The organism is Halovenus marina (genome assembly GCF_051414115.1).
Classification (GTDB): Archaea; Halobacteriota; Halobacteria; order Halobacteriales; family Haloarculaceae; genus Halovenus; species Halovenus marina.
In genome coordinates this window covers 2405799-2462282 of sequence record NZ_JBLKNZ010000001.1, presented here as the reverse complement: position 1 = coordinate 2462282, position 56484 = coordinate 2405799, and the positions used below count along the sequence as shown (strand labels likewise).

The following is a 56484-nucleotide window of genomic DNA, read 5'->3' as shown; positions in this document are numbered from 1 at the left end:
ATGAACCCGATCACCATCGTCCGGTGGCCGGAGAAAGCCCGTGAGGGGATCCGGATCATCGCCAAATACAACACGCCGGGGGACACCGCTGCCTTCGGACTCGAATCGGCCGACCCCGTGGTGCAAGAGCAGAACAACCTCAACGTCACCGCCGAGGAGTGTTTCCGAGCAGTCGAGATCGTCAACGAGGAGGGTGGCTGGCGACCTGAGGAGGGGCCGCCGGGCGGGTGGGACGGCGATGCACCCGGACCGCGCTCCCGGATGGACGACGCGCCCCGACTGCCGAAACTCCTGCCGGGGATCAATCTCGTCCACGGACTCGCGGGCGAGCGCGCGGAGACCTTCGAGCACAACCGACAGTTCCTCCAGCGGGTGTACGACGAGGGACTGCTGCTCCGTCGGGTCAACATCCGGCAGGTGATGGCCTTCGAGGGGACCGAGATGGCAGAGACGGGTGCGGAGATCGCACACGACCACAAACAGCAGTTCAAACGGTACAAGCAGGAGGTTCGCGAACAGATCGACAATCCGATGCTGCAGCGACTCGCTCCGGCGGGCACCGTACTCCCGGACGTCCATCTCGAATACCACCAGGACGGGAAAACCTTCGGTCGGCAACTCGGGACCTACCCCCTGCTCGTCGCGGTGCCCGGCGAACGCCCGCTCGGGTCCGTGATCGACGTGGCGGTGACCGACCACGGCTACCGGTCGGTCAGCGGCGTTCCGTACCCGCTCGACGTGAACAATGCGACGATGGACGAACTGACGGCGATTCCGGGCGTCGGAGACCAGCGCGCCGGTGACATCCTTGTCGAGCGCCCCCACGAGCGCGTCCCCGAAATCGAAGGGCTTCGGGCGTTCACGACGGTCGAGACGGCGGACTAACAATTCGTTGACCGCCAGTCAGCTATCGAGGTCGTACGTCGCGACGTACTCCGTGATGTCGCGCGCGGTCACGATGCCGATCACGTCGTCGTCATCGACGACCGGCAGGTGTGCCACGTCGTGACCGAACATCTCCGCTGCCGCCCCTGCCACGGTCAGGTCCGCCGTCGCTGTCACGACGTCGGTCGTCATGTACTCGCCCACGGTGGCCGTCTCGTCCGGTGACTCGCCGGAGACGATGTCGACGAAGTCCGTCGAGGTGAGGATCCCCTCGGGCTGGCAGTCGGGGCTCGTGACCACGATGGAGTTGATCCCCTCCTCGCGCATCGCCGCCGCGATCTCGGTGACCGACGTCTCGGGGTCGACTGTCAGGACGGGCGTCGTCATGATGTCCGCAACAGTTGGAGTCGCCATACTGATGTCTTTCACCTCGACGCTCTTGATTGCTTCTCCGCCGTGGAGATATCCGCACAGAGCGTGCCTTTTTCACCCCACAGACCTACTTTCAGAACACCGATGAGAGTTCTGAACACCGTCTCACGGGTCGTCGTCTTCGCTGCGCTCGCAGTCGCCGGGATCGCCGGGGGGTGGCTGCTCCTCGTCGAGTTTCCCGAATCCGGCCGAGAGCTACTTGGCATCGTTCTCGTCGTGCTGGCCATTCCGGTCGTCCTCCGGATCGCTGGAACGATCGCGAACGGGCTGTTTCCCGCGTACAACGTCGCCGAAGTTGGCGTCGAGGGACCGATCACTAGACACCAGAGCGGTGGCCCGCTCGCGCGCGGGCCCGTCGGTTCTGATGCGGATGCTATCGTCGAGCAGATCGAGCGTGCCGACGAGGACACGAGCGTCGATGCGTTGCTCGTGCGCCTGAACACGCCCGGCGGCGAAATCGTTCCGAGCGAGGACATCAAACTCGCCGCCGAGCGGTTCGACGGGCCGACGGTGGCCTACGCCGTCGACACCTGCGCCAGCGGCGGCTACGAGATCGCAAGCGGGTGTGACGAGATCTGGGCGCGTGAGGGCAGCATCGTCGGTTCTATCGGCGTCATCGGGTCGCGCGTGACCGCGGCTGATCTCGCTGACCGACTGGGCCTGACCTACGAGCAGTTCACCGCTGGCGAGTACAAGGACGCGGGGACCCCGCTCAAGGAACTCGAACCTTACGAGCGCGAGTACCTTCAGGGGATCGTCGACACCTACTACGACAAGTTCGTCGAGAGCGTCGCACAGCGGCGCGAGATGGACGCCGAGGCGATCCGCGACACGGAAGCGCGCGTCTATCTGGGCAGTCAGGCCCACGAAGAGGGACTTGTCGACGAACTCGGCACCCGCGAGGACGTGACCGAGGCGCTGGAAGACACGCTCGATACCCAAATCACGATTCAGGAGTTCAAGCCAGCGTTCGGGCTGACCGAGCGACTCGGGCGTGGATCCCAGCGGCTGGCGTACGCCTTCGGGGCGGGGATCACCGGGCGACTCGTCGACGACAAACAGGGGTTCGAGTTCCGCTGATTGGGGGTCGCTCCGGACGGGAGCAAACCGGGAACCCTTTTGGGCTCACGGCCGTCCTTGCTGACATGGATCACGATACTGCGGGGGAACTCTCTGACCGCGTCCTCGACGCAATCGGGGAGGCAGTCATCGCCGACCGCTCGTTTCTGGAGACGGTGATGACGGGGATTCTCGCCCGAGGACACGTCCTGCTGGAAGACGTTCCCGGCACTGGCAAGACGCTGACTGCGCGTAGTTTCGCTCGGGCGCTTGGGCTTTCCTTCCAGCGGATCCAGTTCACGCCCGACCTGCTGCCGGGTGACATCACGGGGTCGAACATCTACCGCGAGTCGACCGGCGAGTTCGAGTTCGCTCCCGGCCCGGTGTTCGCCAACGTCGTGCTCGCAGACGAGATCAACCGCGCGCCGCCGAAGACACAGGCCGCGCTGCTCGAGGCGATGGGCGAACGGCAGGTCACCGTCGACGGCGAGACCCACGACCTGCCCGATCCCTTCTTCGTCATCGCGACCCAGAACCCCGTCGAGCAGGAGGGGACCTTCGGACTCCCGGAGGCACAGCGCGACCGATTCATGATCAAGGCCGGGATGGGCTATCCCAGCGCCGAGGGCGAGCGTCTCCTGCTCGACCGCCGTGCCGGACGCGCCGCGCAGACGCCGACCATCGATCCCGTCATCTCCGCCGAGCGCGTCCCCGAGATGCAGCAGGTGCCGGAGGGCGTCGATGTCGACCCGCGATTGCGGGATTACGTGGTGACGCTGGGTCGACAGACCCGCGTCGACGAGCGCGTCGAAGTCGGTGTCTCCCCACGCGGGATCCAGCGACTGTTTGAGGCCGCACGGGCCAGAGCGACCATCGCCGGTCGCTCCTACGTGGTTCCCGACGACATCAAGCGACTCGTCCAGCCGGTGTTTGCCCACCGTCTCGTGTTGACCGCTGACGCGAACGTTCGCGAAACGAGTCGGGCCGACGTGCTGGCAGACGTCCTCGACAACGTCGCGGTTCCGGCTGTCAACGAGCAGCGGTGAGGGACACGACGAGCGCCACGAGTCCAGACGCGACGAGCGCGAGCGCGGCGACGGTTTCCACGGAGACTGACACGGTGGGGAGGTCGACCGTTCCAAGCGCCAGCGCGACCCCGACGCCGACCAGTCCGACTGCGACTGACGCGCCCGCGTGGACGAGTTCGACGCTTCGGGTCTCGGTGTGTCTCCCCATCTCCCGCCCGAGCGTGCTCCCGAACTGGCCCAGATCCCAGACGACGAGGCTGGCGAGTACGCCGCTTGCGACCAGCCAGAACGTGGCCCCGAGCGTCCCCGCGAAGGCCGTCCCGACGAACAGACCGGCCGCGCCCAGCGAGACGCCAGCAGTCCGTTCGTCCAGATAGTCCAGCCAGAGGACGAGTGCGAACAGAGCAAGCGCCGTCGCGGTCACGCCCGCAACCCCTGCAGTCACCAGTGTCACGAGCGTCACCTCGCCGAAGGCGTCTGCGAGCAGTGTCATGACCTCTCGAAACTGTGACTCGGTCGCCCCGGGGAGTCGGTCCGCCGTCGCCGTGACGAACCAGTCGTAGGCTGGCTGTGCGAGCACGGCTGCACAGACGGTAAGGGCAGCACCGCCGCCGATCGCCCCGACGATTCGTCTGGTGGCTCCTGACTGTCGCACACTCCGGCGAACCGCGACGCTCCCGACCACAGCCGCAAGCGCGAGGGCTCCGGTTCCGACGAGCAACACTCGGAGCGGCGCGGCCGTCGTGAGCGACCGAATCGTGCTGTACAGCCCTGGGCTGATCAGGTCTGTCAGTTCCGACCGCGACAGTTCGAGTTGGACCAGAAACGCGGGAACTGCGAGGAGGCTGGCGATGATTGTAACGGTCATGAGCGTCTGCGCGACGGCACTCACTCGCCGCTCGCTGGCCCGACCGAGTCCCCGGTCCGCGAGCAACTCGGCGACGGGCAGCGTATCGAGTGCCAGGCGACTGCACGCGGCCCAGACGGCGACGATGAACAGAAACGTCGCCAGATGGAGACCGGGCGACTCGGGGGCGAGCACGATTCCGACGCCAGTTTCGATGGCCGTATTGACGAGGTCGCTGGCCTCGGAGTCGCCCCGAAGGACCGTCCCGGACAGGAGGACGATCCCCGTTGCGGTCGGGAGTATCCCGGCCACGACAGTGATGTGTGTCGCGGTCGTGACTGCCGATTGCTCGAACCGGGAGCGGACAGCGAGCGCGACGCCGAAGGCCGCGACGACACAGCCAAGCGCAAGCCCGACGTGACCGACCACGACGAGCGAGCGCGCCGAGATGAGCGCACGGTCAGCGACTGGGAACACGGACTGGCCGACGAGCAGCGCCGTCCCGAAGACAGCGACGAGGAGGCTGGCTCCGAGCGGCACGACCAGAAATCCGAACAGCCCAGCGCGGACGCCGTCGCGACCGGATCCCGAGAGAGCGCCGAGCGCGACTGCGAGCGTGACCGCTCCGGCCACCCCGACGAGCGTCGGTCTCGGCGTCTCACTGACGACCCCGAGCAACAGTACGATGGCCCCGATTGTGAGTCCCGCAACGAGCCACGTACTCGTTCGCGTCGGTCGCCCGGTGTCGGTCATCTGTCGGTACACCGTCCCTGCGCCCCCGGATTACCTGTCATGGGTTGCCATACAGATGCGGTAGTGATTGTCTGAGTGCCGATTCCACGGGGCGGTCGACGTCCCAGTCGACGGTCCGGACGCCTGCTCGACCGAGCGCACGGAGTCGCAGTCGTCGAGGGATCTCCCCCATCCGCTGGCCCACCGTCGCGTCCGCTGTCACCGACGGGCTGACGGTGAGCGTCCGATACCCGCGCTGGGTGAGTGTTTCGGCCAGCGAGACTGGCCAGTTGTCCAGCAGCGGCGAGCAACACACCACCTGCGCGGTCGGCGGGAGTCGGGACAGTACCGCGCGGATCTGCTCGTCCCCACCGCCATCCGCCCGTGCTGAGCGGGTCGGTGTCGTCATCGAAAGCGCCGCAGGGGCGTCCTCGGCGATCGCTCGAACGCCGCGAAAGACCGCTGCAGGTGCGGTTCGAAATCGGTCTCCCGACTCGGCCCAGGCGATTCCGTCGGGACCCGACAGCGCCTCGTCGTCGACGCCGACGGCCACGATGGCGGTGTCGATACCAGCCGCGGAGAGCGTCTCGTGGAGCCGTTCGGCCGCGTACGCGGACAGCGCCGCGCCGGTCGGATAGCCAGCCTGCGGCGTCACCCGACAGACCGTGCGCGCGTCGACGACGATGACCGTCACGACAGCGCGCTGTTCGCGATACTGGACGGTCGTGAACTCGCCGCGTTTGGCGAGGTGTCGCCAGTCGATCCGGTTTATCGGGTCGCCGTGGCGGTACTCCCGTGTGGCGTAAAACTCCAGCCCGCTCCCGCCGCTGTCGGCCGGTCGCGTCCCTGCGCGTGGAAGTGCCCGCGGTTCGGTTGGGGCCGTTCGCACCGCATTCGCACAGAGCAGTTGCGAATCGCCCGTCGTCTGCTCTGTCCGGGTGATCCGATCACTTCCGGCTATCGACCGAATTCGAACCTGCGGCGACTCGAACTCGTGGGTCCCGCGTCTCGCGACCACGTCGTAGTCGAACTGTGCTGACTCGCCGGGTGCGAGCGCGAAACAGCCACGCGGGGAGCCCGTCACCACTGCGAGCGGTTCGGGAACGCCGTCGATGACGCGAACGTCCGGGAGGACGCGCTCGGTTTCGTTTCGGACCGAAACCGAGACGGTGACCGACTCGCCGGGTGCGGGGCCACTGCCGTCGAGTGTGCGTTCGATAGTGAGACCAGTCGAGTCCGGCAGCGTCGAGACGGTGTCATACAGGGCATAGCTCAGCGGAATCACGGAGGCGATCAGGAGTGTGCCACTCGCGTACAGTAGCCCGAACCCGGCGAGTGCGAGCGTACAGACCAGCGCGACCCGGAAGCGGTAGCGACGCGTCATCGATACCGCCTCTCGATCGCAGACAGCGTTCGGTCGACCCGCCGTCGCCGCTCGCGGGCCGGTGCGACCCACAGACGGAGGCTGGCGACGACCGACGTGCTCGGGCCGTCACTGCCGGACAGAAAGGCGGCCGCCAGCGGGTCTCTCGTCCACGTCCCCCCTCTGACCGCGCGTCGCGCCTCGGCCGTCGTCCACCCCTCAGTCTCGACACAGACATCGACCGCGAGCGCTTGCAGTGTTTCCCTGAGGTCATCGAGCGATTCGCCGCCGAGGGTCACAGCGCGCGTGACTGCCTGGTCGTACCCTTCACCTGCGACGGCCTGTCGGTCCGCACTCACCGCTTCGGGTGGCCGCGAGCACAGTTGCTCGAACCTGCGCTCGGCGGGCGTCTGATCCCGCGGATCGCTGTTCCGTGCTGTCACCGCGACAGACAGTGTGACGACTAGAGTCAACACGAGTGCGACGGCCGCCGGGTCGCGAGTGCCGACGATTTCGATCAGTTGCTCGACGCCCGGAAGCCGTGTGGTCGTCTCGGGGACGACGAGGACAGCGACCCCGAGCAGCGTGAGCGAGACGCCAGCGGTCCCGGCGAGACGCGTGCGCCAGTCCATCACTGCTCCCCGCCGTCAGTTCGTGGCTCGTCGGTCGGTTCTGCGCTCGTCTCGATGGTCTCGATCGCTTCGGTGACACGCTCCAGTCTGCGCTCGGGTGACTGATTCCCGTACTCCACCTCGCGAAACGAATCGCGGAGCGTCCGCACTGGCTCGCGGGGCAGGCCGTCCCGGTGGACCGCGTGCTGTGCGAGTTCACCGGGCGTGTGTGTCTGTGCGTTTGGAACCGACGTGACACCGAGAAACCGCCGCCACGCCTCGCGGATCGAGAGGTACGCCTCGTCCGTCTCCGCCGTGGGCCGCTCCGTGGTCGACTCCGCCTCAGCCCATCGCTTCCGGAGTGAGTCAACGAGCGCCCGCGACAGCGCGACTGGGGACCGCTGACCGGTGAGCACGTCCCGAACGGTCCGCGCTCCCGATCGAATCCGCCGACCGATCCGGTCACGGACCGTTCCACTCTGTGTCGCCGCGACGACGAGCGCGAGCGTCGCGTACCTGACGACGGTGCGTGGAAGCCCGACCAGCCGAGCGACGACCCCCCGCAGCGAGTAGTCGCGCCGCCGCCCCCAGTACAGCAGACCGCCGATCGCTGCGCCACCGACGACCAGGACAGCGAGCGCGTTTCGGAGCATCCCGCCGACTGTCGCCTGACTGGTGCTGTCGAGATACGTCGTACCGAAGGTCGTGCTCGACTCGGCAGGCAGGTTCACCGTCGCCGTTCCGTTCTCGTCGGTCGTCGCGATCCGCTCACCGTTGAGTGTCACCTGTGTGCCGACGACCGGTTCGCCGTCGGCGCGCACCGTGACGGTCGCTGGCGTCCCCGGGAGCGGAATCGGCCAGTCCGCACTCGCCATGACGGTGACCTCCGGAATCTGGACGGTCGTCGTCCCCCGGACGGGGTCACGCTCGACAGTCACCGAGATGTCTCCCGGTTCCGCGGGGAGCGTCACCCGTGCTTGCCCGTTCGCGTCGGTCTGTCCGATTCGCTCGCCGTCGAGCAGCACCGTCGCGTTCCGAACGGGGACGTCCTCGACAGTCGCGGTGACAGTTACGGTTGATCCGGGGATCGGACCGCCGGACACGGTCACTGTCGCGTTGGTCTCGACCGGAACGACCTTCTCGTCGCCGGTGTCAGCCTGCAGCGGGCCGAGACCATCGTCTGTTGTGAGTCCGACGATCGGAGCGACGTTGGCCATCGGTGCCGTTATCCGGAGTTCTTCGACGTACGGGACGGTAGCGACGACGGTTCCGTTCTCGTCTGTCCGCCCCACCCGTTCGCCGTTGAAGTACACGTACACTCCCTGGATTGACGCCGTCGACCGCAACACCCGCACCTCGACGGTAGCACCGGGAACTGCGCTTCTGTTGAGCGATATCGTCGCCTGGCTGGGAACCTCGTCGACCTCGTTTTGCTGGTCGTCAGTCTCGTTCGTGTCTTGATTGTCCTCGCCGTTCTCCTCGGAATCCTCGTCGTTGCTCTCGGTGAGGGAGTCGTCCCGAGTGACCTCACCCGGTTCGAACTGCTCGCCGGGGCTGCCCGGCTCCTGCAGCGTGTGGTCACGACCCGGTTCCTCCTCTGCAAGCGCCTCCTGCTGCGTTTCGAGCCGTTCCCCGCCCGGCGTCGGCTCGAACCGCACCCAGCCAACGTCGGGGAAGTACACCTCGACCCACGCGTGTGCGTTCATCGCCCGCACCTGGTAGGTCCCGTCGACGCGCTCGCCCGTCGAGTACCCCACCGCGTACCGTGCCGGGATCCCCTGCGAGCGAAGCATCGTCACCATCGCCGTCGCGAAGTACTCGCAGTACCCCGCCTCCATCTCGAAGATGAACCGGTCTGCGATCTGGTCGCCTGCGGCGGAGGCGTTGAGCGAGTACTCCTTCTCCGAACGAAGCCAGTTCTGGACAGTCATCGCCGTATCGAATGCGGTGTCGTCGTCAGCGGTCAACTCCGCCGTCAGGTCGCCGATGCGGTCGGGCGTCCCCGCCGGAAGCTGGGTGTACCGCTCCCGGACCGGCTCCGGATAGTCGTCACCGCTCGCACGCAACACCGCGGGGTCCCGCTCGGGCTGGATACTCGTTGCTGTGAACGTCTGCCCGGCGGGGACTCCTTCAGTGGGTCTGATCGCCTTCCCGTCGGTGACTGTCAGCGGCCCGTCGACACCCTCGACCGAAGTCGGTCGCCAGGCGGTCGGCAGCGCCCGCGCTGACGTCGCCAACTCGACCTGATAGGTGAACCGCTCACCGCCGAGGCCGTCGTACTCCAGCGGTCCCTCGTACGGTTCGGTCGCAGTCGGTCGCTCCCAGCCCGACCCGGTGTAGGTGTCGTAGACTGCTGTCCGCCAGTAGGCCGGTTCGGGGCTGTCGACCTCGAAGTGGACCTCTGTGTCCGTGGTACGGAAGGTGTCGTCGACACCGACGTCGCCGCCGACGCTCGCGCTGTTTCCGGGATTCATCGCCGACAGGCTACTCGCGTCGCTTCCGGATCCCCCGTTACCCTCGCCGCCAGCGAACCGGTCTCCGGGGAAGAGCTGTTCGGCTGGCGACCCCGACCGCTCGTCGGCCGCGAACCCGGACACGAGAACGCCGGTCGCGACGGCTGCGAGCAGACAGCAGGCTATCAGTCCGATCCGAATCCAGTCACGTCCAGTACTCTCACCCACCATCTCTCGAAATCTGCGTTCCGTTGGCCAAACGGCTTCCATTTGCATAACGGTAACGCTACCGCAAACGACCGTTTGCGTACCAGACCGCACGACTGTAGTCGGACGCTCCCCCAAGCCGTTTATACGCCGCTTGCCAACACCGGGTATGGAGGCGCACCTCCGTGCAGGGCTTGCGATCTTCAACGCTGGCGAACACCACGCGGCCCACGACGCGTGGGAGGAGTACTGGCTCGAACTGGAGTCGGGCACTGACGACGAGCGAATGCTCCACGGCCTGATCCAGTACACCGCCGCCGTCTATCACGCCCGCAACGACAACTGGTCGGGGGCGACCGGTCTCGCTGAGAGCGCCCGCGAGTATCTCTCCGGTCTCCCTGCGACCTATCACGGCGTCGACGTGGCGACCGTTCGCGAGTATCTCGACGACCTGCACACGGAGCCAGCGATCGCCGCGAATAAGTCCCCGCTATCACTTACACACGAAGGAAAAATAGTGACACTCGCAGATCTGGACTTCGAGGCCACCTGCATCGCCGCTGCGGTGCTCGCCGAGGAGCACGAGTACGACGAGCCGATGATCGACCGGGCAATCACTTTCGCACGCACTGACATCGACGCAGAGCGCACCGGCAGCCCCTTCGTCACGCTCCTTTTCGATTTCGTCCGCGAACCCGACGACCGCCCGGTCATCGCACAGCGACTCTCCGAACACGTCTCGCGGCGAACGAGCAAAGAAGCCGACGTCGAGGGCCTGTTCGAGCGACGTGAGGAGTGACCGCTCCCAGATGCGGGCAACGCTGCCGGTGTACGCGAAGCTTATACTGTCGGCTGTACCATCTCGAAAATAATTCGCCACCGGGGTAGCGAATATTTTTACGTACTTACAGCCGACAGTATTAGTCGGTGGCGGCCGTGGTCATGGTGTGGACAGCGTCAACGTCAGTACGGTCGTGTATCTGCCGCCCGAGGAAGTCTACGAGTTCCTGCTCGACTTTCCCCGGTACGCGCGATACTCTGAGTACCTTCAGGAGGTCACGGCCGACGGTGATGGGGGTCCGGGAACGCGCTACGACCTGACTTTCGGCTGGTGGAAACTCACCTACACCGCGCATTCGGAGGTGACCGCGGTCGACCCGCCCGAGCGCATCGACTGGCGACTCGTCGAGGACATCGACGCCGAGGGGTACTGGGAAATCGAACCCGAACCCGACGCAGCACCGCCCGACGCCGAGACGGCCTGCCGGGTTCGGCTGGTCGTCGCCTTCGACCCCGACTCGGCGGACGCGGGGGTCGTCGAGTTACCAGCCTTCGTCTCGCTCGACTGGCTGATCGACAAAGTCCGACCGAAGATCCGGGCCGAGGCCAAGCAGGTCGTCGAGCGCATCGTCGCGGATCTCGAAGGCGAGCGCCGCGAGGTCGAACTGACCGTTCACGAAAACGGCGTCTGAGTCCCCCTCCGCCGCTCGACGCCCTACACTGAGCCGAACAGAACCAGAATGGGGACGAGCACGAGCGCGATACCGACCAGGACGAAAAACGCGTTTTCGAGGTCGATGTCGCCCGGTTCGAGCGGTTCGTCCAGCCGAAACGGTGACGGCGGATCGTCGGACTCGGTCTCCCCGTGATCGTCGCTCGGTTGATCGGTTGCTGCGGTGTCCTCCCACACCGGCGTCTCCTCGGTCTCCTCGGGGTCGTCGAACTCGTCGACAGAAAAGCGCCACTCGTCGTCGTCCGACTCCGTATCGTCTGCGGGCATACCGAACGGTAGGCACTCGACGAATAAAAGATGTGAGTCTACGGGTCGTCGTGAAAGCAGCAGTCAGCGAACCCGCGACCCGAGTGGTGCGTCCTCGTGTGTGGTGAGCAGGTCGGCCTCTTCACCTGCGGCGAGTACCATCCCGTTCGACTCGTGACCGAACAGTTCCGCACGCTCCATGTTGGCGAGCAGGATGACTCGAGTGCCGGGCAGGCCGTCCACGTCGTGAAGCTGTTTCAGACCGGCGACGACCTGTCGCTGTTCGACGCCGATGTCGACCGACAGCACGACGAGTTCGTCCGCGCCCTCGATTGGCTCCGCGGCGGTAATCTCTCCGACGCGCATGTCGAGGTCCTGGAACGCCTCGAAGCTGATCCGGTCGGTTTCGAGCGGGTCGACGCCCAACTCGGCCGCCGCGTCGCCGTCCGTCTCCTCGGTGTCTACTTCCTCGGCAGTGTCTGCCTTTTCAGTCGAGCCAGTCGCGTCCTCGTCTGCGCTCTCGTCGCTTGCCGTCTTCTCGTCGGCCGTCTCCACGCGGTCCCGAAGCGTCTCGTTCAGTTCCTCGATCTGTTCGTCTTCGACCTGCGTGAACAGCTCTTCTGGCTCGTCGAACGTCGCCGACGGCGCGGCGAGCACGCCGTCGAGCGTGGCGTCCGCGACTGTCCCGTCCTCGTCGAGTTGGTCCCAGAGCGTCGCGGCTTTCTCGGGCATCACTGGCTGGGCGAGCACCGCACAGGCCTTCGCGAGTTGGACGCAGTCGCGGATGACCTGTTCGGCCGCTTCCGGGTCCTCGTCCACGAGGTGCCACGGCTCGTTGCGCTGGATGTACTCGTTGCCGAACTGCGCGAGTTCGACGGCGAGCGACCCGAGCGTCCGAACGTCGTAGTCGGCGACGGCGTCCTCGAAGTCGGCGACGGCGTTCTCGATGCGCTCGCGAACGCCGTCGCTCACGTCGGCCTCGGGCGTGCCCTCGTAGTTGCGGTAGGCAAAGAGCAGGGCGCGGTAACAGAAGTTGCCGAAGGTGCCGACGAGTTCGCCGTTGACGCGCTCTGCGAACCGGTCCCAGGAGAAGTCGACGTCGTGTTCCAGCCCCGACCCCGTCGTGATGTAGTAGCGAAACAGGTCTGGGTGGAAGCCGGTGTCGAGGTACTCCTCGGCCCAGATGGCCCGGTTGCGTGAAGTCGAGAGCGACTTGCCATCGATGCCGACGAAGCCAGTCGCGAGCACCGCTCGCGGTTCGTTGTACCCCGCGCCGCGGAGCATGGCTGGCCAGAACACGCAGTGGTGCTGGATGATGTCAGACCCGATGACGTGGATGATTTCGCCGCTCTCGTCGGTCCACTCGTCGTCCCACGCCGTGCCGTGGCGGGTTTCGCCGCCGGGCTTCCAGACGTCCTCCCAGTCGTACTCCTCGGAGCCGACCCGATCTGTGTACTGCTTCGTCGAGGCGACGTACTCGATGGGGGCGTCGACCCAGACGTAGAGCACGAGATCATCGCCGTCCTCGCCCGGATAGTCGATTCCCCAGTCCATGTCGCGAGTGATACAGAGGTCTTCGAGTTCGCCCTCGATCCACTCGCGGGGCTGATTGCGCGCCTTCTCGGTCCCCTCCAGTCGGTCGAGAAATCCGTTGAGGTACTCCTGAAAGTCCGACAGTCGGAGGAACTTGTGTTCGCGCTTGCGGTACTCCGCTGGGTTGCCCGTGAGGACGCTCGTCGGGTTTTCGATTTCGCCGGGTTCGAGGTGGCGCTGACAGCCCTCGTCGCACTCGTCGCCGCGGGCGCGTTCGCCACAGTAGGGGCAGGTCCCCTCGACGTATCGGTCGGGGAGTGGCTGGTCGGCCTGTTCGTCCCACGCGACTTCGATTTCCTGCTCGACGATGTGGCCCTGGTCGATCCACGACGAGACGAACTCGCGGGTGAGTTCGGTGTTGGTCTCGTCGTGAGTGTGGCCGTAGTTGTCGAAGTCGACGTTGAACTGCGGGAACCGCTCCGTGTACTGCTCGTGATAGGCCAGCGCAAACTCCTCGGGGTCGACCCCCTCCTTCGCGGCGTTGACCGCGATGGGCGTCCCGTGCATGTCAGAGCCACAGACGAAGGCGGTCTGTTGGCCGACGCGACGGAGCGCCCGGGCGTAGAGATCACCCGAGACGTAGCCCAGCAGGTGACCGATGTGGAGGTTGCCGTTGGCGTATGGCAACCCCACCGTGACCACTGCTGGGGTGTCAGTGGGTAGTCGCTCGTGACTCATAGTCGAGTCTGAGAGCGGCGCGGGCATAAGCCGGGCGGTTTCGAGAGAGTCGAGTGAGTTCTCACCGCCTCAATCGGCGGTCTGCCCGCCGTCGGCCGCGAGCACCTGTCCGGTCACGAACGACGCCTCTGAGGACGCGAGAAAGGCGACCACACTCGCAATCTCGTCGGGGTCTGCGAGCCGCCCCATCGGCGTTTTCGCGTGCTGGTCGATCATGCCATCGGAGAGCCAGTTCAGCACTCGGCCGGAGACTCCCTTCCCTTCGAGCGCCCCGTCGGGAAGCAGGCGCATGAGCTGGTCTGCGCGGGAGTCCTCGCCCTGCGCTTTGATGCCGGTCCGAGTCGGTCCCGGCGCGACGGCGTTGACGCGAACCCCCGCTTCGGCGTACTCCAGTGCCGCGGTCCGGGTCAGTCCGACGACCCCGTGCTTGCTCGCCGTGTAGCCTCCGAGCGCGGGCATTCCGACGAGTCCGGCGACCGACGCCACGTTGACGATCGAACCACCCTCCTCGTCCATCGCGGCCAGTTCGGCCTGCATGCAGTTCCACACCCCGGTCAGGTTGATCGACAGGATCCGGTGCCAGTGCTCCGCTTCGATCTCTCCCAGTTTGACCAGCGGAGTGATTATCCCCGCGTTGTTCACGGCGATGTCGAGGCCGCCGTAGCCGTTGACTGCCGTCTCGACCATCGAAGTAACCTCATCCGCGTCAGTGACGTCTACGGTGACGGCTGTCGCGTCCCCGCCCGAGTCGCGTATCTCCTCGGCTACCTCCTGTGCACCATCGCCGTCGATATCTGCGACGACGACGCTGGCACCCTCCGCTGCCAGCCGATTCGCTGTCGCTCGTCCGATCCCGTTTGCGCCGCCGGTGACAACCGCGACACGCTCGTTGAGGCCGCGCATAGTTGCCGTTCGAACGCGGAACTAATGATTATTCCTATCACTCTGTCAGAAGAGGCCACAGCGCCGCAGAATCAGTGACAGCGACCGCTCAGCTACGGTCAGCGCGCTGTAGTTCGACGACGAACGTCGACCCGCGGGGGTCGTTGTCTTCGACCCACACGTCGCCGTCGTACTCCGAGACGAGCGTTTTGACGAGAAAGAGTCCGCCGCCACCGGTGCTGTCGGGTCGGTAGTCGAACACCGTCCGCTTTTCACTGTCGGGGATGCCCGGACCGTTGTCGCGGACGAACAGCCACACTGTCTCCTCGTCGGCTTCAATCTCGACGGCAATTTGAGGATCGTCGACGCCGGTGTGTTCGGCGGCGTTCTCGACGAGGTTGTCCACGACCGACCGGAGGGCCTGATTGGCGACGACGGGTGCTGTGTCGGGCAAGTCGGTCCCGATTGTGACGCTGAATGCGTCCTCAGTATTTCTGACGATAGTCTCGACGATCGACACGAGGTCCACCGCCTGCAGATCAGCCTCGCCAGTGACAGCTTTCCCAAGTGCGCCGAGGTCGTCGATCCGCTCGGCTGCCTCCTCGGTCTTTCGGCGGATCACCGCCGTGTACTCCGTCTCGTCAGCTTCGGATTCCATCAACTCGGCGTAGGTCTGGATCGTGTTCAGGTCGTTTCGCAGGTCGTGTCGAATGGCGCTGTTGACCACTCTGAGACCGCCGGTCACCCGCCGTGCTCGGCGTGCGTCATCCCTCGCTCGTATGTTGTAGAATCCTGCGACGATGCCCGCGATAGCGCCGACTTCCGCCGAGACAAGAAGCGAAAACAGCGGTTCCGTGATCGTCCGATTCTCGAAGACCCGAACGAGAAACGTCGCGCTGATGACGCTCGTAAACAGCACTGCGCCCGCCAGACACCACAGTCCGATCACCCAGTGGTCGGCCGGGTCGAGGTCCGTTCTGGCCAGATAGAACCCGCCGTAGACGATTCCGACCGCCGGAAGGCCGTCGAGCAGAAAGGCGAGAAGCGGCCTGAGCGAGCTATCGATCGCAGTAAATTCCGTCCCGTGATGAAACTAGCGACGAGAAACAGCACGCTCCCGAGACCCACGAGGAGCAGCGATCCGCGTGTGTGATCGTCCACTATGACTAGTTCCCCGACAACCGGTTTAGAATTTTCGCTGCAGCCGTTCAGACCGGTCAGCCGTGTCAGTACCAGTCGAGATCCGCGACAAATGACCGGAGCATCGACCGGGTGACGTGTGGCATGCAGACGACGCGCAGTTCGCCGCTACCGGTTTTCGAGACGCGCCAGCCTCGGTCACGGAGTTCGTCGGTCATCGGCACTGAGAGGTTCGCGGCGACGAGCGGGAGTTCCGGGCCGATGACGTCGTGCCCGCGGCTGTCGAGCGCGTCCGCAAGCCAGCGCGCGTTGTCCATCGCTCGCTCGGACTCCTCCCGGTAGCCGGTCGGCCAGAGCGCCTCCATCGCGGCGACGGCGCTCGCCACGCCTGCCCCGCTTCTGGTTCCCGTCAGCGTGATCTGACTCGTCGATTCGAGATACGGGGTGTCGATGGCGAGCGTATCAAGAAGCGCCGGGGAACGAGCGAGCAGACCGCCCGCGGGCATCGCCGCCTGCCCCGCCTTGTGCGGATCGATCGTCAGCGTGTCGACGGCAGCGTGGTCGAAGTTCCACTCGTGGTCGGTGAACGGCAGGTAGAAGCCGCCCCACGCGGCGTCGACGTGGCAGAGCGCGTCCACGCTGGCTGCGAGATCTGCAATCGCAGGGATCGGATCGACCGTGCCGTACTCGGTCGACCCGGCGACCCCGACCACACAGACAGTATCAGCGTCGACGAGTTCGGCCATCGCGTCGACGTCGGCACGGTGTCCGTCGAGTGGCGCGGTCCGGAGTTCGACGCCGAGCAACTCGGCGGCCTTCCGAAAGCTGAAGTGACAGGTCGCCGGGGCGACGACGTTCGGGTCGTCGGTTTCGGCCCGGTTGCGAGCGATGCGCACCGCCTGAATGTTCGCTTCTGTCCCCCCGCTCGTGACGTAGCCTGCCGGGTCGTCGAGGCCAGCAACCGCGCCGAGCAGTTCGACTGCGTCGTCTTCGAGTGTGGCAACTGTCTCGTAGGTGCCCGGGTCGCCTGGGTTCGTCACGAGAAAGCGTTCTGCGGCCGTCCGCGCCTCGGGATGTGGCTGGGTACACATCGAGGAGAGAACCCGCTCGAAGTCCTGCGGGTCGGCGCGCTGAGCCTGCTGCATAGCAATTTACAGGGGCGGAACCGGTTTAGTGGTTACGAACTCGACAGCGACGAACCGCTGAGCGATCCCCCGGCTTACCTGATCGAGTCGAGGATGAGCCGTTGCTCGACGCGCTTGACCTGCTTTTGCACGTCGTGGACCGCGTCGATGTTCGCGCTGATCGAGGTCACGCCTTCCTCGACCAGATACCGCACCATCTCCCGCTTCGAGCCAGCCTGTCCGCAGATGCTCGTCGCCACGTCGTGTTCGTTGCACACCTGGATGGTCTCGCCGATCAGTTGCAGTACCGCTGGGTGCAACTCGTCGTACCGGTCTGCGACCTGCTCGTTGTTCCGGTCGACCGCCAGCGTGTACTGGGTCAGGTCGTTCGTCCCGAAACTCGCGAAGTCGATGCCTGCCTCGGCGATTTCTTCAGCCGACAGCGCCGCCGCGGGCGTCTCTATCATCACGCCCCAGGACCGCTTGTCCGGGTCGATCCCGGCTTCTTCCATGTATTCTTTCGCCGCCAGCACGTCCTCGGCGTCGGTCACCAGCGGCAACATCAGCTCCACGTTGTCGTAACCCATCTCGTAGAGCTTTCGGAACGCCTCCAGTTCGTGTGCGAACACGTCCGGGCGGTCGAGGCTCCGGCGGATCGCACGGTAGCCCAACATCGGGTTGTGCTCGACCGGCTCGGACTCGCCACCCTCTAGCTGTCGGAACTCGTCGGTCGGCGCGTCGAGCGTCCGCGCGCGCACCGGTCGGGGATAGAACGCCTCTGCAACCTCGCGGATCCCAGAAACGATCTCTTCGACGTACGCGTCTGCGCCCTCGTCTTCGATGTACTGTTCGGGCGTCTTGCCCAGCGAGAGGATCATGTGCTCGATGCGCAACAGCCCGACGCCGTCAGCGCCCGTCGCCGCCGCGCGTGCGGCCGCATCTGGAATCGAGACGTTCACCTTGACCTCCGTCGCTGTCATCGGTTGGACGCGCCCCTCCGGCACTGCCTGCTCGATGGCCTCGCCCTCGTCTGTCTCGTCAGTCTCTGCGTCGCCCGACTCGATCGCACCCGTCTCGCCGTCGATAGTTACGAGTTGCCCGTCGCGCAACCGCGCTGTCGCCGTCTCCGCGCCCACGACCGCCGGGACGCCGAGTTCGCGGGAGACGATTGCTGCGTGTGAGGTCATCCCGCCCTCGTCGGTGATGATCCCCGAGGCGCGTTTCATCGCTGGCACCATATCCGGGGTTGTCATCTCCGCCACGATGATGTCGCCTTCCTCGACCTTGTCGAGTTCGTCCAGCTTTCCGACGGTACGAACCGGACCCGACGCCCGACCCGGACTCGCACCCAGTCCGGTCAGGTAAATTTCACGGTCGTCGTCCTCCTCGTCCGTGTTCTCCTCGCTTTCCTCCTCGCTTCCCTCAGCGATGGTCGTGATCGGTCGGGACTGCAACAGATACACCTCGCCGTCGACGATTGCCCACTCCACGTCCTGAGGGTCGCCGTAGTACTCCTCGATCATGTCGCCTACCTCGACGAGTTCGTCCAGTTCTGCGTCCGAGAGCACCCGTTCTGTGCGTTTCTCCTCGGGTACCTCGCGCTCGACCGTCTCGCCGGTTTCCTCGTCGCGGACGTGCATCACCTTCTTCTCGGCGACGGTCTCCTGTTTGAGTTCGCCGCTCTCCCGGTCGATGACGTAGTTGTCCGGCGTCACCGCGCCGGAGACGACTGCCTCACCGAGCCCCCACGCCGCTTCGATGGTCACGACGCTCGCGCCCGTCGAGGGATGACTCGTGAACATCACGCCGCTCTTGTCGGCGTCGACCATCCGCTGGACGACCACCGCGATGTCGACGATGTCGTGCTCGAAGCCCTGTTCCTGCCGATAGTACAGCGCACGCTGGGTGAAAAGCGACGCCCAGCACGCCCGTACCCGGTCGAGCAGGTTCTCCCGTGTGACGTTCAGAAACGTCTCCTGCTGGCCAGCGAAGGAGGCATCTGGCAGGTCCTCCGCCGTCGCAGAGGACCGCACCGCCACCGACGCGTCCTCGCCGAGTTCGTCGAACGCCCCGAGCAGTTCCTCGCGGAGTTCGTCGGGAAACGGCGTCTCGCGGATGAGTTCCTGCGCTCGCTCGGCCGCGTGCGCGAGCGCCTCGGAGTCTTTGGTCTCGACGTCGACGGCCTCGAACAGCTCCTCGTCGATTCCGGCCTCCTCGATGAACGTGCGGTACGTTCCTGCGGTGACGACGAAGGCGGGCGGCACCGGCAGATCCGCACTCGTCATCTCACCGAGCGACGCACCTTTCCCGCCGACACGGTCGATATCGTCCGACCGCACTTCTTCCAGCCAGAGTACAGGCATCTCAGTATTGATAACACCAACCGACTAGCTAAAGAAGGTTCTGAAGTTCGCGCTGGCGGAGACGACCGGTTCGGATGCGCTACACTTCGATGATCTCCTCGTCCTCCGAGTCGGGGATCGTCAGCGTTCCGTCCAGCGTCGTGACAGCCCGGCCACCCACCTGCACCGGGTCGACCGGTCGCACTGCGACTGTTCCCGGCCGGTCCAGCACGTGTCCACACTCGAAGGTGATCTCCGACCGCTCGCCGTCGAAGACGCCCTGTCTGGAGAGGTACACACCGCAGTCAGCGAGCGGTGTGGCTGCGGTCGGAAGTTCGCCGCCAGCAGCGGGTGCGAACACCCTCGCGTGCGCGTCGGCGGCACCCGAGAGCGTATCGAAGGTGAACACGACCAGGCGGCGGGCGTCGGCGTTCGCACACAGCGTCGACAGCGCAGTGAGGTCGGGGTCTGCTCGACTGAGGTGCTCGAAGAAGTTCACCGGCGCGAGTAGCGACCCGCCCGCGCTGTCGGCCCGCGCGAGAGGCAGATCCGCGCCCACGTCGCGCAACGCCGCCACGTCGATGCCGAGCGCATCAGCAATCGATGATTCGTCGACGTTCGACGACGTCAGTTCGGTAAACTCCTCTCCAGCGACGAGCGAGGACCGGTCGACGAACGTTCGCCCGTCGTCCTCGCGCTCGACGCGAAGCGTCCCGCGCTCCGTTTCGACCGTCCACTCGGATCCGGAACTCTCCTCGCGCTCTGCCAGCGCCACGCTCCCCGCGAGCGCGCCCTCGATTGCGTCTCCTGTCGCGTTGGTACCCACGTGTTCCACGATTCCGTCACGGCGCGCCACGACGCTCGCGACGCCGAGTTCCGAACCGACCTGTCTGCACTGTGCGTCCGAAAGCCCGTCCCCGTCGGGGAGGACGGCGACCGGACGGCCACCGGTCGGTTCGTCGGCGAAGGCGTCGGCGAGCAACACATCTCGCGTGTCCATACCAACGGCTCGACCGGCGTCGACATATATGCTGTCCTCCTCAAGCGAGTCGGTCAGAGAATTTCCGCGCGACTGTCCGTTTAGCGCGAGCGCCCGTCGTCACGAACGTACGCGAGCGCCTCGACGAACTGTTCTCTGTCGATCCTGTCTCTTGACTCCTCGAGTCGCTCGCGGAATGTCGTCGGGGTCATGTGTATAGATACCATACACCGTGAAATAGTATAACACTTTCGTTTAGATAGATATGTTCGTGAGCGGACACCCCCAGCGCGAAACAAGCATTTCACGTCGAACGAAGAATCCTCTGTCGAGCCAAAACTCCCAGCGAAACGGCGAACGAGTCAGTCCGCGACGGCCTCGCCGGACCCCGCGACTGCGTTGGGGTCTTTGATCCACAGGTCACCGAAGAGTTCGTCCTGCTGGAGGCGAACCTGCCCGCGGTGAGAGAGAAAGAGCAAGCCGAGAAACGTCTGGACGCGTGACCCGCCGACCGATTCGACCTCCGCGAACAGCACCTCGGTGCGGCCCTTGTCGTACTGTTCTGTGAGCGCCCCGTGTACCTCGTCGATGAGCGCGTCGATGTCCTCGCCGTGGGTCTTGCCGGTCACCTCCTGTGCGGTCGGTTCGTCGTCCATCCGGAACTGGTCGTCGGAGCGGTAATCCATCTCGCGAGTGCCCCGACTGTACGCGCTCGGTGAGTCGCTCGTGTCGTACTCGCGGGACTCCTTCCACCAGTTGTCCCGCTCGGCCTCACGCAGGTCCCGAACGAGTTCGTCGAGCGTTTGCGGCGTGCCGCGAGCGCGCTTCCGTTCGAGTCGACGATCCATCTCCTGTTCGAGCGCACTGAAGGGGTCCGGTTCCTCGATCGGCTCCCCCTCCGCAATCGCCGCCTCCCACGGTTCTGGCTCCGGTTCCGTCTCCTCGTTCTCGGAGAGCATCGCGTCGCCTTTCATCCGCAGGAGAACGCTGGCGTAGAAGAGCGCACGCCCGGACGTTCGCAGGTCCGCCTCGTCGAGGCGGTCGAGGAACTTGTCGGTCACGTCGACGATGTCGATGTCCCACGGGTCGATTTCGCCGTCCTCTGCGAGGCCGACGAGCACCTCGACCGGTTCGACCTCTCCCGCCTCGTCTTCGTCTTCTCCCTGTTCGTCTTTGCCCTCTGCCGAACTGTCCCCGTTCTGGTCTCCGCTCTCGCTTTCGAACTCTGCCAGCGTCTCTGCTCCGCTGGCATCTCCGTTCGTCTTGGCCAGCTCTGACTCCGCGTCGTCCTCGGCCTCGGACGGCCGTTCCCGGGACTCGTGGCCGGTGATATCCAGGGGAATGTCCTCCTCAGCCATCGTCGGCCCCCCTGTCGCGTGTCAGTTGTCCCCGATCAATCATCAGCGGGCACCTCCATGTCGCCCGTCAGATCGATGCCGGTCACTGCCGAGACGTTGTCGTCCTGCATCGTGACGCCGATGGCGCGTTCCGACCGGTCGAGCATGGCCGAGCGGTGCGAGACGACGACGAACTGCGCGTCGCCAGCGAGTTCGTCGACCATCTCGCCGACTAGGTCCGCGTTTGCCGCGTCCAGGAAGGCGTCCACCTCGTCGAGCGCGTAGAACGGGGCGGGGTTGTGCCGCTGGATAGCGAAGATGAAGGCGAGCGCAGTTAGTGACTTCTCACCGCCGCTCATCGCCGCCAGCCGCTGGATCGGCTTGTCGCCGGGTTGGGCTTTCATCGTCAGCCCGCCCTCGAAGGGGTCCTCCTCGTCTTCGAGGTGGAGGCGACCGGTTCCGTTCGAGAGTCGCTCGAAGATGTCCTGAAACTGCTCGTCGATGGCGTGGTACGAGTCCATGAACGTCTCCTTCTTGCGCGCCTCGTACTGCTCGATTCGGTCGCGGATCCCCTCGGCTTCCTCGACCAGCGTCCCCTTGCGCTCCTGTAGCTCTTCGAGTTCCGCCTGCACCCGGTCGTACTCCTCGATGGCGAGCATGTTGACGGGTTCGAGTTCGTCCATCTCGCCTTCGAGACGGTCGAGTTCCGCCTCGACCTGCTCGTGGTCGGGTATCTCCTCGGGGTCGTACTCGCCGACCTTCGCTTCGAGTTCGTCGATCTCCCACTCCAGTCGGTCCTCGGTCTCGCGCTCGTCCGAAAGCTCGGATTCGACTGACTGGACGGCTTCCTTCGCTTCGTCGCGCTTCTCTCGGGCCTCGGTAACGTCGTCGCGAAGGTCCGACCGCTCCTCTTTGAGCTCTGCGAGCTGTGATTCGAGTTCCTCGATTTCGGCCTCTTTCTCCTCCAGCAGGGCCTCTTTCTCCTCGATATCTTCCTCCAGCGTCTCGATCTGTGACTCGGCCTCTGCCTTGCGGTTCTGGGCCGCCTCGATGTCTTCGTGGAGCGACTCTATCGCGTCCTCGGCGTACTCCTTTTCGAGGGTCTTCTCGTTCAACTGGTTGTCGAGTTCGTCGCGTCTGCGTTCGAGGTCGTCGATGTCCTCGCGGATGGTCTCTGCCTGTTCGGTGAGTTCGGGCAGTTCCGAATCCTCGACTTCGGCTTCCAGTTCGGCTATCTCCGCTTCGAGGTCTTCGATCTCGGCGTTTTTCTCGCCGAGTTCGGCCTCGATCTCGTCCATTCGGTCCGAGACCTCCTCGCGCTCGTCTTCGATCGCGTCGAGTTCGTCTTCGAGCGTCTCGATTCGCTCGTTCCGTTCCTCGATTTCGCTCTCGCGTTTCTCGATTTCCGTCTCGATGTCGCGCACCTCTTCGGCGGCGTCTGCCTCCTTGTCGCGGGCGCTTTCGAGTCGGTCCTCGACGTCGCGCAACTCCTCGCGAACGGACTGGCGCTCGCTTTCGAGTTCGTCGATCCGTGCCGCGACCCGTTCGAGTTTGCCTGCGCTCCCCTCGAAGGAGTACCGCGACCCACTCTTGGATCCGCCGGTCATCGCTCCTGACTTCTCCACCAGGTCGCCGTCGAGCGTGACCAGACGGAACTCGCCCATCAGGTCCCGCGCCGTCTCGATGTCCTCCACGACGAGCGTGTCGCCGAGTACGTACGAGAAGATGCCCGCGTACTGGCTGTCGAAGTCGACGAGGTTGTACGCGAAGTCGACCACGCCCTCGCGGTCGGGGACCGATGGCAACCGGCGCTGGCTCATCTCCGTCAGCGGCAGGAAGGTTCCACGCCCCGCCGAGCGCGATTTCAGGTAGTCGATACAGCGCTGGCCCACCCGGTCGTCGTCGACGACGACGTTCGCCAGCCGTCCGCCCGCCGCTGTCTCACAGGCAGTCGCGTGCCGGTCCGGGACGCTTCCGAGTTGGGCGACGGTGCCGTGGACGCCGTCGATGTCCGCGTTCAGGATGGTCGTCACCGCGCGGCCGTACGAGGAGTCACCGTTCTGCCCGGCCTTGGCTTCGAGTTCTGCGTACTCCTGCTGGGCGGCGTTTATCTCGTCCTCGATGTCGTCGAGTTCCGCCTGCAGGTCGCTTCGCTCACCACGCAGGTCGTCGACGACTTCGGCTATCGTCTCGCGGTTCTCCGTGGCCTTCTCGAGTTCCGTCTCGAAGTCTTCGATCTGTGATTCGAGTTCTGCGATTGACTCCTCGGCGTCCTCGATGGCTTCGCGTTTCTCGCGCTGTTCGTTCGAGCGGCGACGCGCCTCGTCGAGCAGTCGGTCCTGCTCGCGCTGGAGGTCGTTCTTCTCGGATTTGTGCGCCTCTAGCTGTGACCGGTAGGTGTCGAGGCGGTCCTTGACCTCCTCGAACTGCTCACCGACCTCGTCGATTCGGGCTTCGACCTCTTCGAGGGCCTCCTCTTTCTCCTGAATGTCGGCCGCGATGGAGGATTTCTCGACTTTCAGATCGCGGATCTCGCCTTCGAGGTTGTCTATCGTCTCCTGCTTGCGGTCGATCTCGACAAACGCCTGCCGTCGTTCGTTCTCGGCCGACTCGACGCGCTCGGTTGCGGTTTCGATCTTGTCTTCGAGCCGGGAGATGTCGCCTTTGATCTCCTCTATCTCCCGTTTGATCTGGAGCTGTTCGTCCTCGCCCTTTCGCTCGATTTCTGCGTTGAGTTCTTCGAGTTCCGACTCCAGTCGCATCAGTTCGCCCTGCCGTTCGTCGAGGGCGGACTGTCGGTCTTCGAGGTCGGTTTCGAGGTCTGCGATGTTCGCCCGCACGTCGTCGAGGGTCTCGCGTTTCTCTTCGAGTTCGGCGGCCTGCTGGTACCCCTCGTAGGTTTCTTTCTCCTCGCGGAGGTCCTGATACTGCAGGGCTGTGTCCCGTTCGTCCGCGAGCTGGTTGAGGCGCGTCTCCTTTTCCTCGATTCGGAGTTCGGCCTCGTCGATGCGCTCCTCGACGACGTCCAGTTCCTCGAAGGCGTCCTCCTTTTTCGCGTCGAACTCCGCGACGCCCGCGATTTCGTCGATTATCTCCCGGCGGGTGCCAGCGGTCATGTTGATGATTTCGGTCACGTCGCCCTGCATGACTACGTTGTAGCCTTCTGGGGCGACGCCCGCCTGCGCGAGCAGGTCCTGAATATCAGAGAGATTCACAGACCGCCCGTTGATGTAGTAGTACGAGTAGTAGTTCTCCTCAGTCTCCTTGACGCGGCGCTTGATCGTTATCTCGTCGATGTCACCCACGTCCTCGGTTCCGGCGGCGTTGACCACCTGCGACCGCGCGAGCGTCCGGTCCGTGTTGTCGAGGATCACCTCGACTGCGGCCTCGCGCTCGCCCTGAAATGACTCGCCGTCTTGGTGGCCGGGGTTGTAAATAAGATCAGTCAGCTTCTCGGCGCGGATGCCCGAGGTCCGGGCGAGACCGAGCGTGAACAGGATGGCGTCGATGACGTTCGACTTGCCCGACCCGTTCGGGCCGGTGACGGTCGTGAAATCTTCGTAGAAGGGAATTCGCGTCTTCCGGCCAAAGCTCTTGAAATTGTCGAGAACGAGCTCTTTGATGTGCATTGGGTGGGCGCGGGGAACCTACGCGACGATGATATCGCTGTCGGATTCCTCCGTGTTGTCCGATTCCTCGTCCGCCTCGCTTTTAGGTGCTTCGGCAGATTCCTCCGTACCGAACGGTTCTGCGTCGCCCGATTCGTGTGCTGGCGCTGACTCCGAGGCCGGAACGAAGCCGAGATCAGCGTCGACTGCGTCTTCGAGTTCGCGCAGGCGAACCTTGCACTCGACGAGTTCGTCTGTCAGCCCTTCGACCGATGCTTCCAGTTCTTCGACCCGCGATTCGAGTTCCTCAACTCTCTCAGAGGACATATCCATCACGTCTTTCCCCGCTTACATAAACGTACGTCAGACATTCATCGAGTTGGCGATAGAACGAACCTGTCGGTGAACCGTTCTCACAGTCAGTAGCGAGCAGCCAGAAAGCAGTCGCTACGGGTGGAATTGTCTGAAAAACGAAGTCGCTGCCGTCGCTACAGACGACGGGCAGCACTCGTCGTTAGTTGCGGACGAGGTTCGTCGCGCGGGGTCCCTTCGGGGATGATTCGATGTCGAACTCGACGTCCTGCCCCTCTTCGAGGTCCGGGCCGCCGACGTCCTCCATGTGGAAGAACACGTCCTCATCGTCGTCTACTTCGTCGCTGTCTGTCGAAATGAAACCGTAACCGCCTGTGTCGTTGAAGAAGTCAACCGTACCGTTTGCCATTACAACCAGACAGAGACCCGCTCCGGGGATAACACTTCCGAGAGTCGAGGTACCATGACTCCCGTTTTCCGACGCTCATCGGACGGCAGTCGAGAGAAGTGCGTTCGGATGCCACTGGTCAGTCCGTTTTCGGGGGCAGGTATTTCCGAGGCGGTCACGAGGTGTAACGTGCACCGCTATGAAACCGTGCCACAGCTGCCAGACGGTCATCGACGAGTATCTCCTGGACAAACAGCTCGAACCCCTGCGCGAACTCACGGCCGACGACTTCAACGTGTGCGCGGACTGTGCGACCATCGTCGAGAATGCGTGCGTGAAGTGCGGCGGCGCGGTGTACGTTCCCCGAAGCGAATCCGTCATCCCTGACTACTGCCCGGCGTGTCGGTCTGACCTCATCGACCGCACCGGCCACGATCCCGGCTGGACGCGTGGTCACGCATCCACCTGAACTGCGCCCGCGCCCCGTCTATTTTTGTCGAGACGGCCGTTCGAGCGGCAGTTCTGCGGGTCGGTTGTGAATGCTTCCGCACACATCGCCACAGCCGGGGGTCGTCAGGTTTTAGCCGAGCGCTCCCGAACCGCGGGTAATGAGTCAGGTACAGGGCCAAGACGACCTCGCGGTGGTCATCGGGCTGGAGGTTCACGTCCAGCTCGAAACCGAGACCAAGATATTCTGTGGCTGTTCGACCGAACCGGCCGCGGAGCCAAACAGCCGCACCTGTCCGGTCTGTCTAGGGCTGCCAGGGGCGCTGCCGGTCGTCAACGAGGCAGCAGTCGAGGCCGCCGTCAAGGTCGGCAAGGCCATCGACGCGACGATTCCCGAGCGAACCCGCTTTCACCGGAAGAACTACTACTACCCCGACCTGCCGAAGAACTTCCAGATATCCCAGTACGACGCGCCCATCTGTCAGGACGGGAAACTCGAAATCACGGTCGGTGACGAGCACCGGACCGTCGACATCAGGCGAGCACACCTCGAAGAGGACCCGGGCAGTCTCAAACACAAGGGCGGATCCATCGACACCGCCGAGTACACGTTGGTCGACTACAACCGGGCGGGAACCCCCCTGCTCGAGATCGTCACAGAACCGGACTTCCGGGGCAGCGAGGAGGTGCGTGCCTTCCTCGCGAAACTCGAAGAGGTACTCGAATACCTGGGCGTGTTCGACCCCGGCAGGGACGGCAGTCTGCGCATCGACGCTAACCTCTCCGTGGTTGATGCCGAGGAAGTGAGCGACGAGGGCGCAATCGACGAGGATGTACTCGAAGGTGCAAACCGAACTGAGGTCAAGAACATTTCCAGTCACAAGGGCGCGGAGAAAGCCCTCTCCTACGAAGCCCAGCGGCAGAAAAACGCTATCCAGCGCGGCCGAGCGGTCGAACAGGAGACCCGCCACTGGGACGAATCCCGCGGGATCACCGTCTCGATGCGCTCGAAGGAAGCCGAGAAAGATTATCGGTACTTCCGCGAGGCCGACCTGCCGCCGCTCGCCGTCGCAGACTGGAAGGAGACCCTCGACATCCCGGAACTGCCCGATGCACGCAGGGAGCGGTTTCGCGAGGAGTACGACCTGAGCGCGGAGGCCGCGGACAAACTCACGAGTTCCCGCGCAGTCGCGGACTTCTACGAACGGATCGCCGACACGTTCGACCCGGGACTGGCAGCGACGTGGGTCGCAGACGAGTTGCTCGGTGAACTCAACTACCGCGACATGGAGATTACGGACGTCGAGGGCCGTCTCGACGAGGTGGAACGTCTCGTCGAACTGGTGGCAGACGACGAGATAACGGCGAAAAACGCCCGCGAAACTGTGCTACGCTCGATGCTCGACGACGAGGACGACCCCGACACTATCGTCGATCGGGAGGGACTCGGCAAGACTGGCGGCGGCGAACTCACGCAGGCCGTCGACCGCGCCATCGCGGACAATCCCGACGCAGTCGAGGATTACCACAGCGGCGAGGAGGGCGCGCTCAACTTCCTCGTGGGCCAGGTGATGCAGGAAACCGGCGGCAGCGCAGACCCCGGCGACGTGAACCAACTGCTCCGGGAGCGACTGGAGGAGTAAGTCGCCACGTCCCAGTCAGACGCAGATGAGAGAGATAGCCCCGCTCTGGATTCGCTGGCCCTATGCGCGCGTTCGACGTGAACGCGAGATTGTCCGTGGGGAGGTGCGCTATTTTGTTTCCCAGTTGGAGTATAACGTTGCAGCTACGCCAGCGGGCGGAACTGAGTCTGATTGGCGCGACGTTGCGCGGTTCGATCATAACGCCGATCCCGATCGTGGTCACGATATTCGCATGGATGGACTCCATCTTGATGTCTACAAAGACGGTGAAAAGTACAAGGTAAGACCGGATTCCCACCAGTGTCACCGACGACAGCGCTGAATTTCTGTGACCAGTTCTTCGAGCAGAATGCGGATCAGCTACTCGAACAGTTCGAACGCTGGCACGGGCTGTACGGGCCGTGGCGGGACTACTCCTCCGAGTAAAACTCTTTGGCGTCGTGTTCCTCGAGTTCTTCGAGTTCCGGAATATCCATCTCCTCCGGAACCTGGAACTCGGAAATATCTCGACCAGTCTCCTCGGCCAGAATCTCGGCAGCAGATCGGGAGTCTGGTTCTTCGAGAGCCATATGACCGGATTGAACAGCCATAGTGATAAGCATTCTCACTGTTCGAGTCGTATTGCTCCCGCGGAACATTCGTCGAGCGCCGTCAGCCACGACCGAACGCTGTCTATCGAATCGGATCGCTACACGCGCGCACCCGCGCTGTATTGCGTTTTCTCGAAAGACTTTAGACAGGCTTGCGCCGTATATTACTGTAACTGAACAGGTGATCTTCTGGTGAAACTCATAATTACAGAGAAGGAAAATGCGGCCCGTCGGATCGCAGAGATACTCAGCGAGGGTTCGGCGACGGTCGAGCGCGAGAACGGGGTGAACGTCTACCGGTGGGGCGGGACCCGCGTCGTCGGACTGTCTGGGCACGTGGTCGGGCTGGACTTCCCATCCGAGTACGAGAACTGGCGGGACGTCGAACCGGTCGAACTCGTCGACGCGCCCATCGAGACGACGCCAACTCGGGAAAACATCGTCCGAACGGTCGAGGAGTTAGCGGACCGGGCCGACTCCGTGGTGATCGCGACCGACTACGACCGCGAGGGGGAACTCATCGGCAAGGAGGCCTACGAACTCGTCGAGAATCGAGCCGATGGCTCCATCGAGCGCGTGCGCTTCTCGTCGATCACCGACACAGAGGTCAGAGAGGCCTTCGCCGACCCAGACGAACTCGATTTCGACCTCGCGGCGGCCGGGGAGGCGCGGCAGATCATCGACCTGGTCTGGGGCGCAGCGCTGACTCGCTTTCTCTCGCTTTCTGCCGGTCAACTCGGACAGGACTTCATCTCCGTCGGCCGTGTGCAGTCGCCGACGCTGAAACTCATCGTCGACCGCGAGCGCGAAATCGAGGCCTTCGACCCCGAGACGTACTGGGAACTGTTCGCCGACCTCTCGAAAAACGGCGATGGCTTCGAGGCACAGTACTTCTACGACGACGACGGCACAGAGGCCGAACGCGTCTGGTCGGAAGCTGACGCCGAGCAGGCCCACGAGCGACTCGCGAGCGCAGAGACCGCAGAGGTCATCTCCGTTTCTCGTCGAACCCGGACCGATAGCCCGCCGGACCCGTTCAACACGACGGCGTTTATCAGCGCGGCGGGGTCGCTCGGCTACTCCGCCCAGCGGGCGATGTCGCTCGCCGAGGACCTGTACACCGCTGGCTACATCACCTACCCGCGGACGGACAACACTGTCTACCCCGAGGATCTGGACCCCGAGGAACTCGTCGAGGCGTTTCTCGACGACGACGACTTCCGTGAGGATGCACAGACGCTGCTCGACCAAGACGAACTGACGCCCACGCGCGGCGACGAGGAGACCACCGACCACCCGCCGATCCACCCGACCGGTGAACTGCCAGCGTGGGGCGACCTCGACGAGGACGAACGCCGGGTCTACGAACTCGTCGTCAGGCGCTTTTTCGCGACGGTTGCCGAACCCGCGACGTGGGAGCACCTGCGTGTCGTTGCGGAGGCGGGCGGTTGCTCGCTCAAGGCAAACGGGAAACGACTCGTCTCGCCGGGGTATCACGCCGTCTATCCCTACGGGAGCGCGAGCGAGAACCACGTCCCTGATGTCACCGAGGGCGAACGGCTCTCGATACGCGAGGTCGAACTCGAAGAGAAGGAGACTCAGCCACCGCGACGCTACGGCCAGTCGCGGCTGATCCAGAAACTGGAGAAGATGGGCATCGGGACGAAATCGACGCGCCATCACACAATCGAGAAACTCTACGACCGTGGGTATCTGGAGGACGACCCGCCGCGGCCGACCGCCCTCGCAGAGGCCGTCGTCGACGCCGCAGAGCAGTTCGCCGAGATGGTCGTCAGCGAGGAGATGACCGCCCAGCTAGAGCAGGATATGGCCGCAATCGCGGAGGGCGAGGCCACGCTCGAAGATGTCACCGAGGAGTCCCGGGAGATGCTCGAACAGGTCTTCGCGGAGCTGCGCGACTCCCACGAGGAGATCGGTGAACACCTGCGTGAGTCGCTAAAGGCCGACCGACGACTCGGCCCCTGTCCCGAGTGTGGCGAGGATCTGCTGGTGCGACAGAGCAACCAGGGGTCCTATTTCGTCGGCTGTGACGGCTTTCCGGAGTGTCGATTTACGCTCCCGCTTCCGAGCACCGGCGAACCGCTCGTTCTCGAAGATATTTGCGAGGAACACGACACTCATCACGTGAAGATGCTCGCCGGGCGAGACACCTTCGTCCACGGCTGTCCGCTGTGTGCGGCCGACGAGGCCGACGAGACTGAGGACACCGTCATCGGCCCCTGTCCCGAGTGCGGCGACAGCGAGGGCGGCGAACTGGCGATCAAACAGCTTCGTTCCGGGTCGCGGCTGGTCGGCTGTACCCGCTATCCCGACTGTGAGTACTCGTTGCCACTGCCCCGTCGCGGAGATATCGAAGTGACCGACGAGCACTGTGACGAGCACGACCTGCCCGAATTACGGATTCTCGACGGCGATGATCCCTGGGAACTCGGCTGTCCGATATGCAACTACGAGGAGTATCAGGCCGAGCAGGCGGTCGAGACGCTCGAAGATATCGATGGGATCGGTGCGAAAACCGCTACGAAGCTTCAGGATGCGGGGATCGAGTCGCCGGACGACCTCGACAACGCAGACCCGGACACAGTCGCGCAGAACATTCAGGGTGTCACTCCTGACCGACTCCGTGAGTGGCAGGGACAACTTGCGTCCTGATCGGACAGATGACGGCGTGACCCACGTGCAGATCTGTGCAGTCTTGTGGGTGTTCCTCCACTGGTTTGATATATCAGGCTTCCAGTTAATACCCGATCGGGCTGTACTTTCGTATGCATGGGTGTTCTCGCGCAGTTCAACTATCGACCCGACGGGTTCGTTCTTGCAGAGACGGTGAACGACGTGCCCGACGTGGAGCTGGAGGTAATTCAGATGATGGGGACGAGTCCGGACCAGTTTCATCTGTGGGTATGGATACATGGAGTGGAGCACGACCAGATTGACTCGGCGCTGAACGCAGATAGCACCGTTTCAGAGTTCGTTCGATACACAGAAACGGAGATACAGACGTTGTACCGGATCCGCGTCAGAAATACAGAGCAGAACACGTACCGGCTGTGGGTCGACGCCGGTGCGGAACTCTGCACGAAAGAGTACAGAGACGGCTGGTGGCGATGCACGATTCGACTTCCCGACAGGGAGGAACTCTCGGCCGTTCGCGACTGGTTCGACACGAACGGGGTCGAGTATCGGTTGGAGAGTGTCTTCTCGGACACGGGCCGAAATGGGACTGGTATCGAACTCAGTGAACAGCAACGAGCGGTCCTGAAGGTGGCACTCGACAAGGGGTACTTCGAGATCCCCCGAAAGGGGACGCTCGACGATGTCGCTGACGAACTCGGCATCTCCAGTCAGGCCGCCTCGGAGCGACTGCGCAGAGGACATCGCCAACTCGTCTCCTATCATCTGTGAACGCTTGATTCGCGTCTCTGAACTCTGAGTTCAGATCAGATCCCCGAGAGAGCGCAATTCGATGAACTGTCGGAGGAGAAACCACGGGAGAACGAGCATGGCTCCGAGCGTGTTCGCGGCGATATCTCTGACGTCGAAGGTTCGCTGTGCAAACGGCTGTATCAGTTCGATCCCGAGTCCGTACAGCGCGGCGAGGGCGATCACGACCAGCGCACGGGACCACAGTGTCATCCCCCAGTGGTCAGTTGCGTAGGCGAGTGCACAGGAAAGCACCCCGTATGCGAGGAAATGTCGCCACTGCGCCTGGGCGAACCCGGTGATGTCCGCCAGATTCCTGAATACGTCCTGCCCGCCCTGTTGAACCGCGACTTCCGGAGGGGTCGTGACGACAGAGGTGTAGAACAGAAATCCGGTGATGGCGGCCACCCCGAGCCACCTCATCCACCGAGGGAGCAGCGGAAGCAGACCGTCATACTCGGTTGTCCAGGCACGGTCTGATAGGTCTTTGGGACCTGTCCCGGACGCTCGGGCGTTCTCGGGACAGCTCCCTCGAGCCTCAGTATCCGACAGTCAGGTCGAAAGACCGAATTTAAGTCAGGCCGAGCGGAACTGACCCTATGGACACACGGACACACGCGGCGGCGGCGACCCCCGGAGAGACCGTCAGGGTCGCTGGCTGGGTGCACGAAATCCGCGACCTGGGTGGTATCGCTTTCCTCATTCTGCGAGACGGAAGTGGAAAGATACAGATCAAATTCGAGAAAGAGGAGATGGACGACGACCTGGTCGAGACAGGATTGAGCGTCCACCGCGAGAGCGTTATCGCCGTGACTGGCGATGTCGAAACCGAGGAGCGCGCGCCGACGGGCGTCGAACTCGTTCCCGACGAGGTGGAGGTCATCGCCGAAGCCGACCCCGAGTTGCCGCTGGACCCGTCGGGGAAGGTTGAGGCCGACCTTTCGACGCGGCTGGACAACCGAACACTCGACTTGCGCAAGGACGAAGTCAAGGCCATCTTCGAGATTCGCGCCGAGATGCTCCAGTCAGTTCGCGAGGCGTTTCGGTCGCTCGGCTGTACGGAGATCAACACGCCGAAAATCGTCGCGACCGGAACCGAGGGCGGGACGGAACTGTTCCCGGTCACGTACTTCGGCCGCGAGGCCTTCATGAACCAGAGCCCGCAACTGTTCAAACAGCTGATGGTCGGCTCTGGTCTGGAGCGCGTCTTCGAGATTGGACCGATCTTCCGCGCCGAGGAGCACAACACGCCCCGGCATCTCAACGAGGCGACGAGCATCGACTTCGAGGCCGCATTCACCGACGAACAGGGGGCGATGGACGCCTGCGAGAATATTGTCCGTGCGGCCTACGGCGGCGTCGCGGAGAACTGTCAGGGTGCTCTGGAAGCACTCGGACTGGACGAGGAGTTCGAGGTTCCGACCGAGCGGTTCCCGCGGATCACCTACGAGGAGGCTATCGAGCGAGTCAACGCGACGGGCGAACTCGACGAACAGCTATTCTGGGGTGACGACCTCTCGACGGAAGCCGAGCGGGCGCTCGGTGACGATGTCGGCAGCCACTACTTCGTCACCGAGTGGCCAAGTGAGATCAAACCCTTCTACATCAAAGACCACGACGACGACGAGGAGCTTTCGACCGGCTTCGACCTGATGCACCCGCGACTGGAACTCGTCTCGGGCGGGCAGCGCGAACACCGCCACGACCGCCTGATCGAGGGCTTCGAGCAGCAGGGACTGGAACCCGAGGCGTTCGAGTACTACACGAAGATGTTCCGTTACGGCATGCCGCCACACGCTGGCTGGGGACTGGGCGCGGAGCGACTCGTGATGACGATGCTCGGGCTGGACAACATCCGCGAAGCCGTGCTGTTCCCGCGAGACCGGCAGCGACTGTCGCCGTAGGCGACGGCGTCGTCTGTCGAACGAGTGTTCGGAAGTCGAGCGAAGCGAGTCTTCCGGTGTTCCCGCGAGACCGCCAGCGACTCTCTCCGTAGCGAAGTCACTAGAAGTCAGCGAGAACGCAAGAGACGAGCGCCGTGCGGCTCATACTGTCGGCTGTAACATCTCGAAAATAATTCGCCACCCAGGGTGGCGAATATTTGTACGCACTTACAGCCGACAGTATCAGATAAGGCCCTGTTCTTCGAGTTCGTCCATCACGTCGTCGACGAAGGCGTCGACGCTCTCGTAGGGGAAGTCACCGCTGAGTTTGGTGTTGAGCTCCATCGCTGTCATCGAGAAGTCCCCGGACTCGAACTTCGTCGAGGGACCCTGTGGCAGCGCCGGAACGAGGTCCATGGGGCTGTTGATCGGATAGTCTGCTCCCTCGAACGCGTCGATGAACTGTTGGCGCAGGTCGTCGTGGTCAACCATACCGCCTTATTGGCGACCGGCGTGAAAAAAGGTTGGAGTCGGGAGAACTTTACCGGTATTTTGAGTTTATCAGATCGGTCGGTCGTAACAGCGCTTATGTGTCTCAGTGTCTATCTTTCACGTGTCATGTGTCACTGCTTCACGTCCGTCGAGGAACTGAGCGAGGCGGAACGAGCAGAAGTACTCGAAGCGCACACCGAATCGGAACTTCGCGCGGAGTATTCGAGTGCGGAACTCGCAGCGCTCGGCATCGAGGCCTGAACAGAGAACTTCTTTGCAGTAATCGTGGTTTCGCCGTTTAGACGTCGTTTTCCGCACGATTTCGGAGGATGATCGCCGTCGCGTTCATGCCTAAGAGGACGATCAAAAGCGTCACGACGCCTGCGGCGACGACGCCGTAGCGGAACTCCGGCTGGAAGTAATCTGACCACGCATAGATCTGCATCGGCATCGCACTGAACGTGCTCCAGAGACTGTTCGGCGCGCTGAAGACAGTCGACGCAGCCCCGATCATGATAAGCGGTGCGGTTTCACCGATGGCCCGACCGAGCGCGAGGATAATCCCGGTCAGAATGCCCGGGAACGCCTGTGGCAGCACGACGTTTTTCGTCGTCTGCCAGCGGGTCGCGCCCATCGCGTCAGAGCCACGGCGCATTTCGTCGGGAACCGCGCGAATGGCTTCCTGTGCGGAGATGATTGTGATCGGAAGAATGAGCAGAGAGAGCGTCAGCGAGGCCGTCACGGCCGTCCCGTAGCCGAATCCGAGGAGGTTCGCAAATAGCGCAAGCCCGAGCAGGCCGTACACGACCGAAGGAACGGCCGCAAGATTCGCGATATTGATCTGAATGAGCCGCGTGATGCGTCCGACCCAACCGGTGTCCGAGGTGTACTCTTCGAGGAGAACGGCCGTCCCGACGCCGAGGATAAAGGAGATGACCGCCACGAGCGCGATGATGATGACCGAGCCGACGATTGCGGGGTACAGCCCCGCATCGACGGCGGTCTGTGAGTGGACACTCGTCACGTAGGAGAGGTTGAGCCACGAGTCCGGCGCGCTGAACCCGAAGGTGTTCACGAGGAACGCCCCGGCGAGGGTTCCGGCAACGATGATGACGGGCAACGCCAGTCCGGGTGTTCCCTCGCGAGACTCGACGACGCGGGAGACGTACATGGTGACGACAGTGGCCGGAACTGCGAGGAGAACGACCGTTGTCCCGGACGGAAGCACGGTGTCGCCGACGGCCAATCCAACAGCACCTGCTACCAGTGGGACGCCGCCCGCGACTGCGACCGCGCCCCGGTGACTGTCACGCGCGTACATGAGTCCAGCCGCGGTCACCGCGAGCGGAACCGCGAACGTCCAGATGAAGATGATATCGGCCGTGGGATAGACGCTGACAACGGGCTGGATCAGCGTTCCGACGATGACGCCAGCGATACCGACCGGCACGACGAACGTCGAAAGCGACGGACGGGAGCGACTGGCGGCGTACACTGCGACTGCCGGAACGACACCGAGCGTGTACGCGAAAAACCACAGCAGCGGGTCGAAGACGATGAAGAGAATACTGAGCGCGATCCCCAGCGCCCCCCCTCCGAGAAGCCGACCGATCAGGCCGAACCCGGTTCGTCCGATTGGCTCTCTGCTACCGAGGAAGATCACGTACCCCGTGACGGGGACGACGACGAGAAACAGATACGCGAGTTGCCACGTGAGTGCGGGGATCGGCCGGATCAGCTGTTCGAAGCCGGTAAACAGCACTGCCGTGGCGAGGAGTCCGCCACCCAGTGTGAGCACGGTCTGTCGAGTCAGCGCTCGGTCGCTGGCGCTGTAGAGACAGAAACCGACCAGCGGCAGGACGAGCGTCAGATAGTACGTCAGCAGCCACTCGGGACTCGCGTTCGTCAGGTCGAACGCGTCCATGAACACGTAGATCAGCAAGATGGCAAGCGAGACGATCCCGAGTACCGACGCCCCGAAGGAAAGCGCCTTGAAGACTCGCCCTTTGACTCTGCTCACCGTCCCGAAATCCACGTCGGTCTCGTCGTGTTCGATAGCCATCTCAGTATTCCTCCCGGTAGCGTTCGGCGATGATGTCGCTGAGGATATTCATGATGAGCGTTACCACAAACAGCGCCAACCCGAGCGCGAACATGGCGTCGTAGGGCAGCGTTCCGCCGATGAGATCCCCACCAGCGATCTGCACCATCGCGACTGTGATCGTCATGCCAGAATCGAGGAGGACCTCGCCGGGATGGAAGTACGGGATCCCGAACACGGTCTCGTTGACCGTTGGCATCCGCGCCTGTGCGCCCATCGCGACGACGACGATCATCGTCTCCCCGATAGCTCGTGAGACGGCGAGAATGTACGAGGAGACGATCCCCGAAATCGACGCCGGGATCACGACGCCGGTCGAGACCTGAAACTTCGTCGCGCCGAGGCCGTACCCCGCCTGTCTGAGACTGTCCGGAACCGCGTTCATCGCGTCCTCCGAGATAGAGGACACCATCGGGATCGTCATGATGCCGATCATCAGCGACGCCGACAGCGCGTTGAACGTACTCATTGAGGGAAACAGCGTCGCCTGCAGCGCCGGTGTCACGTACACGAGCGCAAAGTACCCGTACACCACTGTGGGAATACCGGCGAGAATTTCGAGCATCGGCTTGAGCACCGAGCGCACATTCGGTGAGGCGTACTCACTCAGGTAGATGGCGGTGAGCGTTCCGATGGGAAGTGCGATAAACGCTGCTGTGAACGTGACTGTCAGCGTCCCGATGACCAGTGGGACAATCCCCCATTCGAACCCTCCGCCAGCCGGACTCGGACTCCAGTCCGTCCCGAAGAAAAAGTCAGCAAATGGAACTTCCGAGAAGAAGGCGACCGCATCTGCGAGCAACGTTGCGAAGATACCGACCGTCGTCAACAGGGTGATCACTGCACAGATGGCAAACAGACCGCCGTACGTGCTCTCCTTGATCTGCTTCAGGCGGTTCGTCCGCCCGAGATCCGGCGTTTCTGCGGCGTCGCTCACTCACGATCACCCCGACGGGGTGATCCTGTGTCGTGCGCTCTCCCGGGGCGGTCGTCGGCTGCCGTCTGTGCGGCGGTACACCCAGACATCTCTGCTTAGTTTTGCGCAGTCTCGATTGCGTCTTCAAGCTTTTCCATCTGTTCTTGCTGTTTGTCCTCGGTCAGGGGCACGTATCCGACGTCGTTCGCGACGAGTTGTTCGTTCGTGGTCTGTTCGACGACGAAGCGGGCGAACTCCGCGACGTGCTCCTCGGCCAGCGCGCCGACCGAGGGATAGGTGAACAGCGGTCGGGAGAGGGGCTGATACTCGCCGCTCGCCGCGGTGTCCAGACTCGGTTCGACGGGACCGTCCCCGTTGTCGATCGGGACGGGGGTGATCTGGTCCTGGTTCTGGTACCAGTACGCGAAGCCGAAGTAGCCGATCGCGTACTCGTCGCCCGCGACGCCCGCTGCGATCGAGTTGTCCTGTTCGGTCGCCTGGTAGTCGTCGGTGTGTCCACCCTCTTCGCCTGTCACGTTCGAGATGAAGTAGTCGTACGTGCCCGATGTGTCCGGGGCACCGAACCGGTTGATCTCCTCGTCGGGCCACTCGTCGCGAATCTCGCTCCACGTCTGGGCGGGGTCTGCCTTCCAGATCTGTGCGAGTTCCTCGACGGTCAGGTAGTCGACGAAGTCGTTGTCGTTGTTGATGACGACCGTCACCGCGTCCGTCGCAAGGACGAGTTCGACGTAGTCGATGTCGTTGTCCTCACAGAGTTGCTCCTCTTCTGCCTTGATCGGTCTACTCGCGTTGTTGAACTCGCTTGCGCCGACACAGAAGTGATTCGAGAAGCCAGCCCCCGATCCGGTCGGGGTGAGGTCAACGTTGACCTTATCGTGGTCGTTGCTGAACTCCTCGCTCATCGCGACCATCAGCGGGTAGACGGTGCTGGACCCCCGGATGGTGATCGAACCAGAGAGTTCCCCTGAACCGTCGTCGCCGCTTCCGTCATCGCCGCTTCCGTCGTCGCCGCTGCTGTCACTGGTACAGCCTGCGAGCGCGAGTGCCCCCGCACTCCCCGACGCCGCGATGAACTTTCGCCTCGATAGCACCGGACGCTGACTGGATTTGCCGTCCGTCATTACCTGCACGTCCCATCGGTTCGTATATGAACGCTACTAATTGGTATATACTTCGCCCCATAAGTGTATATTGCCCTCGGTAGCAAAATAGAGGGCTATATAGTCGAATGTAGCTGTACATCGCACTTCGATCTACTCCCGATATTCTGGCAGTAGCGGTCCTGAGACTACCAAAACAGTGATGGTGACGTCCGTTCAAGTTGCGGCTGTGACCAGGATGTGCCCAGCCATCGGACGGCGACCGCTCGACGAGCGTGAGACAACCACTGAGACGTTCGGGACGGGGGAGTTGGGATGAAACTCGCCTTCGTCTGTGTGCAAAACGCTGGCCGGTCGCAGATGTCGGCGGCCTTCGCGGAGCGCGAGCGCGAGCGTCGCGGACTCGACGACGTGGAGATCGTCACCGGCGGCACCCATCCGGCCGACGAGGTCCACCCCGAGGTGGTCGAGACGATGGCCGAACTCGACATCGACCTGTCCGGCAGCGTGCCCCGCGAGGTTTCGACCGCTGAACTCGAATCCTGTGACGTGGTAGCGACGATGGGCTGTTCGACGCTCGAACTCGACGCCGAGACCGACGTGCGCGACTGGGCGCTGCCGGATCCCGACGGCGAGTCTCCAGAACGGGTTCGCGAGATTCGCGAGCTCGTCCGCGAGCACGTCGAAGCGCTCTTCGACGAGATAGAAAGTCGTCACGAACAGGATACAGCGGCCTGATTCCCGAGAGGCGCTGCCAGAATCTTCGTCAGACCAGATCGTCGAGCACTGTCTCGATATCTCCGAGTCCGTCGAGGACGTAATCGGGGTCGACGTTGCTGTCGGGAATGTCCTCGGGGTCAGCCACGCCCGAGCAGACGAGCACCGTCGTCATCCCGGCTCGGTCACCCATCGCGAGGTCCGTATCGAGTCGGTCACCGACGACGAGACACTCCGCTGGGGGGACGCCGAGCCGATCCAGCGCGAGCGAGAGCGAGGCCTCTGATGGCTTGCCAAGAATTGCATCGGGCTCGCGACCGAGAACGGCCGCGACGGACCCGATGATCGCGCCCGATCCGGGGACGAATCGGTCGTTCGCTTCCGGGAACACCCGGTCGGGGTCGGTGCCGAGAAACGGCGTCCCGTCGGGCGCGGCACGGAGTGCGTCGTCGAGGTCCTCGTACCCGAACGTCGGCGTCCACGAGGCGACGAGCACGTCGGTCCGGTCGGGGTTGTCGGTGATGGTCAGCCCGGCCGAGCGAAGCTGGTCTGCGAGCGCCTCGGAGCCGATCAGATAGACCGTATCGTCGGCGTGGTGTTCGTCGAGATACTCGGTCGTGGCGACGCCCGCCGAGCAGGCCTCGCCAGGTCTGACGTCGAGTCCGAGCCCCGAGAGATGCTCGACGTACTCGTCGCCGTCCTTGGTCGGGTTGTTCGAGAAAAAGAGCAGATCCAGCCCGACGTCACGGAGGGCGTCGACCCCGGTGGAAGCGCCGGGCAGCAACTCGTCACCGCGGTACACCGTCCCATCGAGATCGATTATCGCACCGCCGACAGTCATACGGATCTGTTGGGGCGCAGCGTGAATAACCCCGGCGGTTTCAGCGTGACTCCGGCTTTCGAGCCCGATGCTGGTGTTCGTCAGTAGAATTCGACACCCGTAACTTCGATGCGAGTCCCGTCGCTCTCGCTGTCTGCGAGCGAGACCGTCCAGCCGTGTGCGCGCGCAATCTCGCGGACGATGGCGAGGCCGAGTCCCGTCCCCTGCGCGGTCGAGACACCCGGTTCGAAGGCCCGCTCGTGAGCGCGGTCGGGGACGCCCGGTCCGGTGTCTGCGACGTAGAAGCCATCCTCGAACGTTCCGACGGTGACAGTCACCGGCGGATCCCCGTGTTCGATCGCGTTGTCGAGCAGTTGCCCCAGCAGTTCGCGGAGCCGATCCGGGTCGGCAACGATCGGGCCGCCAGCATCGGTGGTCAGCGTCGCGTGCTCGGTCTCCCGGTCCGCCCACAGGTCGGTCGCGAAGGTTTCGAGGTCGGCCGGTGCGGTCCCGTCGACTGTGTCGCGTTGCCGGGCGAAGGTGATCCCGTTCTCGATGATCGCGTTCATGCGGCGCAGCGAGCGGTCGAGTCTGTCGAGCTGTTCCTGGTCGCCGTCGAGCAGTTCCACGGTGCTTCGAGCGACGTTGAGCGGATTTCGGAGGTCGTGTGAGACGACCGTCGCGAACTCGTCGAGCCGGTTCGTTCGCTGGTCGAGCGCACGTTCACACGCTTCGAGTCGCCTGCTCGCCCTGACAGCCTGTCGGAGCCGATTTGTAATGCACGCTGTCTCCCGCCCCGCAGGCATCCCGCCGCGAACGATGATCTCCGACACCTCGTCCTCGATCGGTTCGATCTCGGCCCACGCGCCGTCTGTGACCACGACGAACGGCGTCGTCTCGGTGCGCTCGCGAACTCCCGCGAAGACGTCAGCAAGCGCCGTCCCACCGAGGTTGGTCCCACTGAGAACGCAGTCGAAACCCTCCCTTTCGAGTCGTTCAAGCGCCTCGTCGTGGCGCGGTTCGACTGTCACGTCGAACTGCTCTGCGCCGAGCGCATCGAGCGTTCGTTCGGCGACTGGATCGCCGACGGCGAGGACGTCGACCCTCTCTGTTCCCCCGTTCGTGTTTCTCCCCCACATCGGATCGCTCATCAGTCAGATACGTTCGTGTTCCCTGCATGATAGTGTTTGTGGCGTCCACGGGGTCAGAGCGGTGAACGTGGGGTCAGAGGCGTGCGGTGTCACGGCGAGCGAGCGCAGTCTGAAAGCGGTCGTGGACCTGCTCGCGGAGGGTTCGTGCCGTCTCGATGTCCACGTCGAGGACGACGGCGTCGCCGCCCCAGAACCCGCCCGAGGAGGCGGTGTCGACGACGAGCGTACCGAGGTCCCGGCGGCGCTGGAAAATCGTCTGTGAGTCCGAGACCGTCTGGACTCGATAGTACGGGACGATGGTCGTCTGCCGACTCCAGAATCCCGACTGAGTGACGATGTAGTTGTCCTCACAGTAGTAGCCCAGATTCCGCCATTTCAGGTGCGCGGCGGGCGGGACAAACACGACTAGCGCTGCTGTCGCGTACCAGAGCGGGAGCGATTCGCTCACAACGTGGACGAGTCCGGCAAGCCCGGTCAGAACCGCGACTACGATGGTGTATCGGGCGAGATAGCGCTGGCGTGCTCGCTTTGGCGGTCGGGTAAAGGAGATCTCCCCGACGTTTTCTATCGTGCGTGCGAGCTCGAACACCCGGTCACGTCGTGCGATCGGCACGGCTGACTCGACGGTATCATCACCCTGTCCAGGGGCGTAGCCTGCGGTTTCGATCACCAGACTGCCGTACCCAATTGCCCGGGCGAGTACGTTCTCGCGGATCATCAGCGTCTGTACCTTCGAGAGCGGTATGGTGCCGGTGTATCGCTGGAGCAGTCCACGCTCGTAGCGGAGTTCCTCCTCGTGGCGGAGCAGCCGAAAGCCGTAGTAGCGCAGGATGGCCTGCACGCCGCTGAGTACCCAGAGTGCGAGCAGGCCAGCAATCGCCACACCCGGCCCGAGCAGGAGCAACAGCTCTGTTCTCGGCCCGACCTCCTGCACGAGTCGAGGAGAGATGAGCGAGAGCCCGACGGCGATAAGCCCCAGCAGACGGAGGTTCGCCGACGTAACCCCGAGGAGTCCGAGTTCGCGCTGGGTAAGCTCGAAGAGGATATCGTCGGTCGCCCCCGGGTCGCGCTCGCTCACCTCGGTCTTGCGGTCGCTGATGAGTTCCTGGAGTCTGACCGCCTCCCCTCGGCTGACGTAGCGAAGCCGCGCCTCGGTGGAGCCGCCGCCCGCAGTTTCGAGTCGAACCTCCGCGAGACCGAGCGCACGCTGGACGATGTTCTGGGCGATGTCGACGTTCTGGACGCGCTCGAAGGGGATTTCCCGCTCGCGACGGGAGAACACGCCCGAGCGGATGTCGAAGGTGTCTGCGGTAATCTCGTACTCGAAGCGCCTGACGTACGCGCTCTCCCAGGCGGCGAGTGCCGCGATGCCGATCAGGCCGAAGACAATAATTCCCGGAATATTGACGCCGACGCCGCCACCGGAGACCAGCGACGACAGCACGAACACACCGACCAGGCGCAGTCCGTTCTCGAAGATCCGGTAGGGAACTGACCGCCCGTCGAGTTTCATAGTGCGTCGTCACCCTCGGCTTCGATTGCGAGTTCCTTCACGCGCTGCTGGAGGTCCCGCGCCTGCTCGGGGGTGAGCCCGGGAATCGAGACGTCAGCACCCCGTGACCCGGCTGTGTACACGACGAGGGTAGAGAGCCCCAGCGCCCGTTCGAGCGGGCCGCGACTGGTGTCGACGTGCTGGATCCGGACGTAGGGAACGAGCGTGCGGACGTGGGTGAACACGCCGCGTTCGAGGTAGATGGTGTCCGCCCGGATCTGATACACCCAGCGTCGGTAGTGCAACAACACCCAGACGGCCCCCGCGACGACGAGCGTCACACCGACGAGTAACGCGAAGGCGGGGTGGACACCCACACCGACCATCACTGTCCCGACGACAACTCCGAGCAGCACCAGCAGGGCCGTCGCCTTGATCCCCCAGAGGAGTCGAACGTCGGGGGACAGCGAGAGCCGGTCTGTCGTGTAGGTCTCGATCCGGGCCGCCGATTCCGTCTCCGACGAATCGCTCCGGTCGACCGGTGTCGTGTCAGTCACCTCGTGGCTGTCAGTCGAGCCGTCGCGGTCGACCTCGCGTCGGTCGGTCGTGGCGTCGGAATCGACGCACCCGTCGCTTTCGGCCGATTCCCCATCATCCTCGTCGCGCCCGTCGCTCATCACCGGGTGATCGGTCGGTGGGCTGTTAAGTCCCCGGATGCGTTTCGTGATCGGCCTGCGTGACGTCGTGGAACTCGAATCGTGCACCGCCAGCACGCCCCTCGCAGACGGTTATCTCCCAGTCGTGTGCTTCGGCAATCTGGCTGACGATTGCGAGGCCGAATCCAGTACCGTCCTCAGAGGTCGTGACGCCCGATTCGAGCACGCCGTCTCGCTTGTTCGGCGGGATGCCAGGCCCGTCGTCTTCGACGTAGAAGCCATCGCCGAGCGTCCCGACGTGGACCGCGGCGTCTGCTCCGGCGTGTTCGCGCGCGTTTCGGAACAGGTTCTCGAACAGTTCCGTCACCCGGGACATGTCCATCAACAGAGTCGCATCGCTGTCGACTGTGAGCGTCATCGCCTGCGTGTTGACGTGGTCCCACGCGGCCTGTGTGACGATCGCGAGTGATTCCGGTTTCGGGTCGAGGACGCTCTTGCCGTGTTTGGCAAGTGCGAGCAACTCGTCGATGAGCGCCGACATCCGGTCGATTGCCGTCCTGATCTCGTTGTGGGCCTGTCCGGGGTCGTCTGCCGCCTTCGCCTCTTCGAGATGGACGTCCATGACGTTCAGCGGGTTCCGCAGGTCGTGCGCGACGGTTCGTCCGAAGTTTTCGAGGCGGTCGTTCTGTCGCTGTAGTTCCCGTTGCTGTTCTTTTAACTCCGTGATGTCGCGGTTGACGGCCACGAAGCCGGTGAGTTCGCCGTCGTCGGTGAGCGGTGCGATAGTCTGGTCGATGACGTAGCGTTCGCCGTCCTCGCGCTCGTTGATGACTTCCCCCTGCCACACTTCGCCGTCGAGGACCGTCTCCCAGAGGTCCCGATAGAAGGCGTCGTCGTGTTCGCCGGATTTGAGTATCGCAGGCGTGTTTCCGATGGCGGTGTCGCGGTCGTAGCCGGTCATCTCCTCGAAGGCGGGGTTGACGTACTCGATGGTGCCGTCGGTGTCGGTCACGACGACGGCGTGACCAGCCTGTTCGACCGCCTCGCGGAACATCCGGAGTTCGCGTTCGCGCTCTTTGCGCTCGGTGATGTCGCGGTTGATCGCGACGAAGCCAGTGAGGTCGCCGTCGTCGGTGATCGGTGCGATGGTCTGGTCGATGACGTAGCGTTCGCCGTCCTTGCGTTCGTTGATGATCTCGCCGTTCCAGACTTCCCCGCTGCAGATCGCTCCCCAGAGGTCCCGATAGAAGGCGTCGTCGTGTTCACCGGATTTGAGTATCGCAGGCGTGTTTCCGATGGTGGTGTCGCGGTCGTAGCCGGTCATCTCCTCGAAGGCGGGGTTGACGTACTCGATGGTGCCGTCGGTGTCGGTCACCAGTATCGCGTGGCCGGCCTGTTCGACCGCCTCGCGGAACATCCGGAGTTCGCGTTCGCGCGCTCTGCGCTCGGTGATGTCGCGATTGATGGCGACGAAGCCAGTGATCTCACCGGCGTTCGTGATCGGTGCGATGGTCTGGTCGATGACGTAGCGTTCGCCGTCCTTGCGCTCGTTTGTGATCTCACCCGTCCAGATTTCACCGGCCGTGATCGTCTCCCAGAGGTCCCGATAGAAGTCGTCGTCGTGTTCGCCGGAGTTGAGTATCGCGGGGGAGTCCCCCCGCAGTTCCGAGAGGTCGTAGCCGGACAGTTCCTCCATGGTCGGATTGGCGTAGGTGATTGTGCCGTCGGTGTCGGTCACCAGGATTGCGTGACCCGCGTGTTCGATCGCCGCGTAGAGATCCTGCAGGGTCTGCTGCTGTCTGGCGATTGTGACGCAGTTTTCGATCCGTGTCGCAAGTAGTTCGTACCGCTTTTCCCCGGTGTCCTTCTCGAGATAGTCGTCCGCGCCGAGATGGATCGCTTCGCTTGCGACGTGTTCGGACCCCTGTCCAGCAAAGAGAACGAAGGGCAACTCGGGTTCGTGCTCTTTCACTGCCTGTAGCAATTCGAGACCGTCCATCTCCGGCATCGCGTAGTCACTCACCACGCAGTCAATCTCGCTTGACCGTCGCAACAAATCGAGCGCGGCCGTCGCATCGGTCTCAATCTGCACCTCGAACCCGTGTTCGTCTTCGAGGTACGCCCCGACTAGCTGTGCGAATTCGCCGTCGTCGTCGACGACGAGCACTGTCGTCGTCGCTGTGATCCCCTCGATACCGTCGCCCCCGCGGTCGTTCACGCGTCGTGCTTCGGGCATGGTCCTCATCTCGTATTTGAATCGTTCACAGCGCGGCCACAGCGTTTCGTCTGTTTCGCGTCTGTTCGTCCGACCGCAGCACCACTGCGTTCAAGCGCGGCAGTACACGGTGGCCCAGTGGCTCTCTCAGTTCCACACGACGAGCGCGAACTGCGTCCACCCGCAGTTCGATAGTTCCATCCTGCTGTGAGCATATGTGTCGGTTTGCAGAAACGGATATATAAACGGGCGGCTGGTTCTTGATGGATGATAATGAATATCTGAATCGATGTGTACGGACCACATCCGATCGACAGCAGTTCGTGTGACACCTGTCATCTGCTGGGACGATCGGCATTCTCTGCCCCATAACACTATCACTCGTCACGTTCTGTGCTCTCATAATGACGTGGCGATCTGTCTCACTCAGTGGACTCCTGATCGCGCTTATCGGCTTTGCGCTCACTCGCTTTACCGTCACGCTCGCCGCGAACGACTCGGCCGTCCAGTTTCTCTTTGCGGGTATCGCTCCGCTGGTGCTCGGCCTGTCACTGGCAGCGTTCGGGGTGATCCTCTCTGTCGGTGCCTACGACCGGGAACTGGTGCGGACGACCGCTGTCTGGTGTGTGCTCGGAACCGCCACGATGGGTGTTCTCGTCGTCATGACAATTCTGGGGACCCAGCCGGATTTGATGGCGATGGGGGAGGTTCGCGACCAGACCTATCTCTCGAATTTCCTGATCGGTGGGGCCGTCGGCGGGACGCTGACAGGGCTGTACGCGGCGCGGAACCGTCGACACCGGCGGGAACTCAGACGGCAGGCGAACCGGCTGGTGTTGCTCAATCGCCTGCTCCGAGATAAGGTCATCAACGCCGCGACGGCGATAAAGGGGCACTCGGAGCTACTCACCGACCAGCACAGAGCAGACTCGGCGGCGGTCGTCAGCGACCAGGCGCAAAACGTGATCGACATCGTCGAGGACATCAAGTACATCTCGGAGACCGCAGACCGCTCGTCGATTACGCTCGGCTCCGTCGACGTCGTGACCTGTCTCGACGAAGAGATCGAACGCATCCGCGAGGAGTATCCCGCTGCCGAAATCGAGTGGACGCCACCGACGACGGAGATCAGCGTCCGCGCCAACGCCCAGCTCGCGGAGGTGTTCCGACAGTTGCTGGAAAACAGCGTCGCGTACAGCGACGCCGAGACGCCGCGGGTTCGCGTCTCGGTCACCCCGTCGCCCAGCGACGTCGTCGTCGACATCTCCGATAAGGGCCCCGGACTCCCGGCCGAACAGCAGGCGCTGCTGGAACGCGGTGAGATCGCGGAGTTCGACGACCCGACCACTGGGTTCGGGCTGAACATCGTCCGATTGCTCACGGAGAGCTTCGACGGGACGATTACGACGGCCGTCGATGACGGCACGACGGTCTCAGTCAGACTCCCACGGGCTGGCGAGAACGCCGCCACGAACTCGCGGACGCTGACCACACCCGGCGTCGAACCGTCTCGCATCGGACTCACCATCGTGACCGCGCTGGTCGCGGGCGTCGCGATGACCGTCGCGATGAACGCCGTTGGCGGCTCGCTCCCGATTATCGGTGCGCTCTACGGGATTCAGAACCCCGTCGTCGGGATGATCAGCCACGAGTTTCACAGCGTCGTCTTCGGTCTCGTGTACGCGGGTATCCTCTCGGTCGGATCGGCACGGCTCACGAGCGGACTCCGGAATCGGCTGCTGATCGCAGTCGCCTTCGGCCTCGTTCTCTGGCTGTTCGCGGCGGGCGTCGTCATGCCGTTCTGGCTCCAACTCGTCGGTATCCCCGCGAGCGTTCTGAATCTGACGGCGACGTCGCTGTTCGGGCACGTCGTCTGGGCACTCACGCTCGGCACGCTGTATCAGTACGGCGACCGCTGGCTCATTGATCGAGAACTCGATACGCGTGACGTGTTGGGGTATCTCGACCGACTCTGACCCCAGTGCGAAGTGTCTTTGTGACGTGTGACCAAAGACACGTGTGACAGACCAGCGACTCTATCCAAATGCAGGTGGTGACGGACGCCCTCGCGGACGAGGTGTCTCACGCCGTGGCGTCCTGGCTGGGTCGGCCGCCGTCGGAACTGCGGCCACGGCGGGCTGTCTCGGCGGTAACGATGAAACTGGGTCCGACGAGGACGCCGCGTCGGATGGAACCGACCCGGACACGACCGAAGCGGCGACGGTCTACGTGTTCAACACCGGCGACGGGACGGTGAGTCTCGTCGACGTCGAACGCGACGAAGTCGTCGAGACTGTCGCGGTGGGGCTGACCTCATCGTTCCCGTCGAACCAGTTTTCGCCGCGCCTGACAGATGCCACGAGGGAGTCGCTCTGGATAAACGCAGGCGAGAGCGTTCGCGCACTCGGCGTCGAGACGCTCTCGGAACTCGCGAGCGTCGAAACCGGATCCGGCGCGAACTGGCAGGAGCGCACGCCCGATGGCTCCCATCTCGTCGTCAGCGCCCGCGAACCGGCTCACAGACAGTTCCGGATCGACGCCGATCCGAACTCGTCGGACTTCGGGGCCGTCACCGGCGAGATCGACCGTCGGTCCGAAGGCGGCCGCGGGACCAACGACGGCCCCGGGCCGTGTGACGTGACGATTCATCCCGACGGCGAGTACGCCTACGTCCCCGATCTGTTTGGCGACACGCTGACAGTTCTCGACGTCGAAGCGTTCGAGATCCACCGACAGATCGAGGTCGACTCCAGAGACGGCGTTCCCCCGGAACCCTGGATGGGAACTGCCGCGTGGGACGGCGAGCGGATGCTGGTCGAGCACAACGCGGGCGACCGCGGCAGCGAGAGTATCTGGGACGTGAGTGACCCGACAGAACCCACGGAACTCGCTCGCTTGACGCCCGCGGACGGACTCGGTGACGGCCCTCTGACCAGTGAGATCGGCCCGGACTCGGAGACGGGCTACGTGTTCACGCCGGGGACCGAGGACGTGACGGTCGTCGACCTCGGCGAGGAAATTGTGGTGGACCGACTCGACCTCGGGGGACAGGCCTTCGTCGGCACCTGGGATCCTGACCGAGCGAAGCTGTACGTTCCGGTGCAGACGACCGACGAGGTGGCCGTGATCGACCACGAACAGGGCGAGATAACGACCACGATCGACGTCGGTGCCGAACCCTACGGAGCAACCTCGGCCAGCATTCGACCGTCGTCGGTCTCGGAGAATATCCAGACGCGACTGGCGAGTCTCACAGGCGAGTACGAGACGACCTACTGTATCGGTGAGTGTGCGTGCGGTCATCAGCTGTGAGTGCGAATCGCGGTGCTCGCGCTGTTGACCGTGTTCGGCGTCAGACTCGTCCTCGCTGGACTCGGCGTCGCTTGACGGTCAGATCAGCGGGGATATGATAAGACTCGGCGGAATAGTGGGGGTATGGAGAAGGTTCGCATCGACGAGGTCGAAAACAGCGTCCAGCCAGCGGCGGTGATGCGTCCCCTCACCGACGCACTCGGGACGACCGACCTCGCGCTCAACTACTACGAACTCGAACCGGGAGACAGCTTCGCCTTTGCCTATCACAGCCACGAGATTCAGGAGGAGGTGTTTTACGTGCAGGAGGGAACCGCGACATTCGAGACTGAGAACGGGCCAGTCACGGTCGAGGCGGGCGAAATCGTCCGATTCGCTCCGGGAGAACTCCAGCGCGGCTGGAACCGCGGTGACGAACCGGTTCGGGCGCTCGCGCTCGGCGCGCCCCTCGAATACGGCGAGCAACAGACACTCCGATACTGCTCGGACTGCGAGGAGCAGACCGACAACCGACTGGAGCGGACCGACGACGACTCCGCAGTCGTCGCGTACTGTGAAGAGTGCGGTGCTGAGACGGGGCGGTGGTATCGCGGATCGATGGATGGGGAGGTTCCGTAATCGCTTCAGAAGGGGTGTGTTCAACCGCGTCTAGAACGTGAGGACTTCGTAGCCGTCGTCAACCAGCGAGCGAACGCTCGGGTGGCCGTCGTGGTCGTCGAGCGTGACGACGCCCGCGTCGGCGACGGCGTCCGCGACGCCGAACGCGCCGGAACAGAAGTCACAGACGGAGGTGTCCTCGCGCAGAGACTGGTAGAGTTCGTGATGGTTGTGGTCCTCGTCTTCGAGTTCCGGGACCCACTGGGTGCCCGCGCCGTCGAATATGAGTTCCACCTCATCGCCGTGTTCAGCGAACTCCTTTGCCGTTTCGAGGCCGTTCAGGAGGCGGCCAGCGTTCTCGTGTCCTTCGGTACCAGCAAGGATGATGACTGCTGCGTTTGTCATTACACCTCTCTGTACGACCCCCACAGTCACTCCCGTTTGGGGGAACTGTATCGTGTTCGCCTGTGCGAGAAACGTTTATATAGGGGTGACGCTCGCCCCGCTCGTCGACCACGCCAGTCAGTGCGAGTGCTGTGAGTGTCCGCCACGGTTGAACTGTCCCGAAAACCCACGCTGGACGACCTCGGAGAGTGCCGGATGAATGTGGACCGACTCACGGATGTCCTGCACGGTGCCCGACCCCGCTTTCATCGCCACGACGACTTCCTGAACGAGGGTGGATGCGTCCGGGCCGATGATGTGACAGCCGAGAATCTCCCCATCTAGACCGATGATCGCCTTCAGGAAACCGTCGGCCTTCATCGCGTCCCCCCGTGCGGTCTCGTCGTAGCGGTAGGTGCGCGTCGCGTACTCGCGGCCCGCCTCTTTGAGTTCCGACTCGTGTGCGCCGACGCCAGCGACTTCGGGCGAGGCGAACACGGCGAAGGGCATCGCGGTGTAATCGACCGGCTGGAGTTTCTCCCCAAAGAGGTTTCGCGCGACGGCCTGTGCTTCGTGGTTCGCGCTGTGTTTCAGCAGGTACTCGCCGACGATGTCACCGAGTGCCCACACGCCTTCTGCGGTCGTCCGGAGATACTCGTTGGTCTCTACGAACCCACGGTCGTCCGTTTCGACGCCCGCCGCGTCGAGGTTGAGCGTGTCCGTGTTCGGAGTCCGTCCAGCAGCGACGAGCAGTTCGTCCCCCGTCACCGTCACGGCGTCGCCGTCGACGATACCGCCGCCGTCGCCGTACTCGTAGGGGTGTGCCTCGACAGTCACCTGCCCGTCGCTCTCGAAGACGCTGGTCGCCGCGTGGCCGGTGTGAACGGTAAACCGCTCGGCGTACCGCTCGGTGAACGCCGCTGCGACCTCCGCGTCGGCCTCGGGAAGCAGGTTCGGCCGCCGTCCGATGATCGTCACGTCGCTCCCGAACGCCCCGAAGAAATGGCCGAGTTCGGCCGCGATGTAGCCGCCGCCGACGACGACGAGGTGATCCGGTGGCGTCTCCAACTGGAGTGCTTCGGTACTGGTCAGGTAGTCGACGCTCTCGATGCCGTCGATGTCGGGAATCGCGGGGCGCGTTCCGGCGGCGATCAACACTGTGTCGGCCCGAACGCGCGTCCCGTCGTCTTCGCCGCCGGAGATCTCGACCGTTCGCTCGTCGACGAATCGACCCTCTCCCTCGAACAGCGTGTGCCGAGACGACGACCGGAGTCCCCGGCGGATCGACTCCGAGTCGGCCTGCACCTCCTCGTTCACCTCGCGGACGATGTCGGCGAAGTCGACGTCGGTGACTTCGGCGTCGATGTGGAACTCACCCGCACGCTCGACCGTTTCGAGCACGTCCGCGTGATACAGCAGTAGCTTCGAGGGGATACAGCCACGGTTGAGACAGGTGCCACCGAGCGAGCCTTTCTCGACGACTGCGACCGACTGGCCGCGCTGGACAGCGGCGTTTGCGACGTCGAGACCCGAACCTGACCCGATGACCAAGAAGTCGACCTGTTCCATGTGTGGTATTGTCTTGCCAGCGTAAAGAGCGCTCGTTCGGATCACTCCGGCGTGTCGCTCTGTCCGGGGACGCCGCGACCCTGGTAGAAGTCGCCGCCCCACTGGCTGATCCAGATGTCCTGATTGGCGAGATAGAGTGCGCCCTCGGTGTCGAAACTATCGTCGGTAACCGACCACTCGTCGGCCGCGGTGTCGTACTCGACTTCGGCGTTGTAGACGGCCGCCTGGCCGAACTCGCCGCCAGCCATCGGCGGGAGTGGAAGCGTGTACTCGGCGTTCTCGTCGCGGGACGGCGGTCGCTCCGCGCGCTGGAGTCGACCGCGGTTGAACGTCTGGTTGAAAAACCGCGCGAACGTGGGCTTGACACCGTCCATTTCGAGCAGGGTATCGGCGGCGTTTAGCCCGCCGGAGACATCACCGGCGTCGCGGGCGGTGATGGCATACGTGTCCGCGTTCGCGCCGGACTTGAACGTGCCAGCGTCGTCGTCCCAGAGGTCGTCGAGCAGGTATCCGAGGACGCTCCGGGCGGTGTCAGTGTGGTCGACGCCGTCGAGTTCGGAGGCCCAGAGCAGCCCCTGGCCGACGATTCCCTGCGTCGCGGCCTGATTTGTCGAACCGTTCTGGACCCGTCCGGAGTCTTCGAGCGAGTCCTCGATGACAGCGGCGAGACCGTTCGCGTACTCGGCCGCTGCTGCTCGGTGCTCCTCGCTGCCAGCCTGTGGACCGTAGTAGCCGATCGCAGCAAGCATCAGTCCGACTGACCGGGTCGACTCCATGCTCGCGACCGTCTCGGGGTCGAACAGTCCGATCGTCGCTTCGGCGACGCCGTCGGTGATCTCCTGAATCCCGACGTCGGTGTCGAAGATGCCGTCGGCACCGGCCTCTCTGGGGATCAGCGGTCGCGGGTTGACGTAGCCGAACCAGCCGTTCTGTGCGAGACTCGTCATGTCCGAGAGGAACCAGACCATCGCGGCGTGGTGGTGCGGTCGTCTGGTTTCGTCCTCGATCTTCCCCTCGCTTGGCCGGTACGCCGAGAGGAACTCGAAGCTGTCACCGTGCGTGAGCGCACCATTCCCCCGGGACCCGCCGACGAGGATGGCGGCGTTGATCCCCACCTGTGCGAGCGTGGTGAGCAACTGCGCGCGGAACTTTGCCGCAATTGCCGGGGGTAGCACGTCGAAGTGCGACTGGAAGTTCTTCGCCCACGTGACTCCCTTGAGGTGCGTCCAGGCGAGCGACGAGGGGCTGACGACTCCGGACGAGGCCGACTTGTCCCAGGCGAGTGTCTTCCCGTCCGGCCTGCCGGTGTCGTCTTCCAGCACTGGCTGCTGGGTGAAGTGCGGGTCCCCTTTCGTGAACGCCGCAAAGCTGAGGTTCGGGTCGGTGATCGGTGGTCGGTCCGTGTCCGCCAGTTCGAGCATGGCGGGCATCCGCTCGGACTGCATCTGCTCCATCTGTTCGTTGAGCGGGAACGGAACCCCGTTTCCGGACATCGCGATGTTCGTACTCATGTTGTACAGCGAGTACCAGTACGAGTCCCAGGTGGCGTCGGTCCAGCCGTAGCTAGTTGCGGGTGCTTCGATCTGGATCCCGGCGAGTTCGAGCAGCGCGGCGAGCCCGTTCGCTTCGGCACCCTCGACATCCTCCAGTGGACTCGTTCCTGGCCCGGGGGTCGCTTCGCCGACGACGACGAGTCCGACCATTCCGAGTCCCCGATGTGGACGACAGTAGTAGTTGTACACGCCGCGCGCCTCGAAGGTGTGTTCGTACGTCTCCTCTTCCGAGAGCGTTCCGGAGTCGAACGCTGTCGCCCCCTCTGGGATCCGCATCTCCCCGTCTGTGTCCGGGTGGTAGCTCGTCACTGAGTGGCTGCCGCTTGCGATGTCCCACGTCACCGTCGCGCCTTCCTCGACCCAGACGACGGCCGGAGAGAAGACGTTCTGTCCCGCTCCCTGGTCTGAATCGAGTGACAGTGCTTCGACCGTCGCCGCGGACTGGAGGTCGTCCGGTCCGCCGAGGGCGTCTGCCCCCGGTACCTGCTCTGGCTGTTCGTTGTCTGTATCGTCAGACCCGTCACCGGAGCCATCGGAGGAACCGTCAGCCGATCCATCGCTGGAGCCATCACCAGACCCGTCAGCCGATCCATCTGAGGAGTCGCCATCGTCACTGCTACACCCTGCCAGCGCCACCACCGTGCCCGCGCCGAGGGTCTTCAGAACGGTTCGTCTGTTCGCATATCGTGTGTTGTCCATTACGTCCTCGGATTCGAGGGAACGACATATCAGACTGCGTTCGTCGTGTGTGCACACCGCCTGCATGCGAAGGATTTATACAGTGTTAGAAAATCGAAAATACTTCTGGACTATCACTCGGTATCACGCCACTTTCTCGTTGATGGGTCGAGCGAAAGCGACAATCGTGACAGTTTTATTACTCCCAAGATAGTCTCAATTATGGGACACGAGAACCTACAGACTGCGACCGATCTGGTCGAATCAGCGGCGCAGAACACGGACGGTGACGCGAGCGAGCGACTGTCGAGTCTGGCAGACCAACTCGCCGCATTTGCGAGCGGCGAGAAAGCGGCGGACCACGGCCTTCTCGCGCGGATCCAGTCAGGACTGCACGAAGTCGAAGACGATGTCGACGAAGAGACTGTCGAGACGATCAACGACGCGCTCGACGCCATCAACGCCCACCGCGAGACGCTCGACGGCGTCTAATTCTCTGCGGGCATCGTGGGAGTGAGGGGGGACTCACTCCGCGTCGTCCGTCTCACAGACGACCTGCCACTCGGTGTCGGTAGCGTCGTCGAGTCGGTCGAACAGCGCCCGCAGACCGGCCGATTCCGTCTCGGGGAGCACGTGTAACCGGATTTCGCCGTCCCGGACCGAGACGCGAAACACGTCGCTGGTGTTCTCGTCGCGGACGAGATACAGCACCATCGGCAGGTTCAGAAAGTCGCCGTACCGATAGGGGCCGTCGTCGAGGATCCGCTGGAGAAGCACCTCCAGCCGTTCGGTTTCGACAGCAGAGCGCGGACGGAGGTGAAAGACCGTTCCGCCCTCGTACTCGACGGCACCGCGGTAGGGAAACCGACGTTCGGGGTGGGACGGTATCGAGAATGTCGGTTCCTCGGCCATCGAGGGGAGATAGCGCGCCATCCTACTTAATCACGCGGGGCCATTCCGAGACATTATGCGTCTCAGGCCGCTATCGTGGGTATGTGCGGACGGTACAGCCTCTTTGTCGACCCCGACGTGATCGAAACCCGGTTCGACGTCACCGTCGAGGGCTACGAGCGGCGATACAACGCTGCGCCGGGACAGTCACTCCCCGTCATCACGGACGATAGCCCTGAGTCGGTCTCCCATTTCGAGTGGGGGCTGGTCCCTCCGTGGGCGGAGCGTAGTTCGGATGGTGGCCACATCAACGCTCGCGGGGAGACGCTGACAGAGAAGCCGAGTTTCCAGCGTGCCTTCGAGCAGACTGAACCCGACAGCGCCGGACGGTGTCTCGTCCCCGCGGATGGGTTCTACGAGTGGGTCGACGTCGACGGGGAGCGCCAGCCAGTTCGAATCACTGTCGACGACGGCGTGTTCGCGATGGCCGGACTCTGGGCTGAGTGGGAGCCAGAGACTGTCCAGGCCGGACTCGACACGTTTGGATCGACGAGTTCTGGCGGAGAAGGGGGCGACCGCTCGGAGGCGGCCGACCCAGTCCGAACGTTCACTATCGTCACCACAGAGCCGAACGAACTGCTCGACCGATTCCATCACCGGATGGCTGTCGTGCTTCCGGAGGGGGAGGAGCGTGACTGGCTCGACCGACCGAGTTCGAACGCACGCGAGTTGATCGAACCGTACCCGTCAGAGCGGATGGCCTTCGAACCGGTCAGCCGAGCGCTCAACGACCCGTCGAACGACAGTCCCGCGCTCGTCGAACCGGTCGACGTCGACATCGGCACCTAGTCGAGTTCGACCACGAGTACCGGTATCTTCGAGTCCTTCACGACGCGTTCGGTCGTACTGCCGAGGCTGGCGACGCGTTCGGCACCGGTCTTGCCGTGTGTCCCCATCACGATGAGATCCATCCCCTCCTCGTCGGCGTACTCGACGATCGTTCGGTAGGGGATCCCCTCGCGCGTGGCAGTGCGGAAGTCGATTCCGTCCTCGTCGAGGCGGATTCGGGCGTCGTCGAGTGCGCGCTCGCCCTCCTCTTCGAGCGACCGGCGGATCTCGTCTTTCACGTCTGCGTCCGCCGCGAGATAGTTGCGGCGGTCGACGACGTACAGGACGTGTACCGTTGCGTTCTGGTCGTCGGCAATCGTGACCGCGTGATCCAGCGCCTGCACCGTGGCGGTGCTCCCGTCGGTCGGCAGAAGAATATCGTCGTACATACCTGAGATGTCGTCGCTCGACCACTAATAGATGTGTGTTGATAGCGTCCCACATGGGAACACGTCGAACAGATTAGACGAACGCCAATAAGTCGCTCACTCGACGGGGGAGCGACTGGCGCTGACGCGGGAATCCCTCGCTGTCGTCCTGTACCACTCTGTAGAGTTCCTCGACAGTCAGCGATCGTTCTCGATTTGCCGCCCGGTCGAAGACAGCGAGTCGGTCGGACTCGATTTCGTCGTCGCCGACGACAGCGTAGTAGGGCATCCATGCTCGCTCGGCGGCTTCGATACGCGTCCCGACTGGCTTGTCACGGTCGTCGATGTCGACCCGAACGTCGGCGATCGCAAGCGTCTCGGCGAGTTGCTCGCAGTGGTCGAACTGGCTCGCTTCGACCGGGATGAGTCGAACCTGCGTCGGCGCGAGCCACGTGGGCATCTGTGACCGGTCTGTCTCCGCCGCGCGCGCTCCAAGCGCCACCAACAGACTGTCTATCGGGACCGAACAGGACACTGCCGTTACGTCCGTGCTGTTAGCGTCGCCCGCAGCGGTCTCACGCTGACCCGTCTCGACCTGAATCGTCGGTGGTCCGAGCGCTTCCCCGAGCGTTCCTGCCGTGACGAACTCCACGCGTACGGTCCACTCGACCGGCTCTGAGACGAGTTCGACGGGCGTTTCCGCCTCAATCTGAGCGCCCAAGTCACTGAGCCACGGCTCTGTTTTCCCGTCTGTGTGACCACTCCCCTCGATTGATTCGCGTTCGATTCTGACGAGC

At 63.7% G+C, this 56484-nt stretch carries 52 protein-coding genes and 1 pseudogene (2 of these 53 running past the window's edge); 19 read left to right on the top strand and 34 right to left on the bottom strand.

What is annotated here, in order from left to right:
* Nucleotides 1–885, top strand: the 3' portion of a protein-coding gene (locus tag ACMGFL_RS12540) for a radical SAM protein (RefSeq protein WP_436935872.1). The gene continues 843 nt to the left of window position 1, outside the view; the window shows 885 of its 1728 coding nt (coding positions 844–1728); its start codon lies beyond the left edge, outside the window; it ends in the stop codon at nt 883–885.
* An 18-nt stretch (nt 886–903) separates the two neighbouring features.
* Here ACMGFL_RS12540 and ACMGFL_RS12535 read toward each other — a convergent pair whose 3' ends face one another.
* Nucleotides 904–1299 (bottom strand): CBS domain-containing protein, encoded by a 396-nt coding sequence (locus ACMGFL_RS12535; protein WP_436935871.1) that lies wholly within the window; start codon nt 1297–1299, stop codon nt 904–906.
* Between the two features lie 102 nt (nt 1300–1401).
* Between ACMGFL_RS12535 and sppA the strand changes: the two genes are divergently transcribed.
* Complete coding sequence (gene sppA / locus ACMGFL_RS12530; RefSeq protein WP_436935870.1) at nt 1402–2397, top strand: signal peptide peptidase SppA; 996 nt, start codon at nt 1402–1404, stop codon at nt 2395–2397.
* A 65-nt stretch (nt 2398–2462) separates the two neighbouring features.
* Nucleotides 2463–3422, top strand: a complete 960-nt coding sequence (locus ACMGFL_RS12525) for an AAA family ATPase (protein ID WP_436935869.1) — start codon at nt 2463–2465, stop codon at nt 3420–3422.
* On the opposite strand, the gene ACMGFL_RS12520 is transcribed toward ACMGFL_RS12525, so the two are convergent.
* The 4 genes from ACMGFL_RS12520 to ACMGFL_RS12505 are packed head-to-tail and all read right to left on the bottom strand — an operon-like array spanning nt 3406 to nt 9641.
* Nucleotides 3406–5004 (bottom strand): DUF7519 family protein, encoded by a 1599-nt coding sequence (locus tag ACMGFL_RS12520; RefSeq protein ID WP_436935868.1) that lies wholly within the window; start codon nt 5002–5004, stop codon nt 3406–3408. The genes ACMGFL_RS12525 and ACMGFL_RS12520 overlap by 17 nt on opposite strands.
* A 37-nt stretch (nt 5005–5041) precedes the next feature.
* Nucleotides 5042–6367, bottom strand: a complete 1326-nt coding sequence (locus tag ACMGFL_RS12515; protein WP_436935867.1) for a DUF58 domain-containing protein — start codon at nt 6365–6367, stop codon at nt 5042–5044.
* Nucleotides 6364–6978 carry a DUF7269 family protein gene (locus tag ACMGFL_RS12510; protein ID WP_436935866.1) on the bottom strand — a complete coding sequence of 205 codons (615 nt, stop codon included), beginning with the start codon at nt 6976–6978 and terminating at the stop codon, nt 6364–6366. The genes ACMGFL_RS12515 and ACMGFL_RS12510 overlap by 4 nt, the downstream gene beginning before the upstream one ends.
* Complete coding sequence (locus tag ACMGFL_RS12505) at nt 6978–9641, bottom strand: transglutaminaseTgpA domain-containing protein (protein ID WP_436935865.1); 2664 nt, start codon at nt 9639–9641, stop codon at nt 6978–6980. The genes ACMGFL_RS12510 and ACMGFL_RS12505 overlap by 1 nt, the downstream gene beginning before the upstream one ends.
* A gap of 145 nt (nt 9642–9786) precedes the next feature.
* Here ACMGFL_RS12505 and ACMGFL_RS12500 point away from each other — a divergent pair, with 145 nt between their 5' ends.
* On the top strand, nt 9787–10416 hold the full coding sequence (locus ACMGFL_RS12500) for a DUF309 domain-containing protein (RefSeq protein WP_436935864.1): 630 nt from the start codon (nt 9787–9789) through the stop codon (nt 10414–10416).
* Between the two features lie 148 nt (nt 10417–10564).
* Complete coding sequence (locus ACMGFL_RS12495; RefSeq protein ID WP_436935863.1) at nt 10565–11089, top strand: type II toxin-antitoxin system RatA family toxin; 525 nt, start codon at nt 10565–10567, stop codon at nt 11087–11089.
* A 23-nt stretch (nt 11090–11112) separates the two neighbouring features.
* Here ACMGFL_RS12495 and ACMGFL_RS12490 read toward each other — a convergent pair whose 3' ends face one another.
* The 12 genes and pseudogenes from ACMGFL_RS12490 to ACMGFL_RS12435 all read right to left on the bottom strand — a co-directional run bounded on the left by ACMGFL_RS12490 (nt 11113) and on the right by ACMGFL_RS12435 (nt 25780).
* Nucleotides 11113–11397: a DUF7312 domain-containing protein gene (locus tag ACMGFL_RS12490; protein ID WP_436935862.1), complete on the bottom strand. Its 285-nt coding sequence runs from the start codon at nt 11395–11397 to the stop codon at nt 11113–11115.
* Nucleotides 11398–11460: 63 nt separating this feature from the next.
* Nucleotides 11461–13647, bottom strand: coding sequence for a methionine--tRNA ligase (metG, locus tag ACMGFL_RS12485; protein WP_436935861.1), 2187 nt, complete (start codon nt 13645–13647; stop codon nt 11461–11463).
* A 69-nt stretch (nt 13648–13716) separates the two neighbouring features.
* Nucleotides 13717–14550, bottom strand: a complete 834-nt coding sequence (locus ACMGFL_RS12480) for an SDR family NAD(P)-dependent oxidoreductase (protein ID WP_436935860.1) — start codon at nt 14548–14550, stop codon at nt 13717–13719.
* A gap of 88 nt (nt 14551–14638) precedes the next feature.
* A complete protein-coding gene (locus ACMGFL_RS12475; protein ID WP_436936452.1) occupies nt 14639–15049 on the bottom strand; it encodes a sensor histidine kinase in 411 nt (136 codons plus the stop codon).
* Between the two features lie 54 nt (nt 15050–15103).
* Nucleotides 15104–15607 (bottom strand): annotated as a pseudogene (locus ACMGFL_RS12470) (histidine kinase dimerization/phospho-acceptor domain-containing protein); the annotation flags it as partial.
* A gap of 148 nt (nt 15608–15755) precedes the next feature.
* Nucleotides 15756–16814 carry a tyrosine decarboxylase MfnA gene (gene mfnA / locus ACMGFL_RS12465; protein WP_436935859.1) on the bottom strand — a complete coding sequence of 353 codons (1059 nt, stop codon included), beginning with the start codon at nt 16812–16814 and terminating at the stop codon, nt 15756–15758.
* A gap of 74 nt (nt 16815–16888) precedes the next feature.
* Complete coding sequence (gene ppsA, locus ACMGFL_RS12460; RefSeq protein WP_436935858.1) at nt 16889–19156, bottom strand: phosphoenolpyruvate synthase; 2268 nt, start codon at nt 19154–19156, stop codon at nt 16889–16891.
* Between the two features lie 79 nt (nt 19157–19235).
* Nucleotides 19236–20135, bottom strand: coding sequence for a PhzF family phenazine biosynthesis protein (locus tag ACMGFL_RS12455; RefSeq protein ID WP_436935857.1), 900 nt, complete (start codon nt 20133–20135; stop codon nt 19236–19238).
* Between the two features lie 341 nt (nt 20136–20476).
* Entirely contained in the window at nt 20477–21472 is a 996-nt protein-coding gene (locus tag ACMGFL_RS12450; protein ID WP_436935856.1) for a segregation/condensation protein A, read from the bottom strand.
* A gap of 35 nt (nt 21473–21507) precedes the next feature.
* Complete coding sequence (gene smc / locus ACMGFL_RS12445; RefSeq protein ID WP_436935855.1) at nt 21508–25080, bottom strand: chromosome segregation protein SMC; 3573 nt, start codon at nt 25078–25080, stop codon at nt 21508–21510.
* A gap of 18 nt (nt 25081–25098) precedes the next feature.
* Nucleotides 25099–25386 (bottom strand): DUF7518 family protein, encoded by a 288-nt coding sequence (locus tag ACMGFL_RS12440; RefSeq protein WP_436935854.1) that lies wholly within the window; start codon nt 25384–25386, stop codon nt 25099–25101.
* 187 nt (nt 25387–25573) lie between these two features.
* Nucleotides 25574–25780: a cold-shock protein gene (locus ACMGFL_RS12435; RefSeq protein WP_436935853.1), complete on the bottom strand. Its 207-nt coding sequence runs from the start codon at nt 25778–25780 to the stop codon at nt 25574–25576.
* Nucleotides 25781–25958: 178 nt separating this feature from the next.
* Between ACMGFL_RS12435 and ACMGFL_RS12430 the strand changes: the two genes are divergently transcribed.
* From ACMGFL_RS12430 to ACMGFL_RS12415, 4 genes are all read left to right on the top strand, one after another.
* Nucleotides 25959–26228, top strand: a complete 270-nt coding sequence (locus ACMGFL_RS12430; protein ID WP_436935852.1) for a DUF7571 family protein — start codon at nt 25959–25961, stop codon at nt 26226–26228.
* 139 nt (nt 26229–26367) lie between these two features.
* Nucleotides 26368–27849: an Asp-tRNA(Asn)/Glu-tRNA(Gln) amidotransferase subunit GatB gene (gene gatB, locus ACMGFL_RS12425; protein WP_436935851.1), complete on the top strand. Its 1482-nt coding sequence runs from the start codon at nt 26368–26370 to the stop codon at nt 27847–27849.
* A gap of 25 nt (nt 27850–27874) precedes the next feature.
* On the top strand, nt 27875–28171 hold the full coding sequence (locus ACMGFL_RS12420; RefSeq protein ID WP_436935850.1) for a DUF7718 family protein: 297 nt from the start codon (nt 27875–27877) through the stop codon (nt 28169–28171).
* Nucleotides 28150–28275, top strand: a complete 126-nt coding sequence (locus ACMGFL_RS12415; protein ID WP_436936467.1) for a hypothetical protein — start codon at nt 28150–28152, stop codon at nt 28273–28275. The genes ACMGFL_RS12420 and ACMGFL_RS12415 overlap by 22 nt, the downstream gene beginning before the upstream one ends.
* Here the strand turns inward: ACMGFL_RS12415 and ACMGFL_RS12410 are convergent.
* The gene (locus ACMGFL_RS12410; RefSeq protein WP_436935849.1) at nt 28260–28418 is read right to left on the bottom strand and encodes a hypothetical protein; all 159 of its coding nucleotides are present in this window, start codon (nt 28416–28418) and stop codon (nt 28260–28262) included. The two genes, ACMGFL_RS12415 and ACMGFL_RS12410, sit on opposite strands and share 16 nt — an antisense overlap.
* Nucleotides 28419–28631: 213 nt before the next feature.
* Between ACMGFL_RS12410 and ACMGFL_RS12405 the strand changes: the two genes are divergently transcribed.
* Both ACMGFL_RS12405 and ACMGFL_RS12400 read left to right on the top strand, forming a co-directional pair.
* On the top strand, nt 28632–31112 hold the full coding sequence (locus ACMGFL_RS12405) for a DNA topoisomerase I (protein WP_436935848.1): 2481 nt from the start codon (nt 28632–28634) through the stop codon (nt 31110–31112).
* Nucleotides 31113–31229: 117 nt separating this feature from the next.
* Entirely contained in the window at nt 31230–31865 is a 636-nt protein-coding gene (locus ACMGFL_RS12400; RefSeq protein WP_436935847.1) for a helix-turn-helix domain-containing protein, read from the top strand.
* 30 nt (nt 31866–31895) lie between these two features.
* On the opposite strand, the gene ACMGFL_RS12395 is transcribed toward ACMGFL_RS12400, so the two are convergent.
* Nucleotides 31896–32306 (bottom strand): VanZ family protein, encoded by a 411-nt coding sequence (locus tag ACMGFL_RS12395; RefSeq protein ID WP_436935846.1) that lies wholly within the window; start codon nt 32304–32306, stop codon nt 31896–31898.
* 176 nt (nt 32307–32482) lie between these two features.
* Between ACMGFL_RS12395 and aspS the strand changes: the two genes are divergently transcribed.
* A complete protein-coding gene (gene aspS, locus ACMGFL_RS12390; RefSeq protein WP_436935845.1) occupies nt 32483–33787 on the top strand; it encodes an aspartate--tRNA(Asn) ligase in 1305 nt (434 codons plus the stop codon).
* A gap of 222 nt (nt 33788–34009) precedes the next feature.
* On the opposite strand, the gene ACMGFL_RS12385 is transcribed toward aspS, so the two are convergent.
* Nucleotides 34010–34258, bottom strand: coding sequence for an MTH865 family protein (locus ACMGFL_RS12385; RefSeq protein WP_436935844.1), 249 nt, complete (start codon nt 34256–34258; stop codon nt 34010–34012).
* 126 nt (nt 34259–34384) lie between these two features.
* Between ACMGFL_RS12385 and ACMGFL_RS12380 the strand changes: the two genes are divergently transcribed.
* Nucleotides 34385–34519 carry a hypothetical protein gene (locus tag ACMGFL_RS12380; protein ID WP_436935843.1) on the top strand — a complete coding sequence of 45 codons (135 nt, stop codon included), beginning with the start codon at nt 34385–34387 and terminating at the stop codon, nt 34517–34519.
* Nucleotides 34520–34556: 37 nt separating this feature from the next.
* Here ACMGFL_RS12380 and pstA read toward each other — a convergent pair whose 3' ends face one another.
* From pstA to ACMGFL_RS12365, 3 genes are all read right to left on the bottom strand, one after another.
* Entirely contained in the window at nt 34557–36320 is a 1764-nt protein-coding gene (gene pstA, locus ACMGFL_RS12375) for a phosphate ABC transporter permease PstA (RefSeq protein WP_436935842.1), read from the bottom strand.
* A gap of 1 nt (nt 36321) precedes the next feature.
* Nucleotides 36322–37296, bottom strand: a complete 975-nt coding sequence (gene pstC, locus ACMGFL_RS12370; RefSeq protein ID WP_436935841.1) for a phosphate ABC transporter permease subunit PstC — start codon at nt 37294–37296, stop codon at nt 36322–36324.
* A 95-nt stretch (nt 37297–37391) separates the two neighbouring features.
* Nucleotides 37392–38417 (bottom strand): PstS family phosphate ABC transporter substrate-binding protein, encoded by a 1026-nt coding sequence (locus tag ACMGFL_RS12365; RefSeq protein ID WP_436935840.1) that lies wholly within the window; start codon nt 38415–38417, stop codon nt 37392–37394.
* A 294-nt stretch (nt 38418–38711) separates the two neighbouring features.
* On the opposite strand from ACMGFL_RS12365, the gene ACMGFL_RS12360 reads away from it, so the two are divergent.
* The gene (locus tag ACMGFL_RS12360) at nt 38712–39134 is read left to right on the top strand and encodes an arsenate-mycothiol transferase ArsC (protein ID WP_436935839.1); all 423 of its coding nucleotides are present in this window, start codon (nt 38712–38714) and stop codon (nt 39132–39134) included.
* A 28-nt stretch (nt 39135–39162) separates the two neighbouring features.
* Here the strand turns inward: ACMGFL_RS12360 and ACMGFL_RS12355 are convergent, their stop codons facing one another.
* From ACMGFL_RS12355 to ACMGFL_RS12335, 5 genes are all read right to left on the bottom strand, one after another.
* Nucleotides 39163–39954, bottom strand: coding sequence for an HAD-IIA family hydrolase (locus tag ACMGFL_RS12355; RefSeq protein WP_436935838.1), 792 nt, complete (start codon nt 39952–39954; stop codon nt 39163–39165).
* A gap of 80 nt (nt 39955–40034) precedes the next feature.
* Nucleotides 40035–41084: a sensor histidine kinase gene (locus ACMGFL_RS12350; RefSeq protein WP_436935837.1), complete on the bottom strand. Its 1050-nt coding sequence runs from the start codon at nt 41082–41084 to the stop codon at nt 40035–40037.
* Nucleotides 41085–41157: 73 nt separating this feature from the next.
* Nucleotides 41158–42597 (bottom strand): PH domain-containing protein, encoded by a 1440-nt coding sequence (locus ACMGFL_RS12345; protein WP_436935836.1) that lies wholly within the window; start codon nt 42595–42597, stop codon nt 41158–41160.
* On the bottom strand, nt 42594–43073 hold the full coding sequence (locus ACMGFL_RS12340; protein WP_436936451.1) for a PH domain-containing protein: 480 nt from the start codon (nt 43071–43073) through the stop codon (nt 42594–42596). The genes ACMGFL_RS12345 and ACMGFL_RS12340 overlap by 4 nt, the downstream gene beginning before the upstream one ends.
* Nucleotides 43074–43278: 205 nt before the next feature.
* On the bottom strand, nt 43279–45468 hold the full coding sequence (locus ACMGFL_RS12335) for a PAS domain-containing sensor histidine kinase (protein ID WP_436935835.1): 2190 nt from the start codon (nt 45466–45468) through the stop codon (nt 43279–43281).
* Nucleotides 45469–45851: 383 nt separating this feature from the next.
* On the opposite strand from ACMGFL_RS12335, the gene ACMGFL_RS12330 reads away from it, so the two are divergent.
* The 3 genes from ACMGFL_RS12330 (at nt 45852) to ACMGFL_RS12320 (ending at nt 49377) form a co-directional block, all read left to right on the top strand.
* Complete coding sequence (locus ACMGFL_RS12330) at nt 45852–47423, top strand: ATP-binding protein (RefSeq protein ID WP_436935834.1); 1572 nt, start codon at nt 45852–45854, stop codon at nt 47421–47423.
* 43 nt (nt 47424–47466) lie between these two features.
* Nucleotides 47467–48759 (top strand): beta-propeller fold lactonase family protein, encoded by a 1293-nt coding sequence (locus ACMGFL_RS12325; RefSeq protein ID WP_436935833.1) that lies wholly within the window; start codon nt 47467–47469, stop codon nt 48757–48759.
* A 123-nt stretch (nt 48760–48882) separates the two neighbouring features.
* Nucleotides 48883–49377: a cupin domain-containing protein gene (locus tag ACMGFL_RS12320; protein WP_436935832.1), complete on the top strand. Its 495-nt coding sequence runs from the start codon at nt 48883–48885 to the stop codon at nt 49375–49377.
* A gap of 30 nt (nt 49378–49407) precedes the next feature.
* Here ACMGFL_RS12320 and ACMGFL_RS12315 read toward each other — a convergent pair whose 3' ends face one another.
* The 3 genes from ACMGFL_RS12315 to ACMGFL_RS12305 all read right to left on the bottom strand — a co-directional run bounded on the left by ACMGFL_RS12315 (nt 49408) and on the right by ACMGFL_RS12305 (nt 53561).
* A complete protein-coding gene (locus ACMGFL_RS12315) occupies nt 49408–49761 on the bottom strand; it encodes a DsrE family protein (RefSeq protein ID WP_436935831.1) in 354 nt (117 codons plus the stop codon).
* A gap of 117 nt (nt 49762–49878) precedes the next feature.
* Nucleotides 49879–51309, bottom strand: a complete 1431-nt coding sequence (locus ACMGFL_RS12310) for a dihydrolipoyl dehydrogenase (protein ID WP_436935830.1) — start codon at nt 51307–51309, stop codon at nt 49879–49881.
* Between the two features lie 41 nt (nt 51310–51350).
* Nucleotides 51351–53561, bottom strand: coding sequence for a plastocyanin/azurin family copper-binding protein (locus tag ACMGFL_RS12305; protein ID WP_436935829.1), 2211 nt, complete (start codon nt 53559–53561; stop codon nt 51351–51353).
* Nucleotides 53562–53762: 201 nt separating this feature from the next.
* Here ACMGFL_RS12305 and ACMGFL_RS12300 point away from each other — a divergent pair, with 201 nt between their 5' ends.
* Entirely contained in the window at nt 53763–54032 is a 270-nt protein-coding gene (locus ACMGFL_RS12300; protein WP_436935828.1) for a DUF7553 family protein, read from the top strand.
* Nucleotides 54033–54065: 33 nt separating this feature from the next.
* On the opposite strand, the gene ACMGFL_RS12295 is transcribed toward ACMGFL_RS12300, so the two are convergent.
* Nucleotides 54066–54452: a hypothetical protein gene (locus ACMGFL_RS12295; protein ID WP_436936450.1), complete on the bottom strand. Its 387-nt coding sequence runs from the start codon at nt 54450–54452 to the stop codon at nt 54066–54068.
* Nucleotides 54453–54533: 81 nt separating this feature from the next.
* On the opposite strand from ACMGFL_RS12295, the gene ACMGFL_RS12290 reads away from it, so the two are divergent.
* Nucleotides 54534–55280, top strand: a complete 747-nt coding sequence (locus ACMGFL_RS12290) for an SOS response-associated peptidase (RefSeq protein ID WP_436935827.1) — start codon at nt 54534–54536, stop codon at nt 55278–55280.
* Here the strand turns inward: ACMGFL_RS12290 and ACMGFL_RS12285 are convergent.
* Both ACMGFL_RS12285 and ACMGFL_RS12280 read right to left on the bottom strand, forming a co-directional pair.
* Nucleotides 55277–55708, bottom strand: coding sequence for a universal stress protein (locus ACMGFL_RS12285; protein WP_436935826.1), 432 nt, complete (start codon nt 55706–55708; stop codon nt 55277–55279). The two genes, ACMGFL_RS12290 and ACMGFL_RS12285, sit on opposite strands and share 4 nt — an antisense overlap.
* A gap of 73 nt (nt 55709–55781) precedes the next feature.
* Nucleotides 55782–56484, bottom strand: partial view of a threonyl-tRNA synthetase editing domain-containing protein gene (locus ACMGFL_RS12280; RefSeq protein WP_436935825.1) — the 3' end only. 923 nt of this gene lie beyond the right edge of the window; the window shows 703 of its 1626 coding nt (coding positions 924–1626); its start codon lies off the right edge, out of view; the stop codon is at nt 55782–55784.

Excerpts from the sequence above, each read along its gene's own strand:
- ACMGFL_RS12350 (WP_436935837.1), bottom strand. The coding sequence starts at position 41,084 with ATGAGCGATCCGATGTGGGGGAGAAACACGAACGGGGGAACAGAGAGG.
- ppsA (WP_436935858.1), bottom strand. The coding sequence starts at position 19,156 with ATGCCTGTACTCTGGCTGGAAGAAGTGCGGTCGGACGATATCGACCGT.
- ACMGFL_RS12395 (WP_436935846.1), bottom strand. The coding sequence starts at position 32,306 with ATGAGGTGGCTCGGGGTGGCCGCCATCACCGGATTTCTGTTCTACACC.
- ACMGFL_RS12380 (WP_436935843.1), top strand. The coding sequence starts at position 34,385 with ATGTGTCACTGCTTCACGTCCGTCGAGGAACTGAGCGAGGCGGAACGA.
- ACMGFL_RS12335 (WP_436935835.1), bottom strand. The coding sequence starts at position 45,468 with ATGCCCGAAGCACGACGCGTGAACGACCGCGGGGGCGACGGTATCGAG.
- ACMGFL_RS12520 (WP_436935868.1), bottom strand. The coding sequence starts at position 5,004 with ATGACCGACACCGGGCGACCGACGCGAACGAGTACGTGGCTCGTTGCG.
- ACMGFL_RS12355 (WP_436935838.1), bottom strand. The coding sequence starts at position 39,954 with ATGACTGTCGGCGGTGCGATAATCGATCTCGATGGGACGGTGTACCGC.
- pstA (WP_436935842.1), bottom strand. The coding sequence starts at position 36,320 with ATGGCTATCGAACACGACGAGACCGACGTGGATTTCGGGACGGTGAGC.
- ACMGFL_RS12345 (WP_436935836.1), bottom strand. The coding sequence starts at position 42,597 with ATGAAACTCGACGGGCGGTCAGTTCCCTACCGGATCTTCGAGAACGGA.
- ACMGFL_RS12490 (WP_436935862.1), bottom strand. The coding sequence starts at position 11,397 with ATGCCCGCAGACGATACGGAGTCGGACGACGACGAGTGGCGCTTTTCT.
- ACMGFL_RS12505 (WP_436935865.1), bottom strand. The coding sequence starts at position 9,641 with ATGGTGGGTGAGAGTACTGGACGTGACTGGATTCGGATCGGACTGATA.
- metG (WP_436935861.1), bottom strand. The coding sequence starts at position 13,647 with ATGAGTCACGAGCGACTACCCACTGACACCCCAGCAGTGGTCACGGTG.
- smc (WP_436935855.1), bottom strand. The coding sequence starts at position 25,080 with ATGCACATCAAAGAGCTCGTTCTCGACAATTTCAAGAGCTTTGGCCGG.
- aspS (WP_436935845.1), top strand. The coding sequence starts at position 32,483 with ATGGACACACGGACACACGCGGCGGCGGCGACCCCCGGAGAGACCGTC.
- ACMGFL_RS12360 (WP_436935839.1), top strand. The coding sequence starts at position 38,712 with ATGAAACTCGCCTTCGTCTGTGTGCAAAACGCTGGCCGGTCGCAGATG.
- ACMGFL_RS12515 (WP_436935867.1), bottom strand. The coding sequence starts at position 6,367 with ATGACGCGTCGCTACCGCTTCCGGGTCGCGCTGGTCTGTACGCTCGCA.
- ACMGFL_RS12315 (WP_436935831.1), bottom strand. The coding sequence starts at position 49,761 with ATGACAAACGCAGCAGTCATCATCCTTGCTGGTACCGAAGGACACGAG.
- ACMGFL_RS12455 (WP_436935857.1), bottom strand. The coding sequence starts at position 20,135 with ATGGACACGCGAGATGTGTTGCTCGCCGACGCCTTCGCCGACGAACCG.
- ACMGFL_RS12305 (WP_436935829.1), bottom strand. The coding sequence starts at position 53,561 with ATGGACAACACACGATATGCGAACAGACGAACCGTTCTGAAGACCCTC.
- ACMGFL_RS12310 (WP_436935830.1), bottom strand. The coding sequence starts at position 51,309 with ATGGAACAGGTCGACTTCTTGGTCATCGGGTCAGGTTCGGGTCTCGAC.
- ACMGFL_RS12295 (WP_436936450.1), bottom strand. The coding sequence starts at position 54,452 with ATGGCCGAGGAACCGACATTCTCGATACCGTCCCACCCCGAACGTCGG.
- ACMGFL_RS12300 (WP_436935828.1), top strand. The coding sequence starts at position 53,763 with ATGGGACACGAGAACCTACAGACTGCGACCGATCTGGTCGAATCAGCG.
- sppA (WP_436935870.1), top strand. The coding sequence starts at position 1,402 with ATGAGAGTTCTGAACACCGTCTCACGGGTCGTCGTCTTCGCTGCGCTC.
- ACMGFL_RS12435 (WP_436935853.1), bottom strand. The coding sequence starts at position 25,780 with ATGGCAAACGGTACGGTTGACTTCTTCAACGACACAGGCGGTTACGGT.
- ACMGFL_RS12440 (WP_436935854.1), bottom strand. The coding sequence starts at position 25,386 with ATGTCCTCTGAGAGAGTTGAGGAACTCGAATCGCGGGTCGAAGAACTG.
- ACMGFL_RS12285 (WP_436935826.1), bottom strand. The coding sequence starts at position 55,708 with ATGTACGACGATATTCTTCTGCCGACCGACGGGAGCACCGCCACGGTG.
- mfnA (WP_436935859.1), bottom strand. The coding sequence starts at position 16,814 with ATGCAGCAGGCTCAGCGCGCCGACCCGCAGGACTTCGAGCGGGTTCTC.
- ACMGFL_RS12420 (WP_436935850.1), top strand. The coding sequence starts at position 27,875 with ATGAGAGAGATAGCCCCGCTCTGGATTCGCTGGCCCTATGCGCGCGTT.
- ACMGFL_RS12400 (WP_436935847.1), top strand. The coding sequence starts at position 31,230 with ATGGGTGTTCTCGCGCAGTTCAACTATCGACCCGACGGGTTCGTTCTT.
- ACMGFL_RS12500 (WP_436935864.1), top strand. The coding sequence starts at position 9,787 with ATGGAGGCGCACCTCCGTGCAGGGCTTGCGATCTTCAACGCTGGCGAA.
- ACMGFL_RS12410 (WP_436935849.1), bottom strand. The coding sequence starts at position 28,418 with ATGGCTCTCGAAGAACCAGACTCCCGATCTGCTGCCGAGATTCTGGCC.
- ACMGFL_RS12320 (WP_436935832.1), top strand. The coding sequence starts at position 48,883 with ATGGAGAAGGTTCGCATCGACGAGGTCGAAAACAGCGTCCAGCCAGCG.
- ACMGFL_RS12430 (WP_436935852.1), top strand. The coding sequence starts at position 25,959 with ATGAAACCGTGCCACAGCTGCCAGACGGTCATCGACGAGTATCTCCTG.
- ACMGFL_RS12330 (WP_436935834.1), top strand. The coding sequence starts at position 45,852 with ATGACGTGGCGATCTGTCTCACTCAGTGGACTCCTGATCGCGCTTATC.
- ACMGFL_RS12365 (WP_436935840.1), bottom strand. The coding sequence starts at position 38,417 with ATGACGGACGGCAAATCCAGTCAGCGTCCGGTGCTATCGAGGCGAAAG.
- ACMGFL_RS12450 (WP_436935856.1), bottom strand. The coding sequence starts at position 21,472 with ATGGCTGAGGAGGACATTCCCCTGGATATCACCGGCCACGAGTCCCGG.
- ACMGFL_RS12385 (WP_436935844.1), bottom strand. The coding sequence starts at position 34,258 with ATGGTTGACCACGACGACCTGCGCCAACAGTTCATCGACGCGTTCGAG.
- ACMGFL_RS12535 (WP_436935871.1), bottom strand. The coding sequence starts at position 1,299 with ATGGCGACTCCAACTGTTGCGGACATCATGACGACGCCCGTCCTGACA.
- ACMGFL_RS12290 (WP_436935827.1), top strand. The coding sequence starts at position 54,534 with ATGTGCGGACGGTACAGCCTCTTTGTCGACCCCGACGTGATCGAAACC.
- ACMGFL_RS12480 (WP_436935860.1), bottom strand. The coding sequence starts at position 14,550 with ATGCGCGGCCTCAACGAGCGTGTCGCGGTTGTCACCGGCGGCGCAAAC.
- gatB (WP_436935851.1), top strand. The coding sequence starts at position 26,368 with ATGAGTCAGGTACAGGGCCAAGACGACCTCGCGGTGGTCATCGGGCTG.
- ACMGFL_RS12525 (WP_436935869.1), top strand. The coding sequence starts at position 2,463 with ATGGATCACGATACTGCGGGGGAACTCTCTGACCGCGTCCTCGACGCA.
- ACMGFL_RS12510 (WP_436935866.1), bottom strand. The coding sequence starts at position 6,978 with ATGGACTGGCGCACGCGTCTCGCCGGGACCGCTGGCGTCTCGCTCACG.